Origin of the sequence: Massilia glaciei, assembly GCF_003011895.2 — a bacterium.
In the GTDB taxonomy this organism is placed as follows: domain Bacteria; phylum Pseudomonadota; class Gammaproteobacteria; order Burkholderiales; family Burkholderiaceae_D; genus Telluria_A; species Telluria_A glaciei.
The window spans coordinates 1-57,461 of the sequence record NZ_PXWF02000346.1; the positions used below are offsets into that span (position 1 = coordinate 1).

Below are 57,461 nucleotides of genomic sequence, written 5' to 3' on the forward strand. Positions count from 1 at the left end.
TATTCGCGGGACGGGCGCCGTCAGCATGCTCAACCACATCAACCCCTTCGCGCACCGGCCGCCCACGAACTGGAAGCCCACCCCCTGGTTCCCTATCCCTTGGAGCACCGATCAACTCGCCACTTTCGACAGGCTGCCCACGCTCGGATTCATTCACCGGCCCACTTTCGTCAAATTCACCGACGAGCACGGCAAGCCGTTGACGCGCCGCGACGAGCGAAACAAAGCCATGCAGGCGGGCTGGCAGGCTGCGCTACTCTCCCTGCCCGAAGCCGCACGGTCCAATGCGCCTGGCCTCGTCGTGGCGGCGAGCGGTGGCGATACCGATCAGATGATCACATTGCACAGTACCCTGAGCGCACACGCGGCGCAGGGCGGGCCGGAAATCGACACCGGCAATTCCAGCCAATTCATCGATACGGACAAACGGCTCGGCAACACGGGGGCGACGACGCTGTTCATGCAGATGGCGATCGGTGTCATGGGCAGCTACCGCAACGGCGGCATCAGCGCCGCAGTCAATCTGCGTGACAGGAACGAGGCATCCATAATTTTCATCAGCCCGCCGTCGGATGAAAAACGGAAAACTCAAAAGCACCCGCGCGGCGGTGACGTGTTTGCGCATCGCGGGACGCCCTTGATCGATCCGGCCGACTACCAGCAATAGGCGTACCGGGGTGTTGGCTGTGAAATGTAGCGCCGCGTATTGTCGCGAAAAGCCCGCACCGCCCCTGATTTTTACAAATATTTTCCGGCCGTGGTGGATCTGCAATTAATGCAGGGTAGTGGTGCAGAAAAGGCACGCCGGTCGATCTTGGAATGGGAAGCAGGCAGGCTGCCGGAGGCGCTTCGTGCCCTGCCTGAAGCGGAGCGGAGCAAGCACCTGTCCGGATCATCGCCGTGACCGGCGAAAATTCGGACCAGTTGCTCGAACTGCTCAGCAACCTTAACGCATGCGCCAAAGCCGGCGGCCCCGAAATCGACACCAGCAAGTCCGGCCAATTCATAGACACCGACAAGAGTTTGTGTAATACAGGCGCGGCCGCCCTGTTCGTGCAGATGGCGATAGGCGTGATGGGCAGTTATCGCGGCGGTGGAATCAACGCGGCCGTCAATTTGCGCGACAGAAACGAGGCGACTGTCGTTTTCAGAAGTCTGTGATCGGCCGAAAAGCGTAAGACGCATTAGCGTCCGAGGGGCGGCGCTGACGTGTTCGCGCATCAGGGCACTCCCGCTAATCGACCCTGACATCTACAAAGAATAGTCAACTTTTAGGAAAATTCTTATGCGTAAAGTCGTTCTGCTAAACGACCCCACCAGCCATGGTGGCCAAGTGTCGAGCGTCGGCGCAACCCATTTCACGATCGGTGGCATAGCTGTCGCGCGTGTCGGTGACAAATGCACATGCCCATTGCATGGGCCGGGCACCATCGTGGAAGGCGATCCCCATCACACAATCGACGGCGTCCCTGTCGCCTACGCGGGCCACAAGACAAGCTGCGGTGCGACGTTGCAAACAACTGTTCCCAATTTTGGAAGGATATGAAAAAAAAAGGCCAGCCTTTTCAAGCTGACCTGCGTAGTGCGAGCCGGTACTTACACCCCGGTTTGCGTTTGATCAGACAATCTTTCAATGTTGCTTCACATCAGGTCCAGCGAGTAATACCGTTTAAGCCTCGCCCATTGAAGAGTCAACCATGTCAATTTCTACGCGCAACGATCAGAGTGCTGAGCCCATGCCGAAACGGTTCGCAACCAAAAAGCCCCGCCATCCGCCAGACAAAATGGGAATTTATCGGGGCTATGAGAGTAAGCGTGGCGGCTACTACCTGCATGTCACAATTCGACGAAATGGAATAGTCTATCAGAAGTATTTCATGGAGAAACGTTGCGGGGGCGAGGAGAACACCTTGACGCTGGCGCGGGCCTGGCGCGATACCATCATTACCAAACACCCGCCCATGTTGATGGCACAGTTTTGCGCCATCGTACGCGCCAATAATACGAGCGGCGTGCCTGGCGTCTATCGCGCGGTTAGGCGCAAGGTCGCCAAAAATGGCCAAGTGTGGACAAGTGTCTACTGGCAGGCCAGGACCCCCCTAGTCGACGGCAAGCTTCGCATTCAAAATTTCTCGGTGCGAACCTATGGCGAGGACGCGGCCAGGCAGTGCGCCATCGACGCCCGTTTGCGAGGGTTGCGTGAATTGGACGACCTCGTATTCAGGGCCGATTCCCAGCCGCTACCGGTCAGTACCGTTGACGATCTCGCTGTTTTGGAGGCCAGCTTGCAGCTTGCCGCGCAACGCAGGCAACGGCGACACGAGGAGCGCTTGAATAAAATCAGTGAGCGCTAATCCCGGCTGCAACGCCACGCGCAACAAGTCGCCGAACGCCTGGTGCTGGCCGATGCCGCCGAATCGGCGTCCCTCGCCAACCCCACAAACCGTAGCGGTGAACCCTATATCGGGCGCTGCGCCACGGCGAAGGGAACAAGTGTGAGTTGGAGGGTCAGCATTGAGCGGTTGGGTACAAGACATCGGAAGACTTTCTCGGATTCCGTATATGGCGGCGCTGCTGAATCGCTGCTTGCGGCAAAAATATGGCGCGATCAAGTCTTTGGCGCGTTGCCCGTTGTCCCCAAAGCGGAGGTGGTTGGGCGGATTAACTCGGCCAACACCAGCGGTGTGGCCGGCGTTACGCGTGTGCGTGATCAAACGCGTATGGGCGCGCTGACTCAATCATGGGTCGCCCACAGTCCGAAGTTGAAGGGGCAGACAAAACGCTACAAAAAATTTTCGATAGCTAAATATGGCGAAGAGAAAGCTTTCGCCTTAGCGGTGCAAGCACGGGAGGTGTTTGTGGCTGAACTGGGTGAAGTCGGAAATTTCCATCATCGGGCCGCCAGGAAAACAATGCGAGCTCTCGCGACGCGTAGCAGTTCGGCCTTGGAGGCATGATCGGTCCGGTTGCCGTTCATGCGCGGCGACAATCCGGGTGTTGCGCCCAAGCGCGGCGGCGAGCGGAAGCGGCGCCGACGCGCGGCGCTGCGCACGACCGGCACGGCCGGCTTCAGGCCGCACAGGCGCTCGGGTTGAGGATGTTGAGGAAGGCGCGCACCACGGGCGCGTCGTCGAGCGTGGCGTAGCAGATGAACAGGTTGGCCGACGGCGGCCGGGTCTTGATCGGCAAGAACTTCACGCCGGGCCAGCCGATGCGGCTGGTCGTCTCCGGCATCAGCGTCACGCCCAAGCCTGCGCCGACCATCGCCAGCAGCGTCTGCGGCTCTGACGCCTCCTGGAAGATCATCGGCTCGAAGCCGGCGTCGATGCAGCACTGGATCAGGTAGCGCGGGAAGCTCGACTTGTCGAGCGCCAGCGTCAGCATCGGCTCCTCGGCGATGTCGGTCAGTTCGATGTATTCCTGCGATGCCAGCGGGTGCTGCTCGTTGACGGCCACGCACACGTTCTCGCGAAAGCACAGCTCCTGGCGCAGGTTGTGGTGTTTGAGTTCGTCGACGTCGAGCTTGGGCTCGCGCCAGAAGCCGACGTCGATCTGCTTGGCGCGCAGCGCCTCGTACTGCACGTTCGGGCCCGACTCGTGCAAGGTCCAGGTCACGCGCGGAAAGCGCGTCTGGAACTGCTCGAGCAGGCTCGGGATCGGGCCCCACATGGCCGAGCCGACGATGCCGACCCGCAGCCGGCCCACCTCGCCGCGGTCGATCTGGCGGATGGTGTCGATCGTCATGCGCATCTTGGCCAGCATGTCCGAGGCCTCGCCCATCAGCGCGCGCCCGGCCACGGTCAGCTCGAAGGTGCGCGTGGTGCGCGCGAACAGGCGCACCCCGAGCTCGCTCTCGAGCTTCATGATCTGCTGGCTTAGCGGCGGCTGCGAGATGTGCAGGCGCTCGGCCGCGCGGCTGAAGCTTTTTTCTTCGGCCACGGCCAGGAAGTACTTTAACTGTTTCAGATCGATAGACATGGGCGGGTTCGACTCAGATCGGTTTCATGCCGGGCAGGTCGTGCATGGCCACGGCCAGTTGCGCGCCCACCAGCGCATTGTGCTTGACCAGGGCGATGTTTGTCATCAGGCTGCGCCCTTCGGTGAGCGTTTTTATGCGGTCGAGCAGGAACGGCGTGACCGCCTTGCCGCTGATGCCCAGACTGCCGGCTTCGGCCAGCGCCTGCTCGGTGATGCGGCCAATCTCGTCACTTGGCATCTCGAACATGGCCGGCACCGGATTGCCGATCACCACGCCGCCGTCGAGGCCGAGCGACCATTTGGTCTGGATGAAGTTGGCCTGTTGCAGCGCGGTGTCGAGCTGGAAGTCGGCGTTGAAGCCGCTCTCGCGCGTGAAGAACGCGGGAAAGCCCGGCTGGCCGACGCTGATGACCGGCACCCCGTGGGTCTCGAGGTATTCGAGCGTGAGGCCGATGTCGAGGATCGACTTGACCCCCGCGCACACCACGGCCACGTTGGTGCGCGCCAGTTCGAGCAGATCGGCCGAGATGTCGAAGCTGGTCGCCCCGCCGCGGTGCACGCCGCCGATGCCGCCAGTGACGAACACCTTGATGTCGGCCATTTGCGCGCAGATCATGGTCGCCGCCACGGTGGTCGCGCCGAGGCGGCGCGTGGCCAGCACGTAGGGCAGGTCGCGCCGGCTGACCTTCATCGCGTCGGGCGAATTGCCCAGCAATTCGAGCTGCGCGGACCCGAGGCCGACGCAGATCCTGCCGTCCATGATCGCGATCGTGGCCGGCACCGCGCCGGCGTCGCGGATGACCTGCTCGACCTCGCGCGCCATGTCGACGTTTTGCGGATACGGCATCCCGTGCGAGATGATCGTCGATTCGAGCGCGACGACCGGTTTGCCGGCGCTTCGGGCGGAGGCGACTTCGGGCGAAAACAAGAGAAACTGGTGCATGGTCAGTCCTGGAAAAGGGCGTTGTAGGGGAGCGGCGCGCCGGAACGCGCGTGCCCGTCGGGTGTCTCTTGGATATCGTCGAGGCTGTCGAAGTCCAGGTCGGGGCAGACCGTTTGTTCGCAGGCGAGCGTCATGGCCGACAGCCTGATGCCGCGCCGGCATGCCAGTCCGAGGTCGGCGCTGCCCCGGAACAGCGACCAGCTCACCGCCGCCGAAAAGGCGTCGCCGGCGCCGGTGACGTCGACCACATGGGTTTCGGCGGCCGCCAGGTGGGCGATGCCGCCCAGTGTAGTGTATGTGACCCCGGCCGCGCCGCGCGTGACGATCACGTCCTGCGCGCCCTGCGCCTGCAGCGCGCGGCACGCGGCCAGAAAGTCGGCGTCGGTGCGCAGCGGCGCGCCGGCCCGGGTTTCGAGTTCGCCCTGGTTGAGGATCAGCAGGCGCAGGCCGCACAGCGCCTCCGGCAGGCGCGCCATCTTCGGCTGCGACACCGCCACCAGCACCAGCGGGATGGCGTCGCGCACGGCGTCATCGAGCAGGGCGCGCACGGTATCGAGCGGCAGGTTCAGGTCGGCCACGGTGAGCGCGGCGGTGGCGCGCTGCGGCGCGCGCGTGGCCACGAAGGCGGGCGTGAGCTGCTCGTACAGGGCCATGTCGGCCAGCGCCAACACCATCTCGCCATGCTCGTCGAGCACCGCGGTGTAGGTGCCGCTGCAGCTGCCCGCCAGGCGCAGCGTGGCGCCGCCGTCGATGCCGGCCGCCTGCGCGTGTGCCAGCAGCGCCGCGCCCGAGGGGTCGTCGCCGACGGCGGTGATCAGCGCCACCGGGGCGCCAAGCCGGGCCAGGTTCTCGGCGATGTTGCGCGCCACACCGCCGAACGACTCGGTTTGGCGCGCCGGGTTGGAGGTGCCCATCCGGAGTTGCGCGAGCGGGCGCAGTTTGCGGTCGAGGTTGGCGGCGCCGATGCAGACGATCGGGCGCTGGTCGGGCAGCACGTAGGCGCGCCCGAGCACCCGCCGCTCGCGGATCAGGCCGGCGATGTGGCCGGCCACGGCCGAACGCGACAGCCCGAGCTGGGCCGCCAAATCCTGCTGCGATATGAACGGGTTGGCGCGGATCAGCGCGTACAACTGGTCTTTTTTTGTGGGCTCGTTCATCTGGGACGGTCGTTAAAACAATTGTTATTGATGGTAGACATATGTTTTTAGGCTGTCAATGATTCGGCGCTTCCCCTCCCGCACGGCGGCGCCGCCGTGTCTCCTGAGGCCAACACATCTTATCCCTTATTTATTTGAATGTCATATAAATGACGAAGAAAAAGGGTATTTGCCATACATATCGGAGTTCATGCATAGTTATAATGCTTAGGAGCCGTGAATAAATAAGTGTGACAATTGGGCGGCTCTGGCGGGATGCGATGCAAGGCGCGAGAAGGAGTCATAGCGGGCTATGGCGACGACGAACAACGCAGCAGCGCGCCCGGCAGGACCGCTCCAATTGTCACAGTTATTTTTGAACGACTCCTTCGCAAGCACGTCGATGGCGCCGCGCCCCGAACCGGCCCCCGCGACGCCCCCGGCACCCGCCCCGATTGACGCTCCACCCCGTGTACAGTACAAGGAAATGAACATGTCGAACAACACCCCCTACGACGCCGCCGACATTATCCGCGCCCGCAAGCCCGGCTTCACCCCGCGCGTGGCCCTGATCCTCGGTTCCGGCCTTGGCGTGTTGGCCGAGCAGATGAGCGACGCCGTCACGATCGGCTTCGACGAGCTGCCCGGCTTCCCGATCAGCACCGTGCACGGCCATGCGGGCCAGCTGGTGGTGGGCACCCTGGCCGGGGTCGACGTCGTGTGCATGAAGGGCCGCGGCCACTTCTACGAGGGCTACGGCATGGGCGTGATGACGAGCGCGGTGCGCACCATGAAACTGCTCGGCTGCGAGATGCTGTTCGTGACCAACGCGGCCGGTTCGCTGCGCCCCGAGGTCGACGCCGGCAGCCTGGTCGCGCTGACCGACCATATCAACTGGCTGCCCGGCACCCCGATGGTCGGCCCCAACGACGACCGTTTCGGCCCGCGCTTTTTCAGCATGGGCAACGCCTACGACGGCGAACTGCGCGCGCTGGTCAAAGAGACCGCGGCCGCCAACGCGATCACCATCCACGAGGGCGTGTTCATCGCCTACGCGGGTCCGAATTTTGAAACCGCCGCCGAAATCCGCATGATGGCGCGCCTCGGCGCCGACGTCGTCGGCATGTCGGTGGTGCCCGAGGTGGTGTCGGCGCGCCACTGCGGCCTGAAGGTGGTCGGCGTGTCCGTCATCACCAACCTGGCCGAGGGCATGTCGCCGTTCCCGCTGTCGCACGAGCAGACGCTCAAGTACGCGGCGATCGGCGCCAAGGACCTCGTCACCCTGATCCTGGCCTTCCTCGGCAACGTGGCCAAGCTGCCGCGCGCCGCCGCGTAAGCGCAGTCAATTACCCGAGCAACTTCACCAAAGCGAGCCATCCATGTCACGCGCATTCATCCTTTTGCTCGATTCCTTCGGCCTGGGCGCCACGCCCGACGCCGGCAAGTTCGGCGACACCGGCGCCAACACCTTCGGCCACATCGCGGCCTGGGCCGCGGGCCAGGGCAAGCCGATGAGCCTGCCCAACCTCGAGCGCCTCGGGCTGGCCGCCGCCGCGCGCCAGGCCAGCGGCGAATGGGCCGAAGGCTTCGCGCTGCGCGAGGGCTTCACGGGTGCCTACGGCGCCGCGCGCGAGCGCTCGACGGGCAAGGACACCCAGAGCGGGCACTGGGAGATCGCCGGCGTGCCGGTCGAATTCGACTGGGGCTACTTCCCGCGCGAGGTGCCGTCTTTCCCGGCCGAGCTGACCGACAGGCTGCAGGAGCTGACCGGCATCCCGGGCTACCTGGGCAACTGCCACGCCTCGGGCACCGAGATCATCAACCGCTTCGGCGACCAGCATGTGGCCGAAGGCAAAATCATCGTCTACACCTCGGGCGACTCGGTCATGCAGATCGCCGCCCACGAGGAGCACTTCGGGCTCGAGCGCCTGTACGCGGTGTGCGAGGCCGCGTTCGAACTGGTCAAACCGTACAACATCGGACGCGTGATCGCGCGCCCGTTCCTGGGCGAGAACGGCAACTACCGCCGCACCTCGAACCGCCACGACTACGCGGTGCCGCCGCCGAGCCCGACCCTGCTCGACCATGTCAAGGACGCCGGCGGCGAGGTCATCGGCCTGGGCAAGATCAGCGACATCTTCGCCACCCGGGGCATCTCGCGCGTGGTCAAGGGCGCCGACAACATGGCCCTGTTCGACGCGCTGCTCAAGGTGGGCGGGGAGGCCGGCGACGGCTCGCTCACGTTCGTCAACTTCGTCGACTTCGACCAGTCGTTCGGCCACCGCCGCGACATCGCCGGTTATTCGAACGCGCTGCACGAGCTCGATGCGCGCCTGCCCGAGTTCATCGCCGCGATGAAGGACGGCGACCTGGCCGTGATCACCGCCGACCATGGCTGCGACCCGAGCTGGCCCGGTTCCGACCACACGCGCGAACACATCCCGATGATTTTCTTCGGCCCCGGCCTGAAGGCGCAACAGCTGCCGATCTCCGAGACCTTCTCCGACATTGGCGCCACGCTGGCCAAGCATCTCGGCGTCCAACCCACCTTGAACGGAACCAGCCTGTTATGAGCCAACCCGCCGACTTCAAACGCAACGAGGCCGTCGGCCTCGACCTCGGCTGGGTCAACCAGATCCAGGTCAACCGCAACGCCGCCGACCGCCGCGCGGCCAGCCTGGCCAACCGCCGCACCGTCAAAAAGGAATACCAGGCCGCCTGGCTGGTCAAGGCGATCGAGTGCATCGACCTGACCACCCTCGGCGGCGACGACACGCCGGGCCGGGTCGAGCGCCTGTGCATGAAGGCGATGCGCCCCCTGCGCACCGACCTGATGCAGGCGTTGGGCCTCGAAAAACTGTCCACCGGCGCGGTCTGCGTGTACCACGAGATGATCGCCCCGGCCGACAGGATACTCAATGGACGCCTCCCGATCGCCGCGGTGTCGACCGCGTTCCCGGCCGGCCTGGCGAGCATGGAAACCAAGGTGCGCGAGATCGAATTGTCGGTCGCCGCGGGCGCGACCGAAATCGACATCGTGATCACGCGCCAGCACGTCCTGACCGGCAACTGGCAAGCCCTGTACGACGAGATGGTGGCCTACCGCAAAGCCTGCGGCGAGGCCCACGTCAAGGCGATCCTCGCCACCGGCGACCTGCTCACCTTGGAGAACGTGGCCAAGGCCTCGTGGGTGTGCATGATGGCGGGCTCGGACTTCATCAAAACCTCCACCGGCAAGGAGGGCGTCAACGCCACCATCCCGGTGGCCCTGACGATGGTGCGCACGATCCGCGAATACCACGAGCAGACCGGCTTCCAGGTCGGCTTCAAGCCGGCCGGCGGCGTCAGTTCGGCCAAGGCCGCGCTGCAGTACCTGACCCTGATGAAGGAGGAGCTGGGACGCGACTGGCTCGAGCCGCACCTGTTCCGCATCGGCGCCTCGACCCTGCTGACCGACATCGAGCGCCAGCTCGAGCACTACGTCACCGGTAATTACTCGGCCAACCACCGCCACGCGCAACCATAAACAGCAACGGATTCGTCATGCCAACAATTAGCGAGATTCTCACCACTATGGATTACGGCCCAGCACCCGAGAGCACCAAGGAAGCGCACGCGTGGCTGGACCAGCATGAGCGCCGCTTTGGCCTGTTCATCGACGGCGCCTGGAGCGCCGCCGGCACCACCTTCGCCTCGACCAACCCGGCCGACGGCAAGGAGCTCGCGCAGATCACCCAGGCCGGCGCGCAGGATGTCGAACGCGCGGTCGAGGCGGCGCGCCGCGCCCAGCCGGGCTGGGTCGCGCTGGGCGGCCACGGCCGCGCGCGCGTGCTGTACGCGCTGGCGCGCCTGCTGCAAAAGCACGCGCGCCTGTTCGCCGTCGTCGAGACGCTCGACAACGGCAAGACCATCCGCGAGACGCGCGACGCCGACCTGCCGCTGGCGGCGCGCCACTTCTACTACCATGCCGGCTGGGCCCAGTTGCAGGCCGAGGAATTCGCCGACCACCGTGCCGTCGGCGTGGTGGGCCAGATCGTGCCGTGGAACTTCCCGCTGCTGATGCTCGCCTGGAAAATCGCGCCGGCCCTCGCCGCCGGCAACACCGTGGTCTTCAAGCCGGCCGAATTCACCTCGCTGTCGGCGCTGCTGTTCGCGCAGATCTGCCAGCAGGCCGGGGTGCCGGCCGGCGTGGTCAACATCGTCACCGGCGACGGCAGCGTGGGCGAGGCCATCGTCAACCACCCCGGCATCGACAAGCTCGCGTTCACCGGTTCGACCGAAGTCGGGCGCCTGATCCGCAAGGCCACCGCCGGCAGCGGCAAAAAACTCTCGCTCGAACTGGGTGGCAAGTCGCCGTTCATCGTGTTCGACGACGCCGACCTCGACGCCGCCGTCGAGGGACTGGTCGACTCGATCTGGTTCAACCAAGGGCAGGTCTGCTGCGCCGGCTCGCGCCTGTTGGTGCAGGAGTCGGTCGAGGAGCGCTTCTTGGCCAAGGTGCGCGCGCGCATGCAGAACCTGCGCCTCGGTTCCCCGCTCGACAAGTCGATGGACGTAGGCGCGCTGGTCGATCCCGTCCAGCAGCAGCGCATCCACGGCCTGGTCGAAGCGGCGCGCGCCGAAGGCTGCACCATCTGGCAGCCAACCTGTGAGGTGCCGGCCGCCGGCTCGTGGTTCCTGCCGACCCTGATCACGGGCGCCTCGACCTCGGCCGCCGTGGCGCAGGCCGAAATTTTTGGACCGGTGCTGGTCGCGATGAGCTTCCGCACCCCGGTCGAGGCGGTGCAACTTGCCAACAACACCGTCTACGGACTGGCCGCCTGCGTGTGGACCGAGTCGATCAGCCTCGCGCTCGACATCGCGCCGCAGATCAAGGCCGGCGTGGTCTGGATTAACACCGCCAATCAGTTCGACGCCGCCTGCGGCTTTGGCGGCTACCGCGAATCGGGCTTCGGCCGCGAGGGCGGGCGCGAAGGCATGTTCGAGTACATGACGCCGTTGTCCGAGGACGCGCGCCCGGCCGCGCCGCTGGTCGCCAAAAAAGGCAAAGTGCAGCAGGCCGCGGATGGCAATCCGTTCGCGATCGACCGCACCGCCAAGCTTTACATTGGCGGCAAGCAGACGCGCCCCGACGGCGCCTACAGCCGCGCCATCGCCGGCGCCAACGGGGCCTTTCTGGCCGACGTCGGCGAAGGCAACCGCAAGGACATCCGCAACGCGGTCGAAGCGGCGCACAAGGCCTCTGGCTGGGCCAAGGCGACCGCGCACAACCGCGCGCAGGTGCTGTATTACATCGCCGAGAACCTGGCCGTGCGCGCCGACGAATTCGCCGCGCGCCTGGCCGCCATGACCGGTTCGACCAATCCAGAGAAGGAAGTGCAGGCCTCGATCGAACGCCTGTTCTACTACGCGGCGTGGGCCGACAAGTACGACGGCTTGGCGCACCAGCCGCCGATGCACGGCATCACGGTCGCGCTCAACGAGCCGGTCGGCGTGATCGGCATCATCTGCCCGAACGAGTCGCCGCTGCTCGGCTTCATCTCGCTGGTGGCACCGGCGCTGGCGCTGGGCAACCGCGTGGTCGCCGTGCCGTCCGAGGCGTATCCGCTGGCCGCCACCGATTTGTACCAGGTGCTCGACACCTCCGACCTGCCGGCCGGCGCGCTCAACATCGTCACCGGCAGCGCCGACGAACTGGCGCGCACGCTCGCCTCGCATTCGGACGTCGACGCCGTCTGGCGCCACGACGGTTCGCTTGACGGCTGCGCCGAAGTCGAGCGCCTGTCGGCCGAGTCGCTCAAGCGCACCTGGGTCGGCGGCGCCAAGGGCCGCGACTGGTTCAGCACCAGCCAGGCCGGCGGACGCGCGGTGCTGGCGCATGCGAGCCAGGTCAAGAATGTCTGGATCCCTTACGGCGTGTAAGCGGTCTGCAAAAAATCAACTAGAACGGGAATACCATGTTTTTGAACCAAGAGATCATCCGCAAAAAACGCGATGGCGGCGTGCTCAGCGCGCAAGAGATCGAGTTTTTTGTGCGCGGCATCACCACCGGTGGCGTCACCGAGGGGCAGATCGCGGCGCTCGCGATGGCCGTGTTTTTCAACGACATGAACATGGACGAGCGGGTCGCCTTCACGCTGGCGATGCGCGACTCCGGCCAGGTCATGGAATGGCGTTCGATGAACCTGCCCGGCCCGGTCGTCGACAAGCATTCGACCGGCGGCGTGGGCGACGTGGTCTCGCTCATGCTCGGGCCGATGATCGCCGCCTGCGGCGGCTTCGTGCCGATGATCTCGGGCCGCGGCCTGGGCCACACCGGCGGCACGCTAGACAAGTTCGACTCCATTCCGGGCTACTGCACCGTGCCCGATCCCGAGTTGTTCCGCACCGTGGTCAAGGACATCGGCGTGGCCATCATCGGCCAGACGGCGCAGCTGGCGCCGGCCGACAAGCGCTTCTACAGCATCCGCGACACCACCGCCACGGTCGAATCGGTGGCCATGATCACCGGCTCGATCCTGTCCAAAAAACTGTCGGCGGGACTCGACGCCTTGGTCATGGACGTCAAAGTGGGCACCGGCGCCTTCATGCCGAGCTACGACAAATCGGTCGAACTGGCCGAGAGCATCGTCAGCGTCGGCAACGGCGCCGGCACCCGCACCTCGGCCATCCTGACCGAGATGAACGAGTCGCTCGGCCCCGTGGCCGGCAACGCGCTCGAAGTGCGGCTCGCGATGGATTACCTGACCGGGCGTTCGCGTCCGGCGCGCTTGCACGAAGTGACCATGGCGCTGTGCGCCGAAATGTTGATTTTGGGCGGCCTTGCCGGCACAGATACCGAGGCCCGCGCCAAACTGCAGGCGGCGCTCGATTCGGGCGAGGCGACCGAGCGTTTCTCGCGCATGGTCGCGGCATTGGGCGGCCCGTCCGACCTGGTCGAGCGCCCCGACGCCTACCTCGAGAAAGCCCCGATCGTAGTCGAAGTGCCTGCGCTGCAATCCGGTTACGCCAGCGCCACCGACTGCCGCGGCCTTGGCCTGGCGGTGGTCAGCCTGGGCGGCGGGCGGCGTCGTCCGGAAGACCCGATCGACTTCGCGGTCGGCCTGACCGGCCTGGCCGAACTGGGTGACGAGATCGCCGTCGGCCAGCCGCTCGCGATGGTCCATGCGCGCACCCTGGCGGGCGCCCAGCAAGCCGTGCGCGAAGTGCAGGCGGCCTACCAGATCGGCGCCAGCAGGGCGCAAGCGAACCCGATCATCTACCGCACCATCCGTCCATAAAGGCAGCGCCGTGAACTACGAAAAACTGATCGACGAAGCGCGCCAAGCGCGTCTGCTGGCCTACACGCCGTATTCGAACTTCCAGGTGGGCGCCGCGCTTGAATGCAAGGACGGACGCGTCTTCCGCGGCTGTAATGTCGAAAACGCCTCCTACGGCCTGTGCAACTGCGCCGAGCGCACCGCGTTCTTCAGCGCGATCGCGCATGGCTACAAGCCGGGCGACTTTGCCGCGCTGGCCGTGATCGGCGCCACCGACGGCCCGATCGCGCCGTGCGGCGCCTGCCGCCAGGTGATCCTCGAGTTGGGCGGCAACGAGTTGCCGGTGGTGCTGACCAATCTGAATGGCGACATCCTCGAGACCAGCGCGGCCGGGCAATTGCCGAACGCTTTCGGTGGCCGGGACCTGGGTAAGTAGGTTTTGAAAAAGGTTATCGACATCCAGGCAGCGGTCGCGATGGCGGGCGTTGAAGCGGTCGCCGCGCGCACCCAGGGCACCTTTGGTGTTGGCGGCGTGCTACTGGACCAGCATGGGAATGTGCTCAAATCGCTGTCGAACAATGTGGTGCGCGATGGCCTGATTTTCGATCCGACCGCGCATGGCGAACGGCAGTTGGTCGACTGGTATTTTGCCGAATGCGCGTTGGGGCGCGAGCTGCCCCCGCCCGAAGAACTGACCATCGTTACCTCGCTCGATCCGTGCGCGATGTGCACCGGCGCGATCCTTACGGCCGGCTTCAACGTAGTGGCCGCTGGGCTCGATCGTGATGCCGGCATCAACTACGACGGCAGCGCCACGTTCCCATCGTTGCCGCCTGCCTTGCGGGAACGCGCCGCCGCCAGCTTTTCGTACCCCGCGGTGCTCGGCACTTCCTGCTATGCGCGCGAGAGCGCGGGCGCGGCGCCCAAGTCATTCTTTATCGGAAAAACGATCGCCGAGCCTACCCAGGCCCTGTGTTCGCTTTTGATCGAGGCGACCTCCGACAAGGTCAAGGTCCTGATCAACACGGATCTGGAACGGCACGAGCTCAAAGATCCGGCGACGCTGCCGGCAGGGCATCCGTTGGTGCGAAAACTGAAAAACCTGTACCCGGGCGCGCTTGCCCATCGCTGCGCGCCGCATCGGCCGGACGCGGGGCTGGCGCCGTTTTTGGCGGCCGCCGTCGAGCAGGACAAACGCCAGGGCGGCGAGGGCGACGCCGTGGCCTTGCTCGACGCGTTTGGCAATCTGCTGTTGTGCGTGCCGGGTCGCCGCGCAGCGTCGGCGATCTGCACCGCCTTCATGGAATGCACGCGCCAGTACGCGCAACTGCGCTACACGCTGATGTATGGCGCCAGCGCGGCGCAACAGGCCGAGGTGCGCCAGTATCTGGGGCATCCGAAGGAGGGCACCTTCGTGTTCGCGCGCGGGCCAGACGAGAGCGCGCAAAGCTTCATGAACCTCGGCGCATATGGTTCGACCATGGAAGGCCCGCTGCCCATCCACAATGCGGCCCAGTTCCAATACGTGCTGCCCGTGCTGGAGCCGGAGGTGGTGGCCGCCTTGTGTGCAGGTTTGCCGCCGTTGTACAGCAATGTGATCGCGATCCGTCCGGTGCAGGTGGCCGACAGGGCGCTCGTCCATGCACTGCAATCCGATTGAGCATTCTTGATCGAGCAGTGGATCGCCACCTTGCGAAGTGCGCGCCCAGCGGTGCTGGTTTATGTTTCGCTTCGGGACTGGATCTCTATGTAATCGCGAAGCACACTATCCATCCGCGATTGCCAGCCTTCTCCTGTCGATTTGAAGTAGGCAACGACCTCAGGACTGTAGCGAACTGAAACTAGCACCTTTTTGTTCTCGGACTTGGGCCGCCCACTTAGCGCCCGAACCGGTACCATCGATTTCAACTGCTTTGGCGTAAGCGGTTGGGCATCAGGATCACTTTTTGCGGCGGCAGTGATTGCCCTATCTTCGGCTAATGAAGGCAAGCGTACGGCTGATTTTTTAAAAATTTTCGACATAATATTTCACCTCACGACGAGTGGCACGACGTAGGCTGATTACCCGTCGAACATCGTGAAAATCCACAAACGCTACGTAGTACAGTAGGTTGGTTCTTGGGGCGAGTGCGATCATTCGAATTTCGACATATTCGAACCGATCATCGATCCACTCCAGTGCAGCCTCCCAGTCAAGCTCGTTAGCCATCGATAAGGACACACCATGTTTGCTCAGGTTTGCCGTCTCCTTGCCTGGGTCGAACTCGATCTTCATCAAAATATAGTAGCTACAATAATTTGGCGTGTCAAACGAACGTCGTGTCGCGGTTGATCACGGTAACGTGTGTGTTTTCGCGACGGAAAAACGAACAAGAGACGCTTACGCTGCGATGCGCCTAGACCTCCGGCCATGCCGCCATCACGGCACCGACTGCGCTACTGAGCTTGGCCTTGCTGGCGCCACTCTTCGCCAATACGGCCATCCCCGCGATGAGCGAACTGAACATCACGGCCATGTCTTCGGCGTTGGCTCCGGGCGGCAACTGGCCGTCAGCCCTGGCGCGCAGCAGGCGCTGGAGGACCATCGATTCGGTGCCCTGCAGGGCCGCGCGCAATGCTTGTTCGAGCGCCTCGGGCATGGTGCTGCCGCCGCTGTCGGCCGTGCCGTTGATGATGAAGCAGCCGCCGGGCAGTGCCGGGTCGGCCAGCATCGACGCGAGCGAGCGCAGGAAACCCTCAAGCGCGCGGCGGCCGTCCTTTTCCTCGTTGAGCGCGCCGGCATGACGCGCGATCAATCCGGCCACGTAGCGTTCGAGCGCCTTCAGGTACAGCGCTTCCTTGTCGCCATAGGCGGCGTACAGGCTCGGTTTGCTCAAACCCATCGCCTCGGTCAGCTCCTGCATCGAGGCGTTTTGAAACCCATGCTTCCAAAAAACGTCGACCGCGCGGTCAAGCGCGAGCTCGGCATCGAATGTGCGTGGACGACCTCGTTCGCGGCTCATGGCGGCTTCCTGGATGAAATTGGTTGACTATTATTATACTGCTCGGTATATTAAATACTGATCGGTACATAAATATTTGCCGGCAACTATTTCAACACTTGCGGGAGAGCATCATGGGCAGATTGACGGGCAAGACGGCATTGATCACGGGCGGCACCACGGGCATCGGCATGGCCACGGCCAAGCTGTTTTTGCAGGAGGGCGCGCGCGTGGCGATCGTCGGGCAGGATGCCGGGCGCGTGGCCGAGGCGACGCAGACGCTCGGCGCCGGCGTTATCGCGCTGCGCGCCGATGTCGCGTCCAAGTCCGATATGGCCGCGGTCGGGGCGCGCCTCTAGGCCGAATTTGGCCGGCTCGATGTGTTGTTCGCAAATGCCGGCATCGCCCAGCCGATGCCTTTTTCGGATGTGTACGAAGCCAATATCGACAACTAGGTCGACGTCAATTTCAAGGGCGTGATCTACACGGTCCAGAGCATGCTGCCGCTGCTGGGCGATCCGTCGAGCGTGATTCTGACCTCGACCACAATGATCGAGAAAGGCGTGGCCGGCATGAGCGTGTACGCGGCCACCAAGGCGGCGGTGCGTTCGCTGGCGCGCACCTTGTCGGCTGAGCTGGCGCCGCGCGGCGTGCGGGTCAATGTGATCAGCCCGGGCCTGACCGAAACGCCGATTTACGACAAGCTCGGTTTGCCAGCGGAGGCGGTGCAGGCGTGGGCGGCGCAATTGCTGGCGAAAGTGCCTGCGGGGCGCTTCGGGCAGGCCGGGGAGGTGGCCAAGGCAGTGTTGTTCATGGCCAGCGACGATTCTGCCTACATGATGGGCGAGAACATCTTGTTCGACGGGGGAATGGCGACCATCTGACGCGCGGCCTGGTGTTGAGCATGCGGTCGATTCGAAAAGGGCAGCAGGATTCCAGCTGTGTTCAAGTGAAGTTCTGTTCAGTCGGCGGCTGCCGGCTGAGACGGATAGTTCGGCGAGGCGGCTAACTCACGCAGCACTTCGGGATGCGCGACAGCCACCCGAAGTAGTGTCTTCGCCGCATTTCAGAAGGCATGGTTGTGGTTCTCAACCCTCCGTGGTACGGAAATGCCGTATTTCATTCAAGCGCCGGCGCATGTCGTGTGAGCAGTGGCGCATGATGTCATCGGAGCCGGCGAGGCAGTGGCTACATCTGCTGGAACAGATTGGAATGGTTGCGGCTCACTTCCAGCAGCTCCGGGCGGTTGCGCAGCCTGAGCATCTGGCGCCCCCGCTCGTCGCGCGTGACCTCGGCGATGGCGTCCACCCGCACCAGCGTCGAGCGGTGGATGCGCCAGAACTCGCCCGTGTCGAGTTCGTCGGCGAGCTCCTTGAGCGTCTTGCGTATCAATAGCTCGGTCTGCAACGTCTGGACCCGCGTGTACTTGTCGTCCGACTGGAAGAACAGCACCTCGCGCGTGCTGATCATCCGCAGGTTGGCGCCGACCTGGGCCTGGATCCAGCGCAGGTATTCGGGCTTCTTGGCGCCGCCTTCCTGCAGCACCTTGGTCAATTGCGCCAGATAGCCGCCGATGTCGTCGGGCTTTTTGTCGAGGCGCTCGCGCAGCCGCTCGCAGGTGGTGCGCAGGCGGTCGGCCATCACAGGTTTGAGCAGGTAGTCCATCGCGCCGTGTTCGAACGCGTCGAGGGCGTACTGGTCGTAGGCTGTGACGAACACGATATGGCAGCTCTGGTACAGCAGGCGCGCGGTCTCGATGCCGCTCTGGCCGGGCATGCGGATGTCGAGAAAAACGATGTCGGGCGCATGCTCGCCGGCCATCGCGACGGCCTCGATGCCGTTGCCCGCCTCGCCGACGATCTGCAACGCCGGCCACACCTCGCGCAGGCGCGAACGCAATTGGTCGCGCATCGGCGATTCGTCGTCGACGATCAGGGCGGTGATGGTTTTTTGAGCGGACGCCATTTAGATTTTCTCCTGTGCGAATGGGCTGGGTACGCGGATCGAGGCGAGCGCGCCGCCTTCGGCCGGCATTTCGATGACCAACTCGGCGCGCCCGCCGTACAACAGCAGCAGCCGTTCGCGCACATTGGCGAGCCCGACGCCGTCGTCGGAGTGCATATTGAATCCGACCCCGTTGTCGCGCACATCGACCCGCATCATGTCGTCTTCGATCCGCGCGCCGACCTCGATCTTGCCGCCCTCGATCTTGGGCTCGAGGCCATGCTTGATCGCGTTCTCGATCAGGATCTGCAGCATCATCGGCGGAAACGGGACGTGGTTGAGCGATTCTGGCACATCGAACGACACCTGCAGCCGCTCCTTCATGCGTGCCTGCATGATGGCCAGATAGGCGCGCGAGAGTTCTACCTGGCGCCCCAGCGTGCCGCCGCCGACCGCGCGCAGCTGCGGCAGGGTCGAACGCAGGTAGGCGATCAGGTGGGTGTGGATGCGCGCCGCCTCCGGCGGATCGGTCTCGATCAGCTGCCCGATCAGGGCCAGCGTGTTGAATAAAAAATGCGGCTCGACCTGCGCCTGCAGGGTCGACATCTGCGCCTCGAGCAGGCGTCGTTCGAGCGTGGCGACGTCGGCCTGCTCGGTCGCCTCCTTGGCCATCAGTTCGGCGCGCCGCTTGCCGCCGGCCAGGCCCTTGACGGCGGCCGAGATGATGATGAACCAGATCGCCGGCTCGGCCGCGTTGAGGATCGCGAACGGGATGCCGACGACGAACCACACCAGCGCCAGTTGGCGGTATTCGACCATTGCCACCCAGTCGAAAAAACGCCACCAGATATCGCTGGCGACGCCTTTTGCGTCGCGCAGGAAATCCATGACATTGCTGGTGCGCTTCGTCCTCACGCTATTCCCCGTCTTTGCGCAGGGACACGGTCTCGGGCACCGGCTCGGCCTTCTTGGCATCGCCGGCGATCAATTTGAGCGCCATGAAGATGATAAACAGGAACAAGGCGAGCGGGGCGACCGTGAGGAAGGCGGCCAGCAGGATGCAGGTCACCACCAGCATCGGCCAGGACATCGTGGCCACGGCGCGCAGGCCGTAGCGCACGGCGTCGGCGAGGGCGCGGCCCAGTTCTTCGGCCAGCGCGAGGAAGGATTCGAGTGTGGTTTTCATGATATTTCTCCATCAAGTGAGTGGCAATGGAGTCACTTTATCAAACGCATTTTGTGTGTGCGAGCGGCATCCGATGAAGCGCCCAAAAAGGGGCATGACCGGTGCAAGGGACCGATTAACGGGAACCGTGCTCAACAAAATGTCGGACATGCAAATATGGTGTCCAGACTACGGCGCCGCCGGCGCGGGCTGCGCCACCGCCGCCAGCACCATGTCGACGATCAGCTTTTCGGCGTCGTCGAAGTCGCGCCGGGTGAGCTGCTTGCGGCCCAGCACGAGCGTCATCTGGGCCGAGAAATCGGCGTAGGACTGGGTCATGGCCCAGATCGCGAACAGCAGGTGGGTCGCGTTCACGGGCGCGATCTTGCCTTCGCTCACCCAGCGCTCGAACACCTCGATATCCTTGCGCAGCAGCGGCACCACGCGCTGCGCGATCTGCTCGCCGTACAGCTTGGCGCCGCCGATGACCTCCATCGCGTAGACGCGCGACGCCCACGGCTGCTCGCGCGAGAAGCGCAGCTTGGCCTGGATGTACGCGCGCAGCATCTCGCGCGGCTCCTGGCCCGGGGCCGACAGACTGTCCATGCGCTCGAGCCACTCGTCGAGCACGTCGTCGAGCACGCGCTGGTACAGCGCCAGCTTGGTCGGGAAGTAGTACATCAGGTTCTGCTTCGACAGGCCCGCGTTCTCGGCCACGGTGGCCACCGAGGCGCCCTCGTAGCCGCATTCGGCGAACACGCGCACCGCCTCGGCGACGATGTCCGCTTCGAGCTTGTCGCGGTTTTGCACGCGCCGTTTGACGGTCGGGCTTTGCAGGGCGTTGAGGTTTTTTGACATAATTTCTTTCAGCGGATCGACCGCAGAAAATCGATCAGTTCCGGCGTCTCGGCCGCGTAGGCGACGTTGAAGCGGAACCAGATCGAACTCGATTGGCGCAGCATGAAAAATTCGTTCGGCGCGAGCAGGATGCCGGCCCCGAGCGCGAGGTCGGCGATCACCTTGCCGTTCCATTCGGCGGTAGGCGGCTCGGGCCATCCGGCGCTGACGAACATGCCGCCTCGCGGCTTCGCGATCGGCGCCATGCCGGCCTCGCGCAGGCGTTCGATGGTGCGCGCGCGCCCGTCGTCGAGCTGGCCGGTGAGGCGTTCGAGCATGCGCCGGTAGGGGCGCGCCGAGATGGCGTGGTACACCGCGCGCTCGTTGATCTCGGACGTGGTCAGCCCGGCGAGCATCTTCACGCGCAGCAGTTCGGGCAGCAGCGAGTTGGACGCGCAGATCGACCCGACCCGCAGCACCGGCGACAAGGTCTTCGAAAAACTGCCGACCCGGATCACGCGGCGCAGGCCGTCCATGGCCGCCAGCGAGGCCTCGCCGCGCGCGGCCAGCTCGCGGTAGATGTCGTCCTCGACCAGCCAGAAGTCGAACTGTTCGGCCAGCCCGAGCAGGCGGTGCGCCTGGGCCTGCGTGAGCGAGGTGCCGAGCGGGTTTTGCAGCACCGTGTTGACGAACATGAGCTTGGGCTGGGTCGCGCGCGCCTGCGCATCGAGGTACGCCATGTCGAGGCCGGCCTCGCCGCGCGGGATGCCGACCGCGACGCAGCCGTGGTGGCGGATCAGCGAGAGCAGGTTGCTGTAGCCCGGGTCCTCGACGAAGACGGTGTCGCCGGGCTTGGTCAGGGTGCGCAAAATCAGGTCGAAGGCGTGGGTCGCGCCGTGGGTCAGCATGATCTGGTCGGCCTCGAGCGCGAACAGTTCTTCGGTGAAGCCGGCCGCCATGTGCTGGCGCAGGGTCGGAAAACCGAGCGGGTGGCCGTAGCCGCGCAGGCGGTTGGCCGGGATCCGCATCGCCTGGCGCACTGCGTCGAGGATGGTGGCCTCTCCGTACCATTCGGGCGGCAGCCAGCCGGCGCCGACCGGCAACGCGTCCGACACGCCCGAATACAGGTCGGGCGTGAGCGCGTCGATCGCGCTCGGCGTGGCCGGAAAGGCCGGCTGTTGTGGCGCCGCCGCCACATCGTGGCGCGCGACGAAAAAGCCCGAGCCGCGGCGCGACGACAGCAGGCCTAGCGTCAGCAGCCGGTCGTACGCTTCGACGACCGTGAAGGTGCTCACGCCGTTGCACTTTGCGAATTGTCTAACCGACGGCATTTTGGTGCCTATGCGCAACTCACGCTTGTTTACCATCAAGGTGATCGCTGCCACAATCTGATCGACCAGGCCGCCCCGCCTGCCGCGGTCGATCGCGAGCACGGGCCAGCAGGCTCCATCGCTGCCGGAGGCAATTTCATCAGCGGAAACCTTCAAGACATCCATGCGATTCCTTTTGCGGCGCCACCAAAAAACTGTACAGTTAGGCCAAGCTGTACGGTTGGCCGGTTTTGCGATTTGTGTATCTGTGCCGCTGCCGTGGCCATGACTATTATTGCATCATCATTTTGCCAACTGGTAAAGTATTTTTTTGCTCGTAAAAATTCCTGGAGAGCCACATGAACGAATCCCGACCGGAATCAATGTCGTCGTTTTGGATGCCATTTACCAATAATCGTGACTTCAAGACCAATCCGCGCCTGCTGGTGTCGGCCGAAGGCATGTACTACAAGGACGTGGACGGCAACTCGGTGCTCGACGGCACGGCCGGCCTGTGGTGCGTGCCGTGCGGCCACGCCCAGCCGCGCATCGTCGCCGCCGTGCGCGAGATGGTCGGCCAGCTCGACTTTGCGCCGACCTTCCAGATGGGGCACCCGGCCGCCTTCGACCTGGCCGAAAAACTCATGGAGTACACCAATCACCGCTTCGGCCAGGTGTTCTACACCAACTCAGGCTCCGAGGCGGTCGACACCGCCCTCAAGATGGCGCTGGCCTACCACAAGGCGCGCGGCGAGGCCGGCCGCACCCGCCTGATCGGACGCGAGCGCGGCTACCACGGCGTGGGATTCGGCGGCATCTCGGTCGGCGGCATCGCCGGCAACCGCAAGACCTTCGGCCCGCTGCTGCCCGGCGTCGACCACCTGCCGCACACCCACAACCTCGACAAAAACGCCTACACCCGCGGCGAGCCCGAATACGGCGCCCACCTGGCCGATGAACTCGAGCGCATCGTCGCGCTGCACGACGCCTCGACCATCGCCGCCGTCATCGTCGAGCCGGTCGCGGGGTCGACCGGCGTGCTGATTCCGCCCAAGGGCTACCTCAAGCGCCTGCGCGAGCTGTGCACCAAGCACGGCATCCTGCTCATTTTCGACGAGGTCATCACCGGCTTCGGGCGCCTGACCACGCCGTTCGCGTTCGACTACTTCGACGTCGACCCGGACATGGTCACCACCGCCAAGGGCCTGACCAACGGCGTGGTGCCGATGGGCGCGGTGTTCACCAAACAGCATATCTACGACACCTTCATGGAGTGCCCGGCCGGCATCGAGCTGTTCCACGGTTACACCTACTCGGGCCATCCGCTCGCGTGCGCGGCCTCGCTGGCCACTCTCGAGGTGTTCAAGGAACAGAACATCCTCGAGCACGCGAAAAGCATGCAGGGCTACTGGGAAGACGCGGTCCATTCGCTCAAGGGCCTGCCGCATGTGGTGGACCTGCGCACGATCGGCATGATCGCCGGTATCGAGCTCGAGTCGATTCCCGGCAAACCGGGCGCGCGCGCCTTCAACGCCTTCAAGCAGGCCTTCGCCGACGGTGTGCTGATCCGCACCACGGGCGACATCATCGCGCTTTCGCCGCCGCTGGTGATCGAGAAGCAGCATATCGACGAGCTGTTCGGCAAGCTCGCCACCATCCTCAAGAACCTGGACTGACCCATGACCGACATCGACACTATCACCCTCGACACTATCACCCTCGACACTATTACCCATTACATCAACGGCGCCAAGGTCGATACAAACAGCGGCCGCTACGCCGACGTCTTCAATCCGGCGCTCGGCGTGCCGGTCGCGCGCGTGGCGCTCGGCACCGCGCTTGAAGTCGACACCGCCGTGGCGGCGGCCAGCGCGGCGTTTCCGGCGTGGTCGGCCACGCCGCCGCTGACGCGCGCGCGGGTGCTGTTCAAGTATCTGCAGCTGTGCCAGCAGCACACCGACGAATTCGCCGCGATGCTCACGCGCGAACACGGCAAGACATTCTCGGACGCGCAGGGCGAGGTCGCGCGCGGCATCGAGATGGTCGAATTCGCGGTCGGCATTCCGCAGCTGCTCAAGGGCGAATTCACCGACCAGATCTCGCGCGGCATCGACGCCTGGTCGATGCGCCAGGCGCTCGGCGTGGTCGCCGGCATCACCCCGTTCAACTTCCCGGTGATGGTGCCGATGTGGATGTTCCCGGTCGCGATCGCATGCGGCAACACCTTCGTGCTCAAGCCGTCCGAGCGCGACCCTTCGGCCTCGCTGCTGCACGCCAAACTGCTGCAGGAAGCGGGCCTGCCCGACGGCGTCTTCAACGTCATCCAGGGCGACAAGGTCACCGTCGACGCGCTGCTCGACCACCCGGAGGTGCAGGCGATCAGCTTCGTCGGCTCGACCCCGATCGCCGAATATATCTACGCGCGCAGCAGCGCCGCCGGCAAACGGGTGCAGGCGCTGGGCGGGGCCAAGAACCATATGGTGGTCATGCCCGACGCCGACATGGACATGACGATCGACGCCCTGATCGGAGCGGCCTACGGTTCGGCCGGCGAGCGCTGCATGGCGATCTCGGTGGTGGTGGCCGTCGGCGACGCCGGCGACAAGCTGATCGGCGCGCTGGCCGAACGGACCGCCGCGCTCAAGATCGGCGACGGCATGGCGGCCGACGCCGAAATGGGGCCGGTGGTCTCGAGCGCGGCCAAGCAGCGCATCGAACGGTTGATCGGCGAGGGCGTGGAGCAGGGCGCGACGCTGCTGGTCGACGGGCGCGACTGCAAGGTGGTCGAGCGCGAGAACGGCTTTTTTGTCGGCGGCACCCTGTTCGACCATGTCACGCCCGATATGAGCATCTATAAAGAGGAGATCTTCGGACCGGTCCTGTGCGTGATGCGCAGCCCCGACGTGGCCAGCGCGGTCAAGCTGATTAATTCGAACGAGTATGGCAACGGCGTGGCGATCTACACGCGCGACGGCGGCGTGGCGCGCGAATTCGTGCGCCAGATCCAGGTCGGCATGGTGGGCGTCAATGTGCCGCTGCCGGTGCCGATGGCCTTCAACAGCTTCGGCGGCTGGAAGCGCAGCATGTTCGGCGACCACCATGCTTACGGCCCCGAAGGCGTGCGCTTTTACACCCGTCACAAGGCTGTCATGCAGCGCTGGCCCAACACCGCCAGCGCGGGCGTCGAATTCGCCTTCCCGCAGATGAAGTAAGCAAAATTGAAGAAAACAAAGCTGTCCGCGCCATAAAACTATAAACAGGGATGGAAAATGATCGACTCTCTTAAACACCTGCTGCCGGCCGCCGCTTCCAACAGTGCACTGGCCGAGCAATTCACCGACCTCGCGCCGGCGTTGACCAAACGCCAGGCCGCCATCGAAAGCGCGCGCTGCCTGTATTGCTACGACGCGCCGTGCACCCGCATCTGCCCGTCCGAAATCGATGTCGCGAGCTTCATCCGCAATATCCACGACGGCAACATCAACGGCGCTGCGGCCGGCATCCTCAAGCAGAACATCCTCGGCGGCAGCTGCGCCCGCGTGTGCCCGACCGAGATCCTGTGCGAGGACGCCTGCGTGCGCAACCACGACGAGGAGGGCCAGCCGGTCAAGATCGGCCTGCTGCAGCGCCATGCGCTCGACAACGCCAGCTTCAAGAGCCATCCATTCCAGCGCGCCGCCGCCACCGGCAAGACCATCGCCGTGGTCGGCGCCGGCCCGGCCGGCCTGGCGTGCGCGCACCGCCTTGCCATGCTCGGCAACGACGTCGTCATCTTCGAGGCGCGCGCAAAGTCGGGCGGCCTCAATGAATACGGCATCGCCAAATACAAATTGACCCACGACTTCGCGCAGAAGGAGGTCGAATTCCTGCTCGCGATCGGCGGCATCGAGGTGCGCCACGGCTTCTCGCTGGGCGCCAACCTCACGCTCGAGGCGCTGCACACCCAGTACGACGCGGTGTTCCTCGGCCTCGGCCTGAACGCCAGCCGCCAGCTCGGCCTGACCGGCGAGGACGCCCCCGGCCTGCTGGCCGCGGTCGACTACATCGCCGCGCTGCGCCAGAGCACCGACCTGGCCTCGCTGCCGGTGCCGCGGCGCGCCATCGTGATCGGCGCCGGCAACACCGCGATCGACATGGCGGTGCAGATCAAGCGCATGGGCGCCGAGGAGGTCACGCTGGTGTACCGGCGCGGCTTCGAGGCGATGAGCGCGACCCACCACGAGCAGGAGATCGCCAAGGCCAACCAGGTCGTCATGCGCACCTGGGCCGCGCCAACCGAGGTGCTGCTCGACGCCGCCGGCAAGGTGCGCGGGATGCGCTTCGAGCGGACCAAACTCGAAGGCGAGCGCCTGGTGGGCAGCGGCGAATTCGTCGAGATCGCGGCCGACGCCGTGTTCAAGGCGATCGGCCAGAGCCTCGATGCGGCCGGCCTTTCCGACCCGATGGCGCAGCAGCTCGATAGGGTGGGCGACAAAATCCACGTCGACGCGCAGTTCCGCACCGCGCTGCCGGGCATCTACGCCGGTGGCGATTGCGTCGCTCCAGGGCAGGACCTCACGGTGCAGGCGGTCCAGCATGGCAAGCTGGCCGCGCACGCCATTCACAACGACATCCAAACCAAAGTGGAGGCTGCATAATGGCCGATCTGAGCATTGAATTTTGCGGCATCAAGTCGCCCAATCCCTTCTGGCTCGCCTCGGCGCCGCCAACCGACAAGGCCTACAACGTGGTACGCGCCTTCGAGGCCGGCTGGGGCGGCGTGGTCTGGAAGACGCTCGGCGAGGACCCGGCGGCGGTCAATGTGTCGTCGCGCTATTCGGCCCACTACGGCAAAAACCGCGAGGTCCTCGGCTTCAACAACATCGAGCTCATCACCGACCGCAGCCTCGAGATCAACCTGATCGAAATCACCCAGGTCAAGAAGGACTGGCCCGACCGCGCGATGATCGTCTCGCTGATGCTGCCGTGCGAAGAAGCCCTGTGGGCCGAGATCCTGCCCAAGGTCGAAGCGACCGGCGCCGACGGCATCGAGCTCAATTTCGGCTGCCCGCACGGCATGCCCGAGCGCGGCATGGGCGCGGCCGTGGGCCAGGTGCCCGAGTACGTCAAGCTGGTCACCAGCTGGTGCAAGAAGCACACCAAGCTGCCGGTCATCGTCAAGCTCACGCCGAACATCACCGACGTGCGCCAGCCGGCGCGCGCGGCCAAGGAAGGCGGCGCCGACGCCGTCTCGCTGATCAACACGATCAATTCGATCACCCACCTCGACCTCGACCGCATGATCGCGTTCCCGATCGTCGGCAACGCCAGCACCCACGGCGGCTATTGCGGTTCGGCCGTCAAGCCGATCGCGCTCAATATGGTCGCCGAGATCGCGCGCGATCCCGAAACGCGCGGCCTGCCGATCTCCGGCATCGGCGGCATCGGCAACTGGCGCGACGCGGCCGAATTCATCGCGCTCGGCGCCGGCTCGGTGCAGGTGTGCACCGCCGCGATGCTGCACGGCTTCCGGATCGTCGAGGAGATGAAGGACGGCCTGTCGCGCTGGATGGACGAGCAGGGCTACGAGAACATCGCCGCCTTCAGCGGCAAGGCCGTGGCCAACACCACCGACTGGAAATACCTCGACATGAACTACGAGGTGATTGCGCAGATCGACCAGGACAAGTGCATCAAGTGCGGCAAATGCTACGTCGCCTGCGAAGACACCTCGCACCAGTCGATCGCCCAGTTGATCGACGCGGCCGGCGTGCGCACCTACGAGGTGATCAAGTCCGAATGCGTCGGCTGCAACCTGTGCGAGATCACCTGCCCGGTCGAGGCCTGCATCACCATGGTGCCGCAAGCGAACGGCAAGGCCTACATGAACTGGACCCAGGACCCGCGTAATCCGCGTGCCGAGTTGGCGTAAGGGTGACGTAAAGGCGGCCTGAATGCTCTATGGCGAAACAGTGTTTTGCGCTACACTGAATTGCCCTTTTCGCCACGCTAACTACGATGGAGACGATCCGTGAGTACTGATTTTTCAGGTAATACGCAGTTATGGAATGCCGACCTGGCGCCGACCACCGAGGCGCAGCGCACTTGGCGCTGGTACCACTTTGCCGCCCTGTGGGTGGGGATGGTGATGTGCATACCGGCCTACACCCTGTCGGCCAGCCTGATCGAAGGCGGCATGTCGGGCTGGCAGGCGGTCATGACCGTGTTCCTCGCCAATACCATCGTGCTGCTGCCGATGCTCCTGATCGGCCACGCGGGCACCAAGTACGGCATTCCGTACGCGGTGTTGGCGCGCTCCTCGTTCGGCACCACTGGCGCGCGCATTCCCGCACTCATGCGCGCGGTCGTCGCCTGCGGCTGGTACGGCATCCAGACCTGGTTCGGCGGCAGCATGATCTACGTGCTGCTCGGTGTGATGATGGGTGGCGAAATCGGCGGTGACAAAATCGCCGGGCTTGGCATCAACGGCGCCCAGCTGATCTGCTTTTTGGCGTTCTGGGCGATCCAGTTCTGGTACATCGTGCACGGCATGGACTCGATCCGCAAACTCGAAACCTACACCGCGCCGCTCAAGATCCTGATCTGCTTCGTGCTGCTCGGCTGGGTCTACAACAAGGCTGGCGGTTTCGGCACGCTGCTCGACCAGCCATCGCAGTTCGTCGAGGGCGGCAAAAAAGCCGGCCAATTCTGGAGCGTGTTCTGGCCGTCGCTGACCGCCATGGTCGGCTTTTGGGCCACGCTGGCGCTCAACATCCCCGACTTCACCCGCTTCGCCAAGACCCAGCGCGACCAGATCATCGGCCAGTCGGTCGGGCTGCCGGTGCCAATGGGCCTGCTGGCGATGATGGCGGTGATCGTCACCTCGGCCACCGTGGTCTTGTACGGCAAGGCGCTGTGGGACCCGGTCGACCTGGCCAGCCGCATGACCGGCATCGCCGTGCTGATCGCGCTGATCGTGCTGTTGGTCGACACCGTCAGCGTCAACCTGGCCGCCAACCTGGTGGGCCCGGCTTACGATTTTTCGTCGCTCGCGCCCGAGCACGTCTCCTACCGCACCGGCGGCTACATCACGGCCGGCATCGCGCTCGTCATGATGCCGTGGAAGATACTCGAGTCGACCCAGGGCTATATCTTCACTTGGCTGATCGGCTACTCGGCCTTGCTCGGGCCGATCGCGGGCATCCTCATCGTCGACTACTACCTGGTGCGCAAGACCGAGCTCAATGTGGCGCACCTGTACCGCGACAATGGCGAGTATTCATACGCCAACGGCTGGAACATGGCCGCAATCGCCGCCTTTGTGCTCGGCGTGCTGCCCAATATGCCGGGCTTCCTCAACGCGGCCTTCCCGGCGCTGCTGCCCGATGTGGGCGAGGTCTTCAAGACCATCTACACCTATGCGTGGTTTGTTGGCGTGGCCATTTCGGCCGTCGTGTACGGTCTGCTCATGAAGGGCAAGTCCGTGCCCGTCATGCCGGCGGCCGTAAAAACCTAGACCGATCTTTTTTGGAGAAGCAAATGACTACGACGATTATCCGCGGCGGCACCGTCGTCAACGCCGACCGCGCCTTCAAGGCCGACGTGCTGTGCGTGGACGACAAGATCGTCGCCGTCGGCCAAAACCTCGAGGTGCCGGCCGGCGCGGTCGAGATCGACGCGCTCGGCCAGTACGTGATGCCGGGCGGGATCGACACCCACACCCACATGCAGCTGCCGTTCATGGGCACAGTTACGGCGGACGACTTCTTCAGCGGCACCGCCGCCGGCCTGGCCGGCGGCACGACCACGATCATGGATTTTGTCATCCCGAATCCGAAGCAGTCGGTGCTCGAGGCTTATCACCAATGGCGCGGCTGGGCCGCCAAGTCGGCCGGCGACTACACCTTTCACGTGGCGATCACCTGGTGGGACGAGTCGGTGCACCGCGACATGGGCACGCTGGTGCGCGAGCATGGCGTGAACAGCTTCAAGCACTTCATGGCCTACAAAAACGCCATCATGGCCGACGACGAAACCCTGGTGCGCAGCTTCACGCGCGCGCTCGAACTGGGCGCGATTCCGACCGTGCACGCCGAGAACGGCGAGCTGGTTTACATGCTGCAGCAGGACCTGATCAAAAAGGGCATCACGGGACCGAGCGCGCATCCCTTGTCGCGCCCTCCAGAAGTCGAGGCCGAAGCCGCAAACCGCGCCATCGCGATCGCCAATGTGCTCAACACGCCGGTCTACATCGTGCACGTCTCGTGCGCCGAATCGCTCGACGCCATCACCCGCGCGCGGGCCAAGGGCCAGCGCGTGTACGGCGAGGCGCTCGCGGGCCACCTGGTCATCGACGACAGCGTGTACCAGAGCGAAGACCTCGAGTTCGCGCGCGCCCACGTCATGAGCCCGCCGTTCCGCAGCAAGCACCACCAGGAGGCGCTGTGGCAGGGTCTGCGCGGCGGCAACCTGCACACCACCGCGACCGACCACTGCACCTTTTGCGCCGAACAAAAGGCGGCCGGCAAAGACGACTTCACGCGCATCCCGAACGGCTGCGGCGGGGTCGAAGACCGCATGTCGGTGGTCTGGGATGCCGGTGTCAACTCGGGCAAGCTGACGCCGTCGGAGTTCGTCGCCGTCACCTCGACCAACGCGGCGCAGATTTTTAATATGTATCCGCGCAAGGGCGTGGTCGCGGTCGGCGCCGACGCCGACATTTTGGTGTGGGATCCGGAGGCCACGCGCACCATCTCGGCCAAGACCCAGTACGCCAAGGGCGGCTTTAATGTATTCGAGGGACGCACCGTGCGCGGCAATCCGTCGCACACGATCGCCGCCGGCAAGGTGGTGTTTGCGAACGGCGAACTGCGCGCGGTTGAAGGCGCCGGCCGTCACGTCGACCGTCCAGCCTTTGCGGCCGTGACGGCACGCTAATCTTATAAAGAGAGCTTCAAGATGAATGAGTTGCGTATCAATGGCGAACGCCTGTGGGCCTCGCTGATGGAACTGGCCAAGATCGGTGCGACCCCCAAGGGCGGCGTCAAGCGCCTGGCGCTGACCGACCTTGACCGCCAGGGCCGCGACCTGGTCGTGGGCTGGGCGCGCGAGGCGGGCCTGTCGGTCACGGTTGACCAGATCGGCAACGTGTTCATGCGGCGCGAGGGCAGCAACCCGGAGCTGCCGCCGATCGTCACCGGCAGCCATATCGACACCCAGCCGACCGGGGGGAAATTCGACGGCAACTACGGGGTGCTGGCCGGCCTCGAAGTGGTGCGCACGCTGAACGATTCGAACATCGTGACTGAGGCGCCGATCGAGGTGGCGTTTTGGACCAACGAGGAGGGCTCGCGTTTTGTGCCCGTTATGATGGGCTCGGGCGTGTTTTGCGGCGCCTTCAGCCTCGAGACCGCGTACGCGGCCAAGGACACCGAAGGCAAGAGCGTGCGCGACGAGTTGGAGCGCATCGGCTACCTGGGCGACCAGGTGCCGGGCCAGCATCCGATCGGCGCGTATTTCGAGACCCATATCGAACAAGGCCCGGTGCTCGAGGACGCCGACAAGGTGATCGGCGTGGTGCCGGCGGTGATGGGCTTGTCGTGGTACGACTGCGTGGTGACCGGCATGGAGGCGCATGCCGGGCCGACCCCGATGGGCCTGCGCAAGGACGCCTTGCAGGTATCGACGCGCATCATGCAGGAGGTGGTCAAGATCGCCAACAAGTATCCGCCCTACGGGCGCGGCACGGTCGGCATGGTGCAGTTGTTCCCGAACAGCCGCAACGTGATCCCGGGCGAGGTCAAGTTCAGCATCGACCTGCGCAATGTGAACGACGAACTGCTCAACACGATGCACGAGGAGATGCTCGCGTTTATCGAGATGACGCGCGTCGAAAGCGGGCTGGCGATCACCATCGAGCGCGTCTCGTATTATCCGCCGTGCCCGTTCCATCCCGATTGCGTCAGCGCGGTGCGCAACGCGACGGCAAAGCTGGGCTACTCGACCATGGACGTGGTCTCGGGCGCCGGCCACGACGCGATTTACGCGGCGCGCCTGGCGCCGTCGGGCATGATCTTCGTGCCGTGCAAGGACGGCATCAGCCACAACGAGATCGAGGACGCCAAGTCCGACCATCTCGAAGCCGGCTGCAACGTGCTGCTGCTTGCGATGCTCGAACGGGCGAAGTTGGCGTCGTAACAGGCGGCGCCGGCCTCGGCGTGATGCGCCTTGGGTGAACGGCTTTTTAGGTCATTTCGCGTTCCGGGGTGGCGCTGATATTGTGGATCGACAGATCGGCGCCGTTGAATTCCTGCTCGGCGTCGAGCCGGATGCCGACGGTGGCTTTGAGCAGTCCATAAACGATCAGGCCGCCGAGCGCCGCGACCGCGACGCCGAGCGCGGTTCCCGCCAGTTGCGACATGAACGAGACGCCGCCAACACCGCCAAAGGCCTTGCTGCCAAAGATGCCCGCCGCCAGTCCACCCCATGCGCCGCACAGGCCGTGCAACGGCCATACGCCGAGCACGTCGTCGATCCTCCATTTGTTCTGGGTCCACGTGAACATGATCACGAACACCGCGCCGGCGATGCCGCCGGTGACGAGCGCGCCCAGCGGATGCATCAGGTCTGAACCTGCGCACACGGCGACCAGCCCGGCCAGCGGGCCGTTGTAGGCGAAGCCGGGGTCGTTCTTGCCGAGCATGAGCGCCGTCAGCGTGCCGCCGACGAGCGCCATCAGCGAGTTGACCGCGACCAGCCCGTTGATTTTGTCGAGCGTTTGCGCGCTCATGACGTTAAATCCGAACCAGCCCACCATCAAAATCCAGGCGCCCAGCGCGAGGAAGGGGATGCTCGATGGCGGATGCGCGGCGATGCGGCCGTCTTTGCCATAGCGTCCGTTGCGCGCGCCGAGCAGCATGATCGCCGGCAGCGCCGCCCAGCCGCCCACCGCATGCACGACCACCGAGCCGGCGAAGTCGTGGAATGGGTGGCCGAAGGTTGATTCAAAAAAAGCCTGCACGCCGAAGCGCTGGTTCCATGCGATGCCCTCGAACAGCGGATAGATCAGGCCGACCAGCGCCGCCGTGGCGATAACCTGGGGATAGAACTTGGCCCGTTCGGCGATGCCGCCCGAAATGATCGCGGGGATGGCCGCCGCGAACGTGAGCAGGAAGAAGAACTTGACCAGCTCATAGCCGTTTTTGGCCATCAGCGTCTCGGTGCTGCCCAAGAAATCGGCGCCATACGCGATGCCGTATCCGACAAAAAAATACGCGATCGTCGAAATGGCAAAGTCGACCAATATCTTCACCAGCGCGTTGACTTGGTTTTTCTTCCTGACGGTGCCCAGTTCAAGGAACGCGAACCCGGCGTGCATCGCCAGGATCATGATTGCGCCGAGAAGGATGAAGAGGGCGTCGCCCCCGCTCTTGTATGCGTCCATGTAAAACGTCTCCCAATTAGTGTGCAGTTTTTAGCTGTGCACCATTACTAAGCAATTTCCATGCCGTTTTGGTGCGAATGCTAAGTGGCTGATTTTATTGGGGTGACAGAGCGGGATGGTTGGATGCGCACCATTTTCGGGCGCTAGTTTCGCCCGCAAATGGTGCGCCTGGCTTAGGCGGCGTGCGGCCGGAAGGCGCGCAGGAAGTCCAGCAGCACCTGCGCGGCGATCTCGGCGTCGTCGGCGGTCATGGTTTCGAGCCGGTTGTGGCTGATGCCGCCGTTGCCGCAGCGGGTGAACAGCATGGCCACATCGGTGACCCTGGCCATCGCCATGGCGTCGTGCCCGGCGCCCGAGGCAAGGTCGAAGCGCGGCAGGCCGGCACGCTCTACCGCCGCGCCCAGTTGGTCCATCAGCCAGGGCGCGCACGGCGCCGCGTTGGCCGCCACCACCTGTTTGATGTTCGCCTCGATGTGGCGCCGCGCGCAGATGGCGGCGATGCCGTCGAGGATATCGCCCACCGCCGACAGGCGCACCGCATCGTCCGCGGCGCGGATGTCGAGCGACAGATTGCAGTGGCCCGGGATCACATTGACCGAGCCGTTCGGCACCTGCAGCTGGCCCACGGTGCCGACCAGCGATGCCGCCCTGGAGCAGCGGCCCTCGACCATCAGCACGATTTCGGCCGCGGCGGCGGCGGCGTCCTGGCGCATGTTCATCGGGGTGGTGCCGGCGTGGCTGGCCAGACCGATAAGCTCGACCAGGTAGCGCGAGCTGCCGGCGATGGCGCTCACCACGCCGAGCGCCAAGCCGTGCTCGAGCAGCACCGGGCCTTGTTCGATATGGACCTCGACATAGCCAAGCAGCTCGGCCGGATCGCGCGCGATGGCGGCGATGGCGTCGACGTCGTGGCCGGCCGCCGTGAGCGCCTCGCGCATGGTGGTGCCACCGGCGTCGGTCGCCTCGAGCAGCGCCATGTCGAACTGGCCGATGACCGCGTTACTGCCCAGGAAGGTGCTCTTGAAGCGCACGCCTTCCTCTTCGGCGAAACCGACGATCTCGAAGTGGAACGGCAGGCGCTCACCGCGTTGATGCAGATGGCGCACGATCGCGATCGGCAGCAGGATGCCGAGCCGGCCGTCGTATTTGCCGCCGTCGCGCACGGTGTCGTAGTGGGAGCCGCACATGAGCGTTTTTGCATCAAGGCGGTCCGACAGGTAGCGGCCAACGACATTGCCGACGTCGTCGATGTGGGCGTCCATGCCGGCCTCGCGCATCCAGGCTACCAGCTGGGCGGCGGTGCTTTTGTGGGCCGCGGTCATGTAGGCGCAGGTGAGGTTGTCGGGCGCGTCGCTCCATGCGGCCAGCACCTCGGACCAGCGCATGATGTCGGGTCCGAATTGCGGCGTGGCGCCGAGCAGATCGTTGATGCGCAGTTCGGCGATGCGGTGGATCTGGCGCAGGCACTCGGCCATCTCGCCGGCGCGCTGGTTCCTGAGGCGGCGCGAGAAGGTGTCGATGACGGCTTCGCGCGTGAGACCGTTGCCGTCCGGGCCCTTGACCGCGAGGATGAACGGGAAGCCGAACTTGGCGTTGTAGTCGGCGTTAAGCTGGTGCAGCGTCGCGTACTCGCCGGCGCTGCACAGGTTCAGGCCCGAACGGGCCTGCTCGACGGTCGACTCCCGCGTCAGTTCGCCGGCGATGGCGGCCTTGCCGGCCAGTTCGGGGTGGGCCCGGATCAGGCCAAGCTGTTCGTCCAAGCTGGACGCGGCCACCACTTCCTGCAACGCCAGTTTGAGCGCGGCCGCGCTCGCGAACGGGCGCCTGCCGGCGGCGCGTTCGGGGATCCACGGCGAGTGCTCGTAGATGCCGCGCAGTGTGTCGACAAAGGCAGCGGCGTCGAGGCTGTTCAAGTGCTGGAGTGTGGTCATGGTATGGGAGTCCGATCATGCAAGCGTTCGATCATATACCGCATGGAGGCCACTCTCATAAGCTGGTGCTGATTGTCGCTATATGGCCTAGCGCTGAAGCAGCGCCTTGGCCGTGGCCGTGATCTGGTCGCGCAGCCACTTGTGCTCCGGCGCCTGGTGCACGCGCTCGTGCCACAGCTGGTAGAAGCGCATCGGCGGAAACTTGACCGGCACCGTGAAGATCTTGAGCGGCAGCGTTTTCTCGTAGAAGCGCATGAACTGGCGGCCCGTGGTCAGCACCAGGTCTGTCTGGGTCAGCATGTAGGGGATCAGGCCGAAGTAGGCCGATTCGACCGCCACGTTGCGCTGCATGCCCTGGCGCTCGAGGAAGGCGTCGATCACGCCGTGATAACCGGGCAGCATCTGCGACGGCGCCACATGGGGCAGGCTCAGATATTCCCCGAGCGTCATGGCGTCGCTGGCGGTGCGCTTGGCGTACGGGCTGTCGGCGCGCATGGTGCAGATGATCGGGTCCTCGAACAGCTTCGAGATATGCAGGTGCGCGGGCGGCTCGTCCCAGTTGGCGATGACGAGGTCCATGTCGCCGTCCGAGAGCATGCGCAGGTAGTCGACGCCGGGCCCGAGGCTGTGGATGACCACGCGGCTGTTGGGCGAACCGCGGCGCAGGGTGGCGACCACATTGGGCAGGAACTGGCTGTCGAGATAATCGGGCGCGGCGATGTGGAAGGTGCGCGCCTCTTCCTGCGGCACGAACGGCGACTTTTTAATGAACAGGCTTTCGGTCTCGTCGAGAATGCGCTTGGCTGGCTTGAGCAGGCTCTCGCCGTGCTGGGTCGGCACCATGCCGCGCGCGCCGCGCACAAGCAGCGGATCGCCGGTCAGCTCGCGCAGCTTGCGCAGCGAAGCCGAAATCGAGGGCTGCGGCTGGTTGAGCTTGAGCGCCACGCGCGAGACGTTTTTTTCGACCAGCAGCAGGTACAGGATGCGGATCAGGTGCAAGTCCAGGTGTTGGGGTAGGCCGCTCATGGTATTTCGTATATTAATTTGCTTATGTCGAATATACGCCATTTTTCATGTCCAAGTGGAGGAATCAGTTTATCTTCGGTAAGTTCGCGCTCCTGTGCCCGCCATTTTTGCAACAAGGAATCCCCAATGGAAGTATTCGCCTACCTGGCCCCGTATGGCCTCGAGTGGCTCAACCTGATCGTGCGCTGGCTCCACCTGATCACCGGCATCGCCTGGATCGGCGCCTCGTTCTACTTTGTATGGCTCGACAATTCGATCAGGGCGCCCGCGCCCGATTCCGAGCTCGCCAAAAAAGGCGTGTCGGGCGAGTTGTGGGCGGTGCACGGCGGCGGCTTTTACAACCCGCAAAAGTACCTGGTCGCGCCGGCCGAACTGCCCAGGGAGCTGCATTGGTTCAAATGGGAGGCGTATTCGACCTGGCTGTCGGGCTTTGCGCTGCTGACGATCGTCTACTACTTCAACGCGCAGGCGATGATGGTCGACACGGCCGTGGCCGACCTGACGACGTGGCAGGCGGTGGGCATCGGCCTTGGCAGCCTGCTGGTCGGCTGGGTGGTCTACGACTTGCTGTGCCGCTCGCCGCTGGGCAAACACGAACTCGCGTTTGGCGTCGTGATGTTCGTGTTCCTGGTCGCCAGCACCTATGTGCTCAACAAATACCTGAGCGGGCGCGCGGCCTACATCCACGTGGGCGCGATGATCGGCACCATGATGGTCGGGAACGTGCTGATGCTGATCATTCCGGGCCAGCGCAAACTGGTCGCGGCGATGATGGCGGGGCAGAAGCCCGATCCGGTCCACGGTTTGAAGGCCAAGCAGCGCAGCGTCCACAATAACTACTTCACGCTGCCGGTGCTGTTCATCATGATCAGCAACCACTACGCGATGACCTACCGCCACGACTATGCGTGGGCGGTGCTCGGGGTGATCATGGCGGCGGGCGTGTTGATCCGCCACTTCTTCAACCTGCGCCATCGGGGCCGCACCGAGTGGCGCTACCCGGTGGCGGGCGTCGCGCTGCTGCTGGCGCTGGCGGTCGCGCTCGCGCCCAAGGCGCCGGTGGCCAGGGCCGCCGCGGGCGACTCGGCGCAGCAGTTCGCGCAGGTTAGCGCGATCGTCGCGCAGCGCTGCGCGAGCTGCCACGCCGAGCAGCCGAGCCAGCCCGGCTTCGCCAGCGCGCCGGGCGGCGTCATGCTGCACACACCGGCGCTGATCGGGCAGAACGCGGCCAAAATCTACCAGCAAACGGTGCAGCTCAAAGCCATGCCGATCGGGAATCTGACCAATATGACGGACGCCGAGCGCGCGCACATCGCGGCGTGGTTCGAAGCCGGCGCCAAACAGGAATGACCATGCAAAGCACGACCCAAACGATGATGAAAAAAGACGAAGCGCAGCAAAAACTGGCCGACTGGATCGACGCCCATTTCGACGACGAGGTCGCGTTTCTGCAGCAGGTGATCCGGATCCCGACGGATACGCCGCCGGGCAACAACGCACCGCACGCCGATGCGGTTGCGGAGATGGTGGCCGCGTTCGGCTGGAGCGCCGAAAAGCACGCGGTGCCGGCGCAGGCGGTGCGCGACTACGGCATGGAGAGCATCACCAATCTCATCGTGCGGCGGCCCTACCAGGCGGGCGGCCCGACGGTGGCGCTCAACGCGCACGGCGACGTGGTGCCGCCGGGCGAAGGCTGGACCCGGCCGCCGTATGGCGGCGTGATCGAGGACGGCTACATCTACGGGCGCGCCGCGGCGGTGTCCAAGTGCGATTTCGCGACCTTCATCTTCGCGGTGCGGGCGCTGGAGGCGCTCGGCGTGCCGCTAAAGGGCGGGGTCGAACTGCACTTCACGTATGACGAGGAGTTCGGCGGCCTGCTGGGACCGGGCTGGCTGCTCGAACAGAAGCTGACCAAGCCCGATTACGTCATCGCGGCGGGCTTCAGCTACAACATCGTCACCGCGCACAACGCCTGCCTGCAGCTCGAAATAACGGTGCACGGAAAATCGGGACACGGCGCGATGCCGGAGACTGGCCACGACGCGCTGCAGGCGGCGACAAAAATCCTGAACGCGATCTACGCCGACCTGCCGGAGCTCAAAAAAATCAAATCGACGGTGCCTGGGATCGACTCGCCGACGATGCTCGTCGGCCGCATCGACGGCGGCACCAACACCAACGTGGTGCCGGGCAAAGTGGTCATGAAAATGGACCGCCGCATGATTCCGGACGAAGACCCGGTGGCGGTGGAGGCGCAGGTGCGCGCCCTGATCGAAAACGCGGTCGCCGGCGAGCCGGGCATCCGCATTGAGATCAAGCGCCTGCTGCTGTCGCATGCGCTGCGGCCCCTGGCGGGATCGGAGAAGCTGGTGGCGAGCCTGCAGAAAAACGCCCTGGACGTGCTTGGCGAGGCGATTCCCGCGCAGGGCACGCCCTTGTACGCCGACGCCCGCCTGTATGGCGAGCATGGGATCCCCGCGGTCCTGTACGGCGCCGGCCCGCGCACGGTGCCGGAATCGAACGCCAAGAAGGCCGACGAGCGGCTGGCGCTCGAAGACTTGCGCAAGGCCACAAAGGTAGTGGCGCTGACGCTGCTCGATTTCCTTGGCGACTAAGGAACGGCAACGCAGCGACTCATCGTTCCGTTCACCAATAATTTCGCAACCGGGGTCAGACCCCAGTTAAAAAACGATTGCTTGCGAGACTATAAAAAATGGGGCCATCCGCCGCTGGCACTGGCAGCGGCGTTTGATATCGGAAATTTTACCAACCATTTGGCGATTTGGTTTTGAAACCGGGGTCTGACCCCGGTTTCGGAATGAATTACTTCAGGGTACGCTCGAACAGCTTGTAGATGCGCAACCGGGGTCAGACCCCAGTTAAAAAAACGATTGCTTGCGAGACTATTAGAAATGGGACCAACCGCCGCTGGCACTGGGAGCGGCGTTTGATACCGGAAATTTTACTAACCATTTTGCGATTTGGTTTTGAAACCGGGGTCTGACCCCGGTTTCGGAATGAATTACTTCAGGGTACGCTCGAACAGCTTGTAGATGCGGCGGTACTGGTCAAACCAGCTTTCCGGCTGCGTGAAGGCGTGGCGCTCGAGCGGGTAGCTCGCCAGTTCCCAATTGTCTTTTTTGAGCTCGATCAGGCGCTGCGATAGCCTCACCGAATCCTGGTAGAACACGTTGTCGTCGATCATGCCGTGCGAGATCAGCAGGTGGCCGCGCAGATTCTGCGCGTACTCGATCGGCGACGATTTCTTGTAGGCCTCCGGATCGACGTCCGGCGTGTTCAGGATGTTCGAGGTGTACCCGTGGTTGTAGGTCGCCCAGTCGGTCACCGGCCGCAGCGCCGCCCCCGACTTGAACATCCCCGGCTCGCGCATCAACGCCATGAACGTCATGAAACCACCGTAGCTGCCGCCGTACACGCCGACGTTTTTGAGGTCGCCCTGCTGGTTCGCCACCATCCAGTTGACGCCGTCGACGTAGTCTTCCAGTTCGGGGAAGCCCATCTGGCGGTAGATCGCCGTGCGCCAGTCGCGCCCGTAGCCTTTCGAGGCGCGGTAGTCCATGTCGAGCACGACGTAGCCTTTTTCGACCAGCAGGTTGTGGAACATCTGTTCACGGAAGTACACCGGATAGCGCTTGCTGACGTTTTGCAGGTAGCCCGCGCCGTGCACGAACATCACGATCGGATATTTTTTGCCCGCCTCGAACTGCGCAGGGCGATACAGCTTGGCCGAAACCGGCGCGCCGCCGCGGCTCGACGGCACCGTCACATATTGCGGTTCGGTCCATTGGCGCGATTTGAATTCGGGCGTGCGGGTATCGGTCAGTTTGGTCACGGCGCCGCCCGCGAGCGCCACCGTGGCCAGCTGCGTCGGCATGTAGCTCGACGAGTAGTGCACCAGCAGCTTGCGCGAATCCGGCGACAAGGTGAATTGTTCGGTGCCCTCGAGCGCCGTCACTTCGCTCACCACGCCGTCGTGGGGCGACACCGCGCATACCTCGTAAGTCCCGGGATTTTTGCGGTTGCACAGAAGGTAAGCGCGGCTGTCGTCACCCGCCCACTTCACGTTCGTCGCTTCCCATTTGCCCGACGTGAGCGCGCGCGGTTTGCCGTCGGCCGTTTGCAGGTACAGGTGCGAGTAGCCGCTCGCCTCCGACAGGTACCACAGCGTGCTGTTATCGCGCAGCCAGCCGAAATCGCTGTAGTCGTCGTTGGTCCAGGCCGCGTCGGTTTGGCGGTGCACGGACTTCAGTTTGGCCTTGGCCAGGTCGACCGTCGTGATCCAGCTATCCTTGTTGTCGATCGTGCGCAGCAGCATCGCGACCTGCGTGCCGTCGCCGTTCCATGCGATCGCTTCGCCGTCGTCGCCGACGCGCACGCCGCGGTTGCCCTTGAGCGGGTCGAGCTTTTGCGCCACGCGCATCGCCGCCAGCGGGTCGGTGGCGATTCCGGGCAGGGTGTCGAGCGCGAGTTCGTGCACTTTGCGGTTGTGCAGGTCGATCAGCCTGAGCGTGTGCGGCACCGGAAAATTGCGGCCCACGCGCGTGCGCTGGTCGTCGAATTCCTCGTAGCCCGATTCGGTCACGTAACGCGGCATTTTGCCCACCCGCCCCTTGTCGCCCGCCTTGGGCGCGGTCGCCACGAGCAGCCATTTGCCGTCCGGCGAGAGCGCGCTCGCATCGATGTCGATTTTTTCGCCAAGGTAGATCGGCGCCGGCGCGCGCGTCGGGTCGGCCAGGCGTTCCTGCTCGGCGCGCGCGCGGTTCGCGTCGCGGTCGTCCTTTTGCCGCTGCAGTGTGGTCATCAGGCGCAGCTGCATGGTGCGCATCGCGTCGGCTTCGGGCGCCGCCGCCGGGTCCTTCGCCGCGCGCGGCAGCGCCACCGGCGAGACCAGCCGGTCGGCGCGGTTCCAACTGAACCAGTCGTGCGCGACGCGGTACTGCACGCTGCGGCCGTCGGCCGAATACTGGGGCGACGCCAGCTCCTTCGCGCCGCGGCTTATCTGGGTCAGGGCGCCGCTTTTGAGGTCGCGCTCGAACAGGTCGCCGTTGCGCAGCAGCAGGCTGCGCGTGCGCTCGCGGTTGTAGACCACCATCGCCGAGTCGAGCCCGCCCAGCTCGATGTCGCCCACCAGCCGCGGCTTGCCGGGAATCGCTTCGTAGGTGTCGCGCAATGGCGAGCCCGCGCGTTTTTGCTTGTAAAACACCCGCTTGCCGTCCCAGCTCCACCACGCGCTTTCGACGGGTGTGCCGATCCAGTCGGGATGGGCCATCGCCTGTTCAAGGCTGATCGGGGTGGCGGCGGTCGCGGGCAGCGCGAGCAGGGCGGCGAGCATGGGAAGGGCAAGTAGTCGCATCGTGGGCTATTCGAGTTGGGATGGGAAAGCGGCGGGCGCCGGGAGTTGCAAGAGGGCATTCTAGCGCAGCTATCGCGCGGGCGCGAGCGGCAGTTGGCGGCGCCCAAGAGCCCGTAAATACGGGCGCGCTTGCAAGTCCTAACGCTTTGCTTTTCAATATCGTTTGCTTTCCAACTTGGCAGCCGGCATGATGAATCCGTCGAAATTGAATGCGCCATATATGCATGCCGAAACGGTCACGATCGTCCTGCTTCCCGGCCTGGACGGCACGGGCGCCCTGTTCGCCCCCTTCGTCGAGGCCTTGGGTCCGGGGTGCGAGGCGATCGTGGTCGCGTATCCGGCCGAATTGGCGCTCGACTACGCCGCGCTCGAGCAATTTGCGCGCGCGCGGTTGCCGGTCGGCCGCCCCTATTTCCTGCTCGGGGAATCGTTTTCGGGCCCGATTGCGATCGCCCTCGCGGCCGCGCTTCCGGACGGCCTGGTCGGGCTGGTGCTTTCGTGCACGTTCGCGCGCAATCCGCACCCGTACTTGGCGCCGTTCAAGTCGGTGATCGGCCTGCTGCCGGTCAAGAGCGAAGCGGCCGGCGCGATGTTGATGCCGCTTCTGTTCGGCCGCCACGGCAGCGTAGAGGCGCACTCGGCCCTGCGGCAGTCACTGAAACGGGTCGCTGCGGCAACCTTGCGCAGGCGCGTGCGCAGCGTGCTTGAAGTCGATACGACGGCGCGCTTCGCCGGCTTGCACCTGCCGATGCTGTACCTGCAGGCGTCCCGGGACCGCATCGTCTTTGCCCGCTCCGGCGCCCAGTTGGCGCGCTTGGCGCCGGCGATGACGGTGGTGTCGCTCGACGGGCCGCACATGTTGTTGCAGGCGCTGCCCGCCGAGGCGGCGCGGGAGGTCGGGCAGTTCATGCGCCGCGTGCTGCACGACGCCGGCCGGTAAGGTCGCGCGCATCAGTTGCCGGTGATCCCGATCAGGTGGAAACCGTTCTGGGTGTCGCTGCAAGTCATCAAGGGCACGCCGGGAAATTTGTACACGCCCCAACACCCGGCCATGTCGGGACCGGTGAGTGCGCTGGTGTCGACCCGGGCGACGACCCGCGGCACGGCGGGGTTGCTCAGGTCGACCACGGCGGCCCCTTCCGTGTAGTGGCTCAGGTACGCGGTGCGCCCCTCCATGACCACGTTGTGCGGCGTGCCCGTGCCGATCTTGAAGCTTGAGAGCAAGGTGGGCACGGCGTTGCCGTTGAGCTGCCACACCCTGGCCGGAAGGCCGAGTGGAATTTCCTCGGTGGTGACGACGAAACTGCCGTCGCCGCTGGGCCAGATGTTGTGGGCGAAATGCCCCGGCTCGACGGACCAGCGCACCACCAGCGTTGGCGCCGCCGGGTTTTCCACGTTCCAGATCGAATAGCCGGCCGCGGTCCCCTCGGCGACATACGCGAAGTTGCCCACGGCGGTCATGTCGTGCACGCTCTTGCCCTTGTTGAACGTGCTCACATAGGTCGGGTTCTCGGGGTCGGGTTTGAGGTCCCAGATCTCGATCGAGCCCTGGTTGGGGCCGCCGACCGGGTGGTGCATGTGCATGGTCTGGGTGTGCAGGTGGCCGTTACCGAAGCGTTGCAGGTACAGCAGGCCGCGCGCGGTGTCGATGTCGACCGCATGGGCCGGCAGTTCGCCATCGTGCGCGATCACGCTGCGCACGAAACGCACCGAGTTCGGCAGGCCGGACAGGTCGAGGATCATGATGCCGGCACGCACGTTAGTGTGCTCCGACACGATATAGGCGTGCTGGCCATAGACCCGCATTTCGCGCCAGTACACGTCGGGACTGTTGGTGTTGGTGGGACCGTCGATCTCGTCGACCACGCGCGGGCTGGCCGTGTTGCTCAGGTCCAGCACCAGCACCCCTTTGGCCGTACCCATGATCGCATAGCGCTTGCCGTCCGGGGCGGTGTAACCCCAGGTGCCGGCGACGCCGGTGCGCGCGACTTTGCCGAGCACGGCGCCGCCAAAATCACCGTTCGCCGGTGCCGGCGCCGACGTTGGCGCCGGGCCGCCGGAGCCGCCACCGCCGCAGGCGGCAAGGGCGAAGGCGCACGCGGCAATCGCCGCCCCGCGTTGCAAAAGGCGCGGGCGGGCATGGCCGCTACTGGTTTTGAAGATCGGCATAGTCACCTTGGGGAGAGGCAGACGCCCGTGCGCTGCAGTGTTTAAATGATACGCCAGTTACCTTCGGGAATCTACTTGTGTCTGTTTTCGTCGGTTTAAAACCGCAGGTACCGCTTATAATTTTTGGTCATCTACCAAACCCGATACTAGTTCCCATAAAATAAATTTCACAGAAAATGCGCAGGAGTTCAACTTGCCTTGGTTTCCCATTGTCGCCGACCACATTGACGCGGTTGAAGCGCAACTCGGCATCGCCTTGCCGCAGACGTATAAAGGCGTTCTGCTCGAACCACGCGTGGCGGCCATCCTGTCCGACCGGCTTTTGGGTGCCTTCGAGCCTGACTATTCGATGGCAGATTTCGCGGGAATGACCCGCGTCTTACGCGACGCGCATCCGGAATTCCCGCGCGATGCTGTGGTCGCTTTTTGTGGACAATTCGAGCAAGGCGTGGTCCGTCTGGATTGGGGATATTGGCGTTTTTGGTTACCAGAGAAGAATCATCCGGAGCGCCTGGGCGATACACTGTTTTGCTGGAACCTCGTGAAGCGGAAAAAAAACCGCGACGCGTCCACCCTTGAGTGGCTTACTTCTTACGTTCAAATCGTCGATGGGGACGACTCGACCTTGTTGCACGAACTTGGCTACGCGGCGCCGATGCCGGTGCCCGAGCTGCCTATGGTCAATCCCCTGCCATGCCCGGCGGATTTGCTGGCGCAACTGTCCCTGCGCGGACCCGCGCTGGCCGGCCAATTGTGTGATCTGGCCGACAGCTGGTTGCCGTGCGCGCAGATGAAGGTTCAGGGAAACTGTCTGTGCCCGCGCGACTTGGGACAGGAGCCGTCCACGCGCGCCGGCGAGTCCGTCAAGGTCGGCCCGGGGGTGTACGAGGTGAGCGTGCGCTTGTGCCAGTCAGGCATGGGCGAATGGCCGATCGTGCACTCGGTGCGGGTATTGTTGAAGGACGCGGCGGTTGACGAGCGCACCGCCGCGTTCACGGTCGATGTCGACATGGCCGCGGTTTGCGTCTTCGACCGCCAGGCGCTTCTCAGGCAAGTGCCCGTCGATGGACGCGATGACGCGCTGTCGGCCATGAGCGACATTGCGGAAAAGCCTTGCCTGGCCGTGATCGGGAAAAACGCGCAGGCGCTGATCGTGGCGAGCGGCGACGGCACATACCCCGTGTTCCGCCTGGCCGCCGCCGGTGTGGGCGTCGGTCTCGAGATTGTTTTTGTCGCGGGGGATTAGCGCGCGTGCTGGCGCGTGGATACCTCCTGTAACACTTCTTACCGGCACAGCCTGTTTGTCCGGAGGATTGTCGGGTTTAATGCATTGTGGGCGAAGAAAACAGATCTCGTTCATGTCCCTGCAGAGGAGTCTCTACAGGAGCTTACGTACCGGTTCTATTTTATCCCAGGAGCTCATATGCTCAAGAAAGCCATCGTATTCGCAGTCGCTGCCGCTTGCCTTACCTCCGGCGCAGCATTCGCCCAATCGGCCGATTACGGCAACGACGGCGTTCAGCGTGTTGAGCGCCACGATGACCAGAACCGGTATGACCGCCAGTCGCACTACCGCGGCGAGCGCACCACGAACAACCACTATACCGGCGAGCGCAACTACCATAACCGCGACCGCGACTATCGCAACCGCGACGGCTACGGCCGCAGCCAGTACCGCAACCGCGGCTATGACAATCGCCATGACGGCTATCGCAACAGCGCCTACCGCGCGCAACGTCAACAGTCCCGCCGCGGCATGCGCATGTCGCAGTACCACCAGAACGACTACTACGTGGTGAGCGACTATCGCCGTCACCGTCTGCACGCGCCGCAACACGGGTATCACTGGGTGCAGTCCGGTAACGATTTCGCCTTGGTGGCGATCGCAACGGGCCTCATCGCCCAGGTGCTGTTGAATCGTTGATCTGGAGTGAAGCAAATAGGAACGCCGCCGGGCGACCGGCGGCTTTTACTATTGGCACCCCGGTGCAATGGGACCTTTCCGATCCTTACATAATCTCTCCCTGCGGCCGGATTCATCCTGCCGATTTTGTTATAAAAAATGGCGATTTTTTAGCATTTCCGCGCCGCCCCCGGTGCTACCATCGTTTCCTTAATAAAAGTGAGGACAAGCAAGATGAGCAAGATGATCGGCATGGGGATGGTGCTCGCCTCGTCGGACGAGGGCGGCGCGCGTCATACGCACAAGGCGCGGGCGGCCTGCGCGAACTTTTTCGCCGATAACGGGATCTCGCCGCCGGGCCCGCTGTTCGACAACCTCGGCGACACCTTCTACTTCGCCTAGAACACGGCCGGCCAGTTCGTCTGGGGCAACCGCCTGCTGCAGGAAGAGCATGGCCTGGCCGACGCACAGGACATCATCGGCTGCTGCGACCACGATTTCTTCAGGCCCGACATCGCCGACCGCATCCGCGCCGACGACCTTGAGGTGATGGAAAGCGGCGTCACCGTCAAGAACAAGCTCGAAGTCATCGGCGGCGCCAACGGCGCGCTGATCTGGCTGTTCACCACCAAGGCGGCGCTGCGCAACCGCGAAGGCGAAGTCATCGGCCTCGAAGGCTTCAGCCGCGACGCCCAGCGTTCCGAGGACATGATCGCGCCATTCCACGAATTCCGCGCCTGCATAGAATATCTGCAAGAACACCTCAAAGACGACATCAGCATCAGCGACCTGGCCGACCTGTCGTGCATGTCGCTGTCGACTTTCGAGCGCAAGTTCAAGCAGCATTTCTCGCGCACGCCCAAGCAGTACATCTTGCACATGAAGGTGCACGAGGCGTGTCGCCTGCTGCCGGCGACCCAGAGCATCGCGCGGGTGGCGGTCGAGACGGGTTTCGGCGGGCAGAGCTACTTCACCAAGCAATTTCGCAGTGTGGTGGGCATCACGCCCAAGCAGTACCAGCGCTCGCTCATCGCGGCGGGCCGGCGCGAAACGCGTTTTTCCTGAACCCTTCGCCGCGATTTTTCGCCGCGCCCAGTCGATCAAACGTCACGTGGGAGTCGTAGTCATGTTCGAACCAAAAAATGGGGAAAGTGCCGCCGGGGGCACGCCGGTCATGTCGCGCCGCAACGCTTTGCTCAGCATCGCCGCGCTGTGCGGCCTGGCGATGACGGGCGATGTGCTTGCCGCCGTGTCCAAGGCGAAGGCGAAGGGGCCGTATGCGCCGGTGTTCCTGACCCCGGCTTCGCTCAAACTGACCGCGGTGCTGGCCGAGCTGACCATCCCCGCCACCGACACGCCCGGCGCATTGGCCGTCGGCGCCCACCGGACCATCGACAGCGTGCTCGGCGTGTGCTCGGGCAAAAGGGCGCAGGACCAGTTTGTCCGCGGCCTGGCGCGCATCGACGAGGCCGCCATGCTGCGGCACGGAAAAACTTCATCTCCCTCAAGCCGGCAGGGCAGGCGGAGCTGCTGCGCGCGCTCGACGCCACCAGCGCGCCCTTCACCAAGGCCGACCACGATTTCTTCATACAGTTGAAGTCGCTGACGCTGTTCGCCTACTACACGTCGGAAGCCGGCGCCACGCTCGAGCTGAACTATGTCCCTGTGCCGGGTGGCTTCAAGGGCAATGTCGCAAGCGCCACCGTCGGCCGCCGCTGGGCTTTGTAAATCATTTCGCGCAACAGGGGACACCATGGAACAAGTTTCATCGGCTTATATCAAGAGAAGCAGCGAACCGTTCGACGCGATCGTGGTCGGCTCGGGCATCACCGGCGGCTGGGCGGCAAAGGAACTGTGCGAGCGCGGCCTGCGCACCCTGATGGTCGAGCGCGGCCGTCCGGTCGAGCACCGCACCGACTATGTCACCGAGGGCGTGGACGCGTGGAACATGCCCAACCGCGGCCGCATGGACGCCAAGGTGGTCGAGGAGCAGTTCCACGTGCAGAGCAAGTGCTACGCCTTCAGCGACTACACCAAGCAGTTTTTCAACAACGACCGGGACATGCCCTACAGCACGCCGGAGAACCGTCCGTTCAACTGGATCCGCGGCAACCAGGTCGGTGGCAAGTCGCTGACCTGGGCGCGCCAGTCGCACCGCTGGGGCCCGCTCGATTTCGAGTCGAATGCCAAGGACGGCCACGGCGTGGACTGGCCGATCCGCTATGACGACCTGGCGCCGTGGTACTCCCACGTGGAGCGCCACGCGGGCATCAGCGGCTCCCGGGAAAACATGGATATCCTGCCCGACAGCAAATTCCTGGAGGCGTTTGAATTCAACAATGTCGAAAAAGCGTTCAAGAAAAAATTCGACCCCGCCTTCGCGCCGGCGCGGATGATCATGGGGCGCTGCGCCCACTTGTCCAAGCCGACCGACGCGCATTTGGCGCAGGGCCGGCTGCCCTGCCAGGCGCGCAACGCGTGCGAACGCGGGTGCTCGTTCGGGGCGTATTTTTCGACCCAGAGTTCGACCCTGCCGGCCGCCCTCAAGACCGGGCGCCTGCGCATCGCCACCAACGCCATCGTGCACAGCGCGATCTACGATCCCAAGACCAACCGCGCCACCGGCGTGCGGGTGATCGACAACGAGACCATGGAGACGCGCTAGTATTTCGCCAAGGTCGTCTTCCTGTGCGCCTCGACGCTCGGCTCGACACAGGTGCTGCTCAACTCGACCTCGGCCGCGTTTCCGACCGGGATCGGCAATTCGTCGGGCGTGCTGGGCCATTACCAGATGGACCACGTGTTCGGCGCCGGCGCCGTCGGCCGGGTCGAGGGCTTCGAGGACGACTATTATTTGGGGCGCCGTCCAACAGCGCCGTACATCCCGCGTTTTCGCAACCTGGTCGACCAGCTTCCGAAGTTTTTGCGCGGTTACTCGCTGGCCGGCGGCGCCGAGCGCGAAGGTTACGGGGCCGAGGCGGACACGCCCGGTTTCGGCAAGCAGTACAAGGCCCTGATCCGCAAGCCGGGTCCGTGGATTTTCAAGCTGCATGGCCAGGGCGAGATGCTACCCCGCTACGACAACATGGTCAGCCTGCATCCGACCAAAAAGGACAAATGGGGCATGCCGCAACTGCACATCGACTGCACGTTCAGCGACAACGAACTGAGCATGCGCGAGGACATCGCCGATAGCGCCGCCCAGATCCTCGAGGCGCTCGGCGCCAAGGATGTGGTGCGGCGCGTGTCGTCCCCCGAGCAGTACCCGCCCGGCCTGGCGATCCACGAGATGGGCACGGCGCGCATGGGAAGCGACCCCAAGACCTCGATGCTCAATGGCTTCAACCAGTCGCACGACGTGCCGAACCTGTTCGTGACCGACGGCGCCTGCATGGCGTCGTCGGCCTGGAAAAACCCCTCGCTCACTTTCATGGCGCTCACCGCCCGCGCCTGCGACTACGCGGCCGGGCAAATCAAACTTGGCAAACTCTGAGGAAGGCACCGCATGATGAACCCGCACTACATTAAACACCCGGTACTGCTGCTCGCTTGCCTGCTGGGCGTGGGCTGCGCCTCGGCGCCGGCCGTGCCCGAGGCGCCGCGCTACGGCGTGCAACTATGGTCCGTCAAAGACGAGATCAAGACCGATTTCGAGGGCACGCTCACCAGGCTGGCCAAGCTCGGCTTCGAAGGCGTCGAGTTCGCGGGCCATTTCGGCCGCTTCGGCAACGATCCGGCCGGCCTGAAAGCCTTCCTCGACAAATCGGGCCTGCGCTGCACCAGCGCCCACGTCGGGCTCGACCTGTTCGCCCCCGCCAAATTCTACGCCACGACCAGGTTCTACAAGACGCTCGGCTGCATGGACCTGATCGTCCCGGCCGACCGGCGCGCGTTCACCGCAGCGGGCAGCCCGCAGGTGGCCCGCGAACTGGCCGCATTGTCGGCCAAGCTCGCGCCGCTGGGCATGCGCACCGGTTACCACAACCATGCCGAGGAGATGGCGGGCGCGGTTGGCGAAACCCCGTGGGACATCCTGGCCAGGGGCACGCCGCAGGACGCCATCTTGCAGCAGGACGTGGGCTGGACCACGCAGGCGGGCAAGGACCCGGTCGCCTATGTGCGCCGCTATCCGGGACGCTCGATCAGCATGCACTACAAGGCCAAGTTCGCGCCCGGCACCAGCGGCACGCCGATCATCGGCCAGGACCGCACCGATTGGGTCGGGCTCACGCTGGCCGCGCGCAGCGTTGGCGGCACCGTGTGGATGATCGTCGAGCAGGAGGAGTATCCCAACGGGATGGGCCAGGTCGAGTCGGTCGCCGCCTCCCTGCGCGGCCTGAAGGCCGAGCTGGCCAAAATGCCCGCGAAATGACGCCATGAGCCTCTCCGTCCGCTTCGAGCGCATCGTCAAGGAATTTGGCCCCGTGCGCGTGCTGCACGGCGTCGACTTCGCGCTCGAGCCCGGGCGCGTGGTCGGCCTGCTGGGGGAGAACGGCGCCGGCAAATCGACGCTGATGAAAATCCTGGCCGGCTACGAGCGGCCCACGGGCGGCGCGCTGCTGGTCGACGGGGTGGCGCGCCACTTCGCCGACGCGCGCGACGCCGAGGCGCTGGGCATCGCGCTGATCGACCAGGAATTCAATCTCGCCGAAGACCTGACGATCACCCAGAACATTTTTCTGGGCCACGTGAAAAGGAACGGCTGGATGCTCGACCGGAAAGCCATGCGCGCCGCCGCCGCGCTCTGCCTCGAACAGGTTGGCCTGGCCGTCAGCCCCGACACGACGGTGGCCGAACTGATCGTCGCCGAAAAGCAGCTGGTCGAAATCGCCAAAGCCCTGTCGCGCAATGCGCGCCTGTTGATCATGGACGAGCCGACCGCCAGCCTGTCGGCGGGGGAAACGCACAAGCTGTTCGCGCTCATGGCGCGCCTGAAGTCGCAGGGCGCGACCATCATCTACATCTCGCACAAGCTCGATGAGATGGAGGCGAACACGGATGAGGTGGTGGTCATGCGCGACGGCCTGTTCGTCACGCGCGCGCCCACCGCCGACATCAACCGGCGCCAGATGGCCAACCTGATGGTCGGGCGCGACGTGTCCGACATGTTCCAGCCGAAGGCGCTGGCGGCGCCGGACGCGCCGGTGCTGTTCAAAGTGAGCGGCCTCGAGGTGCCGGGCTGGGTGCACGGCCTTGGTTTCGAGGTGCGGGCCGGCGAAATCCTCGGCTTCGGTGGCCTGGTCGGCGCCGGGCGCACCGAGGCGTTCGAGGCGCTGATAGGCCTGCGCGCAAGGACGGCCGGCGCGATCGAGATCGACGGCGCCCCGGTCGACCTGCGCAGCCCGCGCCAGGCCATGCTGCATGGCGTGACCTACCTGAGCGAAGACCGCAAAGGCAAAGGCCTGCACGTTGACCTTGGCCTGCGCGAAAACCTCACCATGATGACGCTCGAGCGCGACGCCAAGCCGTGGCTCGACATCAAGGCCGGACGCGCCGCGCTGGCCAGGGCGATCGCCGACTTCGGCATCCGCCTGCGCGACCCCGAATGCGCCGCGCGCTCGCTCTCCGGCGGCAACCAGCAAAAGCTGGCGCTGGCCAAATACCTGCGCTCCGACCCGCGCGTGATCGTGCTCGACGAGCCGACCCGCGGCGTCGACGTCGGCGCCAAGCGCGACATTTACCTACTGATCCACCAACTGGCGGCGCAGGGCAGGGCGGTGATCGTCATCTCGTCCGAACTGATTGAACTGATCGGCCTGTGCCACCGCGTCGCCGTGCTGCGCGGCGGCCGGCTGCGAGCCATGCTCGCCAGCGCCGACCTCACCGAAGAAGAATTGATAGCCCATGCAACCGACACCCACCACTAAAGCGGCGCATTCGTGGCCATCCCTGGACCGGCTCAAGGGCTTCGGTCCGCTTGTCGCGCTGGTCCTGCTGTGCATCGCCGGCGCCCTGCTCAACCCGGACTTCGCCACCTTCGACAATATGATGAACGTGCTCACGCGCACCGCCTTCATCGGCATCATCGCGGTCGGCATGACGTTCGTGATCGTCTCCGGCGGCATCGACCTGTCGGTCGGCTCGATGGCCGCGCTGATCGCCGGCGCCATGATCGTGCTGATGAACCACGCCGGCGCGGCCTCGCTCGCGCCGATACCGACCGTGGCGCTGGGCATCGCGCTGGCGCTGGTGCTGGGCGCCGTGTTTGGCGGCGCGCACGGCTTCCTGATCACGCACGGGCGCATCGAGCCGTTCATCGTCACCCTCGGCACGCTGGGCATTTTCCGCGCGGTGCTGACCTACCTGGCCGACGGCGGCGCGCTCACCCTCGAGAGCGAACTGTCCGACACCTATAGCCCGGTCTACTACCACAGCATCGCGGCGGTGCCGGTCCCGGTCTGGGTATTCCTGCTGGTGGCGGTCGGCGGCGTGGTCATTTTGAACCGCACCGCCTTCGGCCAACATGTGCAGGCGATCGGCTCGAACGAGCAGGTGGCGCGCTACGCGGCGATCCGGGTCGACCGCGTCAAGGTGCTGACCTACCTTCTGCTTGGCGTGTGCGTGGCGATCGCCACCATTTTGTACGTGCCTCGGCTCGGCTCGGCCACCCCGACCACCGGCATCCTGTGGGAGCTCGAGGCGATTGCCGCGGTCGTCGTCGGCGGCACCTCGCTCAAGGGCGGCTCTGGCCGCATCATGGGCACCGTCGTCGGCGCGATCTTGCTGTCGGTGATCGGCAATATCCTCAATCTCACCAGCATTATCAGTGTCCACCTCAACGCCGCAGTGCAGGGCGTTGTCATCATCGGCGTCGCCTACCTGCAGCGCGGGCGCCGCTAGTGCCGTCTCATTCAAGGAGAACAATATGAACCACCTGACCCGAATCACCGCAGCCTGCCTGCTCGCCCTCGGCGCCTTGTCGGCCCACGCGGCCGAAAAAGTCGTGCTCGGCGTCGCCATTCCGACCGCGACGCACAGCTTCACCGGCGGCATCGTCTGGTGGGCCAACAAAGCCAAGCAGGAGCTCGAAGCGGCCCACCCGAACCTCAAAGTCATCGTCAAAACAGCGGCCAGCGCGCCGGACCAGGCCAACCAGCTGCAAGACCTGCTGGTCGTGAACAAGATCAACACGCTGGTCATCTTCCCGCTCGAATCGGCCTCGCTGACGCAGCCCGTCAACCAGCTCAAGAAAAAGGGCGTCTACGTGACCGTGGTCGACCGCGGCCTGACCAACGTGAACGCGCAGAACGCCTACATCGCCGGCGACAACACCGCCTTTGGCCGCCTGCCGGCCGAGCACCTTGGCAGGCAGTTGGGCGGGAAGGGCAATATCGTGATCCTGCGCGGCATGCCGAGCACGCTCGACAACGAGCGTGTCAACGCCTTCAACGCCGCGCTCAAGGCCACGCCGGGCATCAAGGTGCTCGACACCAAATTCGGCAACTGGAACCGTGACGACGCCTTCAAGGTGATGCAGGACTACCTGACCCGCTTCAAGCAGATCGACGCGGTGTGGGCGGCCGACGACGACATGGCGATCGGCGTGCTCAAGGCGATCGAGCAGGCCAAGCGCACCGACATCAAGGAGGTGTTTGGCGGCGCGGGCGCGAAGGGCGCGGTCAAAAAGATCATGGATGGCGACAAGCTGGTGCAGGCCAATGTGTCCTACTCGCCCAAGTTCATCTACGACGCCATCAAGATGACCGCTGCGGCGCGCCTGAACGGCAAGGTGCTGCCGGCCAAGACCATCATCCCGTCGGTGCTGATCACACGCGCGAACGCCAGCAAGTTCTACTTCCCGGATTCGCCGTACTAAAAGGACTCGAATGAAGACGATCAAGGGGCCAGCCATTTTCCTGGCCCAATTCATGGGGCCCGAGGTGCCGTTCAACAGCCTCGCCGGCCTCGCCGGCTGGGCCGCGGAACTGGGCTACAAGGCGATCCAGCTGCCGTGCGACCCGCGCCTGTTCGACCTAGAGATCGCCGCCGGCAGCCAGGGCTACTGCGACGATGTCGCGGGCACGCTGGCCGCGCACGGCCTGCAGGTGAGCGAGTTGTCCACGCACCTGCAGGGGCAGCTGGTGGCCGTGCACCCGGCCTACGACACGCTGTTCGACGGCTTCGCTCCGGCCCACCTGCGCGGCGACCCTGGGCGGCGCCGGGAGTGGGCCGCCGGCCAGCTGCACAAGGCGGCCATCGCCTCGCGCCGGCTCGGCCTGAAGGCGCACGCCACTTTTTCGGGCGCGCTCGCGTGGCCCTACCTGTATCCATGGCCGCAGCGTCCCGCCGGCCTGGTCGAAGAGGCGTTCGCCGAACTGGGAAGGCGCTGGCTGCCGATCCTCGACGCGTTCGACGAGCAAGGCGTCGACGTGTGCTACGAGCTGCACCCGGGCGAGGACCTGCACGGCGGCACCAGCTTCGAACGCTTCCTCGAATCCGTGTGCGGCCATCGCCGCGCCAACATCCTGTACGACCCGAGCCACTTCGTGCTGCAGCAGCTCGACTATCTCGACTTCATCGACATCTACCACGAGCGGATCAAGGCGTTCCACGTCAAGGATGCGGAGTTCCGCCCGAACGGCCGGCAGGGCGTCTACGGCGGCTACTCCAGCTGGCAGGACCGGGCCGGGCGTTTCCGCTCGCTGGGCGACGGCCAGATCGATTTTGGCGCCATTTTCTCCAAACTGGCGCAGTACGACTTCGATGGCTGGGCGGTGCTGGAATGGGAGTGCTGCCTCAAGCATCCCGAGGCCGGCGCGCGCGAGGGAGCGCAATTCATCGGCAAGCACATCATCCCGGTGGCGCAACGCGCCTTTGACGATTTTGCCGGCAGCGGCGCAAACCTTGAACAGATCCGCGGCCTGATGGGCTTCGCAACAACGGAGTAACAAACTATGACGACCCCACATCGACGCCTAAGGCTTGGGATGGTTGGCGGTGGCGACGGGGCGTTCATTGGTGCCGTCCACCGCATCGCCGCGCGGCTCGACGATTGCTACGAGCTGGTGGCGGGAGCGCTGTCGAGCCAGCCGGCGCGGGCCGCGGCCAGCGCCGCCGGCATCCGCCTCGCGCCCGAGCGCAGCTACGCCGACTATGCCGAAATGGCGCGCTGCGAAGCGGCCCGGCCCGACGGCATCGACGTCGTCGCCATCGTCACGCCGAACTACCTTCACGCGCCGGTCGCCACGGCATTCCTCGAACAGGGCATCCACGTCATCTGCGACAAACCCTTGGCGATCACGCTGGCCGAAGGCGAGGCGCTGGCGGCGCTGGCACTGTCGAAGCGGCGCGTGTTCGCGCTGACCCATGTCTACGCGGGCTACCCGATGGTGCGCCACGCGCGCGCGATGGTGGCGGCGGGCGACATCGGCGAGGTGCGCCTGGTGCACGTCGAGTACGCGCAGGATTGGCTGGCCGAGGCGGCCAACCAGGGCGCGGACTACCAGAAGAACAACTGGCACAACGACCCTCTGCGCGCCGGCGCGGCCGGCTGCCTGGGCGACATCGGCAGCCATGCGTATCACCTCGCCGCGTTTGTCAGCGGCATGCAGCCGGACCAGGTGCTCGACGACCATGTGCAGGTCATGCTGCGCTACCCGAACGGCGCGCGCGGCATGCTGTGGTCGAGCCAGATGGCGACCGGCTGCGAAAACGCGCTGCGCCTGCGGGTGTACGGCAGCAAGGCGAGCCTGGCGTTTGACCAGGAAAACCCGAACCAGCTGTGGATGACGCCACAGGGCGGCACGGCCCAGCGCCTGACGCGCGGGCGGGTGCGGGGCTCGGCGGCGGAGGCGGTGACGCGGGTGCCTTCGGGCCATCCCGAAGGCTATCTCGAAGCGTTTGCGCAGCTGTACCGCGATGCCGCGGCCCAGATCATCGCGGTGGAGACGGGCCAAGCCATGCAGTCGCACGCGCTCGACATGCCTGACGTCGGCGATGGCGTGGCCGGCTTGCGCTTCATGGATGCGGTGCTTGAAAGCGATCGGCGCGGGTCGAGTTGGGTGGCGCTGCGGGCTTGAGCGGCCGCCAATCGTGGCGCCCGTGTTTGGTCGTGGTGGGAGGATTCGAACCTCCGGCTTTCGATTCCGGATAAAGAACGGCAATCAAGATACCGCAGCGCCGCAGGGCTGGTTGGAAATCCAAGCGCGGGTATTCTATTGATAAGGTTCGGCAGCGCAATTTCAAACTGTGCATACCAAACTTTGGAAGGCGCATGACTGCATGTTCTGCATGGGTCCCCGCTTTCGCGGGAATGACGTGATTTTTCCCCGCCAAAAGAGAACATGCGCCCGTCGGCTTCCCAGCCGGACACCCGATTTTTCCTGTTTGCCAGTATCCTGGCCCTTGCAACTCACGACAACCCAACATTGAAGAACGGAACAATATCGACGGGCGCGGGGGCGGCCGGAGGGAGGGGTGGTCGGGGTGCGAGGATTCGAACCTCCGGACTCTGCGTCCCGAACGCAGCGCTCTACCAGGCTGAGCCACACCCCGTCGCCGCACTGCGGCTTAGGGGATAGTTAAGCAGGCCTAGTGGGTGCGGTCAACCGCGAACGCGCAGAGCTGGAGCAAACTCTGTTTATATAGGCTGTCCGGCAGGCCAGAAATGGCGTCGGCCGCGCGCTGTGCGGCAATTTCCGCCTCGCGCCGCGTGTAGTCGAGCGCGCCGCCGGTGGTGATGGCCGCCAAAATGGCGTCGAAGTGCTGCTCGTCGCCCTGCTCGATGCAGGCGCGCACAAGCTCGCGCTGTTCGGGCGTGCCGTTCTCCATCAGGTAGATCAAGGGCAGGGTAGGCTTGCCTTCGCGCAGGTCGTCGCCGACGTTCTTGCCGATCTCGGTCGCGTCGCCGGCGTAGTCGAGCACGTCGTCGATGAGCTGGAACGCGGTCCCGAGCGAGCGGCCGTATTCGCCGGCCGCGTCGACCTCGGCGGCGCTGGCGCCGGAGATGAGCGCGCCTAGCTGGGCCGCAGCCTCGAACAGCTTCGCCGTTTTCGAGCGGATCACATTCAGGTAGCTTTCCTGGCTCACGTCGGGGTTGTGCATGTTGAGCAGCTGCAGCACTTCACCCTCGGCGATCACATTGGTCGCGTCCGACAAGATCTGCATGACCCGCATATTGTCCAGGCCGACCATCATCTGGAACGCGCGCGAGTACAAAAAGTCGCCCACCAGCACCGAGGCGGCGTTGCCGAACAGGGCGTTGGCGGTGGCGCGCCCGCGCCGCATCGACGATTCGTCGACGACGTCGTCGTGCAGCAGCGTGGCCGTGTGGATGAATTCAACGACCGCGGCCAGCTCGTGGTGGGCGCTGCCCTTGTAACCATAGGCGTTGGCCACCAGCAGCACCAGCACGGGGCGGATGCGCTTGCCGCCGGCGCTGATGATGTACTCGGCGATCTGGTTGACGAGGGTGACCTCGGAATGGAGCCGCTGCCGGATGACCACATTGACTGCGTCCATGTCGGAGGCAATCGATTCTGCGATGTTGACTTTTGGAGCGTGTAAGATAGCGGCTGACAAGGCTGACCTGCAATGGACGTTGGGTGCGCCGATTATACGACATGCCCGCGCCATCCGTCGTCCCGGCCGCCCCGGCGCCGCCCCGTTCACCCATGCCGCAAGGTTGTCGTTGTGCACATACCACGAACAAGCGGCCTTGTGCGCACGTTTTGACGGAAAAATTTATTCCATGTATAATCACAGGTTCCCCAAGTCGCGTGCACGTCCTGCGTGCGTCCGGCAGGGGGAGATTCTTTTAACATTTGATGAGGTTTCCTATCATGTACGCGGTCATAAAAACCGGTGGCAAACAATACAAAGTTGTCGCTGGCGAAAAACTTAAAGTAGAACAGATACCGGCAGACATTGGTTCCGAACTCACCATCGATCAAGTTCTCGCAGTAGGCGCGGGCGACACCATCAAGTTTGGTGCGCCATTGGTCGAAGGTGCAACGGTGCTGGTTACTGTTGTGGCACACGGTCGTCACGATAAGGTGAAGATTTTCAAGATGCGTCGTCGTAAGCACTACCAAAAGCATCAGGGACATCGTCAGAATTACACCGAAATCCAAATCGTATCGATC

General features: G+C 64.6%; 50 protein-coding genes, 1 tRNA gene and 5 pseudogenes (1 of these 56 running past the window's edge). 38 read left to right on the top strand and 18 right to left on the bottom strand.

The features are described 5' to 3' along the window. The 5 genes and pseudogenes from C7C56_RS27375 to C7C56_RS28475 form a co-directional block, all read left to right on the top strand. Window positions 1-667, top strand: a pseudogene (locus tag C7C56_RS27375) (DUF2875 family protein); the annotation flags it as partial. Window positions 668-885: 218 nt separating this feature from the next. Beyond that, window positions 886-1,161 (top strand): annotated as a pseudogene (locus C7C56_RS27380) (hypothetical protein); the annotation flags it as partial. Between the two features lie 124 nt (window positions 1,162-1,285). Beyond that, a complete protein-coding gene (locus C7C56_RS27385; protein ID WP_106760496.1) occupies window positions 1,286-1,546 on the top strand; it encodes a PAAR domain-containing protein in 261 nt (86 codons plus the stop codon). Between the two features lie 151 nt (window positions 1,547-1,697). Next, entirely contained in the window at window positions 1,698-2,354 is a 657-nt protein-coding gene (locus C7C56_RS27390; RefSeq protein ID WP_146204673.1) for a hypothetical protein, read from the top strand. Window positions 2,355-2,396: 42 nt separating this feature from the next. Next, window positions 2,397-2,957: an AP2/ERF family transcription factor gene (locus C7C56_RS28475; RefSeq protein ID WP_146204674.1), complete on the top strand. Its 561-nt coding sequence runs from the start codon at window positions 2,397-2,399 to the stop codon at window positions 2,955-2,957. A gap of 112 nt (window positions 2,958-3,069) precedes the next feature. Here C7C56_RS28475 and C7C56_RS27400 read toward each other — a convergent pair whose 3' ends face one another. The 3 genes from C7C56_RS27400 to C7C56_RS27410 are packed head-to-tail and all read right to left on the bottom strand — an operon-like array spanning window position 3,070 to window position 6,078. Further along, window positions 3,070-3,978, bottom strand: a complete 909-nt coding sequence (locus tag C7C56_RS27400; protein WP_106760499.1) for a LysR family transcriptional regulator — start codon at window positions 3,976-3,978, stop codon at window positions 3,070-3,072. A 13-nt stretch (window positions 3,979-3,991) separates the two neighbouring features. Next, on the bottom strand, window positions 3,992-4,921 hold the full coding sequence (locus C7C56_RS27405; RefSeq protein WP_106760500.1) for a pseudouridine-5'-phosphate glycosidase: 930 nt from the start codon (window positions 4,919-4,921) through the stop codon (window positions 3,992-3,994). A 2-nt stretch (window positions 4,922-4,923) separates the two neighbouring features. Next, the gene (locus C7C56_RS27410) at window positions 4,924-6,078 is read right to left on the bottom strand and encodes a carbohydrate kinase (protein WP_106760501.1); all 1,155 of its coding nucleotides are present in this window, start codon (window positions 6,076-6,078) and stop codon (window positions 4,924-4,926) included. Window positions 6,079-6,550: 472 nt separating this feature from the next. On the opposite strand from C7C56_RS27410, the gene xapA reads away from it, so the two are divergent. From xapA to C7C56_RS27445, 7 genes are read left to right on the top strand one after another with little or no spacing between them, the layout of a single operon-like run. Further along, window positions 6,551-7,393 carry a xanthosine phosphorylase gene (gene xapA / locus C7C56_RS27415; protein ID WP_106760563.1) on the top strand — a complete coding sequence of 281 codons (843 nt, stop codon included), beginning with the start codon at window positions 6,551-6,553 and terminating at the stop codon, window positions 7,391-7,393. A gap of 43 nt (window positions 7,394-7,436) precedes the next feature. Then, window positions 7,437-8,630: a phosphopentomutase gene (locus C7C56_RS27420; RefSeq protein ID WP_106760502.1), complete on the top strand. Its 1,194-nt coding sequence runs from the start codon at window positions 7,437-7,439 to the stop codon at window positions 8,628-8,630. Continuing rightward, window positions 8,627-9,583 carry a deoxyribose-phosphate aldolase gene (deoC, locus tag C7C56_RS27425; protein ID WP_106760503.1) on the top strand — a complete coding sequence of 319 codons (957 nt, stop codon included), beginning with the start codon at window positions 8,627-8,629 and terminating at the stop codon, window positions 9,581-9,583. Before C7C56_RS27420 ends, deoC begins: the two co-directional genes overlap by 4 nt. Before the next feature lie 17 nt (window positions 9,584-9,600). After that, window positions 9,601-11,979, top strand: coding sequence for an aldehyde dehydrogenase family protein (locus C7C56_RS27430; RefSeq protein ID WP_370660252.1), 2,379 nt, complete (start codon window positions 9,601-9,603; stop codon window positions 11,977-11,979). Between the two features lie 35 nt (window positions 11,980-12,014). Beyond that, window positions 12,015-13,337, top strand: coding sequence for a thymidine phosphorylase (deoA, locus tag C7C56_RS27435; RefSeq protein ID WP_106760505.1), 1,323 nt, complete (start codon window positions 12,015-12,017; stop codon window positions 13,335-13,337). Between the two features lie 10 nt (window positions 13,338-13,347). After that, window positions 13,348-13,752, top strand: coding sequence for a cytidine deaminase (locus C7C56_RS27440; RefSeq protein WP_106760506.1), 405 nt, complete (start codon window positions 13,348-13,350; stop codon window positions 13,750-13,752). A 3-nt stretch (window positions 13,753-13,755) separates the two neighbouring features. Then, window positions 13,756-14,976: a nucleoside deaminase gene (locus C7C56_RS27445; RefSeq protein WP_229459043.1), complete on the top strand. Its 1,221-nt coding sequence runs from the start codon at window positions 13,756-13,758 to the stop codon at window positions 14,974-14,976. Window positions 14,977-15,035: 59 nt separating this feature from the next. On the opposite strand, the gene C7C56_RS27450 is transcribed toward C7C56_RS27445, so the two are convergent. The 3 genes from C7C56_RS27450 to C7C56_RS27460 form a co-directional block, all read right to left on the bottom strand. After that, window positions 15,036-15,338 carry a BrnA antitoxin family protein gene (locus tag C7C56_RS27450; protein ID WP_106760507.1) on the bottom strand — a complete coding sequence of 101 codons (303 nt, stop codon included), beginning with the start codon at window positions 15,336-15,338 and terminating at the stop codon, window positions 15,036-15,038. Continuing rightward, window positions 15,322-15,591 carry a BrnT family toxin gene (locus C7C56_RS27455; RefSeq protein ID WP_106760508.1) on the bottom strand — a complete coding sequence of 90 codons (270 nt, stop codon included), beginning with the start codon at window positions 15,589-15,591 and terminating at the stop codon, window positions 15,322-15,324. Before C7C56_RS27455 ends, C7C56_RS27450 begins: the two co-directional genes overlap by 17 nt. A gap of 121 nt (window positions 15,592-15,712) precedes the next feature. Further along, window positions 15,713-16,318 (bottom strand): TetR/AcrR family transcriptional regulator, encoded by a 606-nt coding sequence (locus C7C56_RS27460; protein WP_106760509.1) that lies wholly within the window; start codon window positions 16,316-16,318, stop codon window positions 15,713-15,715. A 113-nt stretch (window positions 16,319-16,431) separates the two neighbouring features. Here C7C56_RS27460 and C7C56_RS27465 point away from each other — a divergent pair. Further along, window positions 16,432-17,181 (top strand): annotated as a pseudogene (locus tag C7C56_RS27465) (SDR family oxidoreductase). Between the two features lie 304 nt (window positions 17,182-17,485). Here C7C56_RS27465 and C7C56_RS27470 read toward each other — a convergent pair. The 5 genes from C7C56_RS27470 to C7C56_RS27490 form a co-directional block, all read right to left on the bottom strand. Further along, window positions 17,486-18,262, bottom strand: a complete 777-nt coding sequence (locus tag C7C56_RS27470; RefSeq protein WP_106760510.1) for a LytR/AlgR family response regulator transcription factor — start codon at window positions 18,260-18,262, stop codon at window positions 17,486-17,488. Beyond that, the gene (locus C7C56_RS27475) at window positions 18,263-19,156 is read right to left on the bottom strand and encodes a sensor histidine kinase (RefSeq protein ID WP_307719088.1); all 894 of its coding nucleotides are present in this window, start codon (window positions 19,154-19,156) and stop codon (window positions 18,263-18,265) included. A gap of 1 nt (window position 19,157) precedes the next feature. Beyond that, window positions 19,158-19,427: a hypothetical protein gene (locus C7C56_RS27480; protein ID WP_106760512.1), complete on the bottom strand. Its 270-nt coding sequence runs from the start codon at window positions 19,425-19,427 to the stop codon at window positions 19,158-19,160. 168 nt (window positions 19,428-19,595) lie between these two features. Further along, window positions 19,596-20,264, bottom strand: coding sequence for a TetR/AcrR family transcriptional regulator (locus tag C7C56_RS27485; protein WP_106760513.1), 669 nt, complete (start codon window positions 20,262-20,264; stop codon window positions 19,596-19,598). 8 nt (window positions 20,265-20,272) lie between these two features. Further along, window positions 20,273-21,739, bottom strand: coding sequence for an aminotransferase-like domain-containing protein (locus C7C56_RS27490; protein ID WP_106760514.1), 1,467 nt, complete (start codon window positions 21,737-21,739; stop codon window positions 20,273-20,275). 173 nt (window positions 21,740-21,912) lie between these two features. Here C7C56_RS27490 and aptA point away from each other — a divergent pair, with 173 nt between their 5' ends. From aptA to C7C56_RS27525, 7 genes are all read left to right on the top strand, one after another. Further along, a complete protein-coding gene (gene aptA, locus C7C56_RS27495; RefSeq protein WP_106760515.1) occupies window positions 21,913-23,229 on the top strand; it encodes an omega-aminotransferase AptA in 1,317 nt (438 codons plus the stop codon). Window positions 23,230-23,232: 3 nt separating this feature from the next. Continuing rightward, entirely contained in the window at window positions 23,233-24,765 is a 1,533-nt protein-coding gene (locus C7C56_RS27500) for a CoA-acylating methylmalonate-semialdehyde dehydrogenase (protein WP_106760516.1), read from the top strand. A gap of 57 nt (window positions 24,766-24,822) precedes the next feature. Further along, complete coding sequence (locus C7C56_RS27505; protein WP_106760517.1) at window positions 24,823-26,190, top strand: NAD(P)-dependent oxidoreductase; 1,368 nt, start codon at window positions 24,823-24,825, stop codon at window positions 26,188-26,190. Next, a complete protein-coding gene (gene preA, locus C7C56_RS27510; RefSeq protein ID WP_219933244.1) occupies window positions 26,190-27,464 on the top strand; it encodes an NAD-dependent dihydropyrimidine dehydrogenase subunit PreA in 1,275 nt (424 codons plus the stop codon). The genes C7C56_RS27505 and preA overlap by 1 nt, the downstream gene beginning before the upstream one ends. Before the next feature lie 99 nt (window positions 27,465-27,563). Next, entirely contained in the window at window positions 27,564-29,048 is a 1,485-nt protein-coding gene (locus C7C56_RS27515) for an NCS1 family nucleobase:cation symporter-1 (RefSeq protein WP_106760518.1), read from the top strand. 23 nt (window positions 29,049-29,071) lie between these two features. Beyond that, window positions 29,072-30,469, top strand: a complete 1,398-nt coding sequence (hydA, locus tag C7C56_RS27520; RefSeq protein WP_106760519.1) for a dihydropyrimidinase — start codon at window positions 29,072-29,074, stop codon at window positions 30,467-30,469. A gap of 21 nt (window positions 30,470-30,490) precedes the next feature. Next, window positions 30,491-31,729, top strand: coding sequence for a Zn-dependent hydrolase (locus C7C56_RS27525; protein WP_106760520.1), 1,239 nt, complete (start codon window positions 30,491-30,493; stop codon window positions 31,727-31,729). A gap of 46 nt (window positions 31,730-31,775) precedes the next feature. Here the strand turns inward: C7C56_RS27525 and C7C56_RS27530 are convergent, their stop codons facing one another. From C7C56_RS27530 to C7C56_RS27540, 3 genes are all read right to left on the bottom strand, one after another. Next, window positions 31,776-32,975 carry an ammonium transporter gene (locus C7C56_RS27530; protein WP_106760521.1) on the bottom strand — a complete coding sequence of 400 codons (1,200 nt, stop codon included), beginning with the start codon at window positions 32,973-32,975 and terminating at the stop codon, window positions 31,776-31,778. Window positions 32,976-33,148: 173 nt separating this feature from the next. Continuing rightward, window positions 33,149-34,906 carry an allantoate amidohydrolase gene (locus C7C56_RS27535; protein WP_106760522.1) on the bottom strand — a complete coding sequence of 586 codons (1,758 nt, stop codon included), beginning with the start codon at window positions 34,904-34,906 and terminating at the stop codon, window positions 33,149-33,151. A gap of 87 nt (window positions 34,907-34,993) precedes the next feature. Continuing rightward, on the bottom strand, window positions 34,994-35,932 hold the full coding sequence (locus C7C56_RS27540; protein ID WP_106760523.1) for a LysR substrate-binding domain-containing protein: 939 nt from the start codon (window positions 35,930-35,932) through the stop codon (window positions 34,994-34,996). Between the two features lie 126 nt (window positions 35,933-36,058). Here C7C56_RS27540 and C7C56_RS27545 point away from each other — a divergent pair, with 126 nt between their 5' ends. Together C7C56_RS27545 and C7C56_RS27550 are read left to right on the top strand one after the other, a co-directional pair. Continuing rightward, window positions 36,059-37,282 (top strand): urate hydroxylase PuuD, encoded by a 1,224-nt coding sequence (locus C7C56_RS27545; RefSeq protein ID WP_106760524.1) that lies wholly within the window; start codon window positions 36,059-36,061, stop codon window positions 37,280-37,282. 2 nt (window positions 37,283-37,284) lie between these two features. After that, on the top strand, window positions 37,285-38,547 hold the full coding sequence (locus tag C7C56_RS27550) for a M20/M25/M40 family metallo-hydrolase (protein ID WP_370660253.1): 1,263 nt from the start codon (window positions 37,285-37,287) through the stop codon (window positions 38,545-38,547). Between the two features lie 407 nt (window positions 38,548-38,954). Here the strand turns inward: C7C56_RS27550 and C7C56_RS27555 are convergent, their stop codons facing one another. Further along, entirely contained in the window at window positions 38,955-41,306 is a 2,352-nt protein-coding gene (locus C7C56_RS27555) for a S9 family peptidase (RefSeq protein ID WP_229459044.1), read from the bottom strand. A 220-nt stretch (window positions 41,307-41,526) separates the two neighbouring features. On the opposite strand from C7C56_RS27555, the gene C7C56_RS27560 reads away from it, so the two are divergent. Continuing rightward, window positions 41,527-42,246 carry an alpha/beta fold hydrolase gene (locus tag C7C56_RS27560; protein ID WP_181373398.1) on the top strand — a complete coding sequence of 240 codons (720 nt, stop codon included), beginning with the start codon at window positions 41,527-41,529 and terminating at the stop codon, window positions 42,244-42,246. A gap of 11 nt (window positions 42,247-42,257) precedes the next feature. Here C7C56_RS27560 and C7C56_RS27565 read toward each other — a convergent pair whose 3' ends face one another. After that, window positions 42,258-43,307, bottom strand: coding sequence for an LVIVD repeat-containing protein (locus C7C56_RS27565; protein WP_181373399.1), 1,050 nt, complete (start codon window positions 43,305-43,307; stop codon window positions 42,258-42,260). 361 nt (window positions 43,308-43,668) lie between these two features. Between C7C56_RS27565 and C7C56_RS27570 the strand changes: the two genes are divergently transcribed. The 14 genes and pseudogenes from C7C56_RS27570 to C7C56_RS27625 all read left to right on the top strand — a co-directional run bounded on the left by C7C56_RS27570 (window position 43,669) and on the right by C7C56_RS27625 (window position 55,397). Continuing rightward, window positions 43,669-44,721 (top strand): hypothetical protein, encoded by a 1,053-nt coding sequence (locus C7C56_RS27570; protein ID WP_106760527.1) that lies wholly within the window; start codon window positions 43,669-43,671, stop codon window positions 44,719-44,721. A 177-nt stretch (window positions 44,722-44,898) separates the two neighbouring features. Continuing rightward, window positions 44,899-45,399, top strand: a complete 501-nt coding sequence (locus C7C56_RS29550; protein WP_219933245.1) for an RcnB family protein — start codon at window positions 44,899-44,901, stop codon at window positions 45,397-45,399. 213 nt (window positions 45,400-45,612) lie between these two features. Further along, on the top strand, window positions 45,613-45,780 hold the full coding sequence (locus C7C56_RS29245; RefSeq protein WP_181373400.1) for a hypothetical protein: 168 nt from the start codon (window positions 45,613-45,615) through the stop codon (window positions 45,778-45,780). 15 nt (window positions 45,781-45,795) lie between these two features. Next, window positions 45,796-46,065 (top strand): annotated as a pseudogene (locus C7C56_RS30435) (PAS domain-containing protein); the annotation flags it as partial. A 21-nt stretch (window positions 46,066-46,086) separates the two neighbouring features. Beyond that, the gene (locus tag C7C56_RS30440; protein WP_267874747.1) at window positions 46,087-46,443 is read left to right on the top strand and encodes an AraC family transcriptional regulator; all 357 of its coding nucleotides are present in this window, start codon (window positions 46,087-46,089) and stop codon (window positions 46,441-46,443) included. A gap of 160 nt (window positions 46,444-46,603) precedes the next feature. Continuing rightward, a pseudogene (locus C7C56_RS30250) lies at window positions 46,604-47,106 on the top strand (gluconate 2-dehydrogenase subunit 3 family protein). Between the two features lie 25 nt (window positions 47,107-47,131). Continuing rightward, entirely contained in the window at window positions 47,132-48,043 is a 912-nt protein-coding gene (locus C7C56_RS29560) for a GMC family oxidoreductase N-terminal domain-containing protein (protein ID WP_219933246.1), read from the top strand. A gap of 51 nt (window positions 48,044-48,094) precedes the next feature. Next, window positions 48,095-48,871 (top strand): GMC oxidoreductase, encoded by a 777-nt coding sequence (locus C7C56_RS29565; RefSeq protein WP_219933247.1) that lies wholly within the window; start codon window positions 48,095-48,097, stop codon window positions 48,869-48,871. Window positions 48,872-48,883: 12 nt separating this feature from the next. Then, window positions 48,884-49,750: a sugar phosphate isomerase/epimerase family protein gene (locus C7C56_RS27600; RefSeq protein WP_219933248.1), complete on the top strand. Its 867-nt coding sequence runs from the start codon at window positions 48,884-48,886 to the stop codon at window positions 49,748-49,750. A gap of 4 nt (window positions 49,751-49,754) precedes the next feature. Next, complete coding sequence (locus tag C7C56_RS27605; protein WP_106760531.1) at window positions 49,755-51,245, top strand: sugar ABC transporter ATP-binding protein; 1,491 nt, start codon at window positions 49,755-49,757, stop codon at window positions 51,243-51,245. After that, window positions 51,223-52,218 carry an ABC transporter permease gene (locus C7C56_RS27610; protein ID WP_106760532.1) on the top strand — a complete coding sequence of 332 codons (996 nt, stop codon included), beginning with the start codon at window positions 51,223-51,225 and terminating at the stop codon, window positions 52,216-52,218. The genes C7C56_RS27605 and C7C56_RS27610 overlap by 23 nt, the downstream gene beginning before the upstream one ends. A gap of 25 nt (window positions 52,219-52,243) precedes the next feature. After that, window positions 52,244-53,194 carry a substrate-binding domain-containing protein gene (locus tag C7C56_RS27615; RefSeq protein ID WP_106760533.1) on the top strand — a complete coding sequence of 317 codons (951 nt, stop codon included), beginning with the start codon at window positions 52,244-52,246 and terminating at the stop codon, window positions 53,192-53,194. Between the two features lie 10 nt (window positions 53,195-53,204). Further along, window positions 53,205-54,266 carry a sugar phosphate isomerase/epimerase family protein gene (locus C7C56_RS27620; RefSeq protein WP_106760534.1) on the top strand — a complete coding sequence of 354 codons (1,062 nt, stop codon included), beginning with the start codon at window positions 53,205-53,207 and terminating at the stop codon, window positions 54,264-54,266. A gap of 39 nt (window positions 54,267-54,305) precedes the next feature. Further along, the gene (locus tag C7C56_RS27625) at window positions 54,306-55,397 is read left to right on the top strand and encodes a Gfo/Idh/MocA family protein (protein WP_106760535.1); all 1,092 of its coding nucleotides are present in this window, start codon (window positions 54,306-54,308) and stop codon (window positions 55,395-55,397) included. Window positions 55,398-55,795: 398 nt separating this feature from the next. Here the strand turns inward: C7C56_RS27625 and C7C56_RS27630 are convergent. Next, window positions 55,796-55,872 (bottom strand) — tRNA-Pro (locus tag C7C56_RS27630). A gap of 36 nt (window positions 55,873-55,908) precedes the next feature. Beyond that, window positions 55,909-56,898: an octaprenyl diphosphate synthase gene (ispB, locus tag C7C56_RS27635; protein WP_106760536.1), complete on the bottom strand. Its 990-nt coding sequence runs from the start codon at window positions 56,896-56,898 to the stop codon at window positions 55,909-55,911. A gap of 260 nt (window positions 56,899-57,158) precedes the next feature. Here ispB and rplU point away from each other — a divergent pair, with 260 nt between their 5' ends. Next, window positions 57,159-57,461: the 5' portion of a 50S ribosomal protein L21 gene (gene rplU, locus C7C56_RS27640; protein WP_106760570.1), read on the top strand. It continues 9 nt past the right edge of the window; the window shows 303 of its 312 coding nt (coding positions 1-303); the start codon lies at window positions 57,159-57,161; the stop codon falls past the right edge of the window.

Bases quoted from the DNA above. Each gene is read 5' to 3' on its own strand.
- C7C56_RS27610 (WP_106760532.1), top strand. From the start codon at position 51,223: ATGCAACCGACACCCACCACTAAAGCGGCGCATTCGTGGCCATCCCTG.
- C7C56_RS27535 (WP_106760522.1), bottom strand. From the start codon at position 34,906: ATGACCACACTCCAGCACTTGAACAGCCTCGACGCCGCTGCCTTTGTC.
- C7C56_RS29560 (WP_219933246.1), top strand. From the start codon at position 47,132: ATGGAACAAGTTTCATCGGCTTATATCAAGAGAAGCAGCGAACCGTTC.
- aptA (WP_106760515.1), top strand. From the start codon at position 21,913: ATGAACGAATCCCGACCGGAATCAATGTCGTCGTTTTGGATGCCATTT.
- C7C56_RS27390 (WP_146204673.1), top strand. From the start codon at position 1,698: ATGTCAATTTCTACGCGCAACGATCAGAGTGCTGAGCCCATGCCGAAA.
- C7C56_RS27400 (WP_106760499.1), bottom strand. From the start codon at position 3,978: ATGTCTATCGATCTGAAACAGTTAAAGTACTTCCTGGCCGTGGCCGAA.
- xapA (WP_106760563.1), top strand. From the start codon at position 6,551: ATGTCGAACAACACCCCCTACGACGCCGCCGACATTATCCGCGCCCGC.
- C7C56_RS27600 (WP_219933248.1), top strand. From the start codon at position 48,884: ATGATGAACCCGCACTACATTAAACACCCGGTACTGCTGCTCGCTTGC.
- C7C56_RS27490 (WP_106760514.1), bottom strand. From the start codon at position 21,739: ATGGATGTCTTGAAGGTTTCCGCTGATGAAATTGCCTCCGGCAGCGAT.
- C7C56_RS27530 (WP_106760521.1), bottom strand. From the start codon at position 32,975: ATGGACGCATACAAGAGCGGGGGCGACGCCCTCTTCATCCTTCTCGGC.
- C7C56_RS27485 (WP_106760513.1), bottom strand. From the start codon at position 20,264: ATGTCAAAAAACCTCAACGCCCTGCAAAGCCCGACCGTCAAACGGCGC.
- preA (WP_219933244.1), top strand. From the start codon at position 26,190: ATGGCCGATCTGAGCATTGAATTTTGCGGCATCAAGTCGCCCAATCCC.
- C7C56_RS27470 (WP_106760510.1), bottom strand. From the start codon at position 18,262: ATGGCGTCCGCTCAAAAAACCATCACCGCCCTGATCGTCGACGACGAA.
- C7C56_RS27500 (WP_106760516.1), top strand. From the start codon at position 23,233: ATGACCGACATCGACACTATCACCCTCGACACTATCACCCTCGACACT.
- deoC (WP_106760503.1), top strand. From the start codon at position 8,627: ATGAGCCAACCCGCCGACTTCAAACGCAACGAGGCCGTCGGCCTCGAC.
- C7C56_RS27555 (WP_229459044.1), bottom strand. From the start codon at position 41,306: ATGCGACTACTTGCCCTTCCCATGCTCGCCGCCCTGCTCGCGCTGCCC.
- C7C56_RS27550 (WP_370660253.1), top strand. From the start codon at position 37,285: ATGCAAAGCACGACCCAAACGATGATGAAAAAAGACGAAGCGCAGCAA.
- C7C56_RS27615 (WP_106760533.1), top strand. From the start codon at position 52,244: ATGAACCACCTGACCCGAATCACCGCAGCCTGCCTGCTCGCCCTCGGC.
- C7C56_RS29550 (WP_219933245.1), top strand. From the start codon at position 44,899: ATGCTCAAGAAAGCCATCGTATTCGCAGTCGCTGCCGCTTGCCTTACC.
- C7C56_RS27560 (WP_181373398.1), top strand. From the start codon at position 41,527: ATGCATGCCGAAACGGTCACGATCGTCCTGCTTCCCGGCCTGGACGGC.
- deoA (WP_106760505.1), top strand. From the start codon at position 12,015: ATGTTTTTGAACCAAGAGATCATCCGCAAAAAACGCGATGGCGGCGTG.
- hydA (WP_106760519.1), top strand. From the start codon at position 29,072: ATGACTACGACGATTATCCGCGGCGGCACCGTCGTCAACGCCGACCGC.
- C7C56_RS27455 (WP_106760508.1), bottom strand. From the start codon at position 15,591: ATGAAGATCGAGTTCGACCCAGGCAAGGAGACGGCAAACCTGAGCAAA.
- C7C56_RS27605 (WP_106760531.1), top strand. From the start codon at position 49,755: ATGAGCCTCTCCGTCCGCTTCGAGCGCATCGTCAAGGAATTTGGCCCC.
- C7C56_RS30440 (WP_267874747.1), top strand. From the start codon at position 46,087: ATGATCGCGCCATTCCACGAATTCCGCGCCTGCATAGAATATCTGCAA.
- C7C56_RS29245 (WP_181373400.1), top strand. From the start codon at position 45,613: ATGAGCAAGATGATCGGCATGGGGATGGTGCTCGCCTCGTCGGACGAG.
- C7C56_RS27450 (WP_106760507.1), bottom strand. From the start codon at position 15,338: ATGTCGAAAATTTTTAAAAAATCAGCCGTACGCTTGCCTTCATTAGCC.
- C7C56_RS27430 (WP_370660252.1), top strand. From the start codon at position 9,601: ATGCCAACAATTAGCGAGATTCTCACCACTATGGATTACGGCCCAGCA.
- C7C56_RS27385 (WP_106760496.1), top strand. From the start codon at position 1,286: ATGCGTAAAGTCGTTCTGCTAAACGACCCCACCAGCCATGGTGGCCAA.
- C7C56_RS27480 (WP_106760512.1), bottom strand. From the start codon at position 19,427: ATGAAAACCACACTCGAATCCTTCCTCGCGCTGGCCGAAGAACTGGGC.
- C7C56_RS27505 (WP_106760517.1), top strand. From the start codon at position 24,823: ATGATCGACTCTCTTAAACACCTGCTGCCGGCCGCCGCTTCCAACAGT.
- C7C56_RS27525 (WP_106760520.1), top strand. From the start codon at position 30,491: ATGAATGAGTTGCGTATCAATGGCGAACGCCTGTGGGCCTCGCTGATG.
- C7C56_RS27540 (WP_106760523.1), bottom strand. From the start codon at position 35,932: ATGAGCGGCCTACCCCAACACCTGGACTTGCACCTGATCCGCATCCTG.
- C7C56_RS27410 (WP_106760501.1), bottom strand. From the start codon at position 6,078: ATGAACGAGCCCACAAAAAAAGACCAGTTGTACGCGCTGATCCGCGCC.
- C7C56_RS27420 (WP_106760502.1), top strand. From the start codon at position 7,437: ATGTCACGCGCATTCATCCTTTTGCTCGATTCCTTCGGCCTGGGCGCC.
- C7C56_RS27460 (WP_106760509.1), bottom strand. From the start codon at position 16,318: ATGAGCCGCGAACGAGGTCGTCCACGCACATTCGATGCCGAGCTCGCG.
- C7C56_RS27620 (WP_106760534.1), top strand. From the start codon at position 53,205: ATGAAGACGATCAAGGGGCCAGCCATTTTCCTGGCCCAATTCATGGGG.
- C7C56_RS27405 (WP_106760500.1), bottom strand. From the start codon at position 4,921: ATGCACCAGTTTCTCTTGTTTTCGCCCGAAGTCGCCTCCGCCCGAAGC.
- C7C56_RS27625 (WP_106760535.1), top strand. From the start codon at position 54,306: ATGGTTGGCGGTGGCGACGGGGCGTTCATTGGTGCCGTCCACCGCATC.
- C7C56_RS27545 (WP_106760524.1), top strand. From the start codon at position 36,059: ATGGAAGTATTCGCCTACCTGGCCCCGTATGGCCTCGAGTGGCTCAAC.